We start from the raw sequence: 56875 nt of genomic DNA, 5'->3' as shown, positions 1-56875 counted from the left end.
GAACGTCGCGGCCATCGCGGGGCTGGCGGTGGCGTGCATCGGATTCTTGTGGGCCAACCGGTTGATTCCGGTGTCCATCGACCATCGCGCCGGCTGGGAGCTGCGCGCCTTTTTCGCGCTCTGGGCACTTGCGCTTGTGCATGCCTTCATCCGCCAACCGGAGCAGGCCTGGCGCGAACAACTCGGCGCGCTGGCGGCCTTGTGTCTGCTGCTGCCGGTGCTCAATTTCCTGACCACGGGCGATCACCTGCCGGCGCAACTGCTGCACGGCGATTGGGAAAGCGCGGGTGTCGAGCTTTGTGCAGTGGCCTTCGGTGTTGCCGCCCTCGGCACGCTGCGCCACCTGCGCAACGCGCAGCGCAAGAAGCTGCTGAAGGCGTCCGCATCGAGGCCATTGCCTGGCGTCGCAAGCACGGAGCGCGCGGCATGACGGTCTGGTACGCCTCCTTGCTCAGCCTTGCGCTGGCCCATGCCGGCATGGCCGCGCTGAGCTTTGCCATGGACCGGCACCATGAGCAGTTGACCCATCGGCGCCAGGAGATGCCGCCGCGACGCCGCGCGCTGCTTCGCCTGGCCGGCGTCGTCTTGCTGATGGCCGCCGTGGTGCCCTGCGTGATGGCGTGGGGCGGCACCGTCGGGTCGGTGGCGTGGCTCGGTTTTCTGTCGGCGGGCGCGTTGCCGGTGGCGCTGCTGTTGCCCTATCGTCCGCGCGGCATCGCATGCCTTGCCGCCTGTGCTGCCGTCCTCGGTGGCGCGGGGCTGGTCGTGGCGCTCGCGAGGTTGCCGTCCTGAACGGCGAGGTCGCCCTTCTTCCCATTCATAAACACACAACAACTTTTCGCTTCCCATGCTTTCTTCTTTCCGCATCCGTTCGCTTTCCCTCGCCGCCGCATTGCTCGCGAGCGCCAGCGCTGCGCAGGCCGACTATCTCTGGCTCTCGCGCGACGGTGCCGCCGCCACGGCCCGCGTGGGCGAACTCGACAAGACGCCGCAGCCCATGGCCAGCGTCACCGCGCCGCGAGCCTTCCTGGCCGACGGCAAAGAACTGCCGCTGACGGTCGAAGCCGACCGCATGCTCATCCCCGGCACCGCGGCCGGCACCGACCTGCGCGCTGTGGCCAGCCGGGCCACCGGCGAGAAAACACTGACCCAGTACCAGGCCCGCTGGGGCCGCAACGAGACCAAGGCCGTGAACGACCTCGAACTGGTGCCCACCGAGCCCAACGGCAACACCTTCAAGCTGGTGTGGAAGGGCAACACCGTCGCCGCGTCGCAGGTCAACGTCGACACCGCCGAAGGCTGGCGCCGCGTGCTCAAGCCCGCCAAGGACGGCACCGTGACGCTCACGACGCCGTTCCCCGGCCTCTATGTGCTGGAAGTGACGGCCCGCGTGAACGGCGCGGTCACCGTCGATGGCAGGAAGTACGAGGAAGTGCGCCACACCGCCACGCTGAGCTTCGACGTGCCGCGCTGAGCGCACGCACCTACCAGCGGTAGGTTGCGGTGGCGAGCACCTTGCGCGGCTCGCCGTAGTAGCAACTGCCCGACGAGCAGTTCGCGATGTAGGTCGTGTTGCCCAGGTTGCGCAGATTGAGCGCGAGGCTCCAGCGCTCGAAGTCGTAGCCCACCAGCGCATCGAACACCGTGTACGACGGCACCGGGACCGTGGTGCTCTGCTGGTAGCCGTGGTTGGAGCCCATGAAGCGCGCGCCCAGCCCCACCTTCACGCCGGTGGCGAAGCGGTAGTCGGCCCACACCGACACCTGGTTGCGCGACACGGCCTGCATCTGCTTGCCGATCTCGCTCGGTGTGCTGCTGGCCGTGACGACGGCCTTGGGCGTGTAGGTGTAGGCGGCCGTGATGTTCATGCGCGGCACCGGCTGGAACGAGGCCTCCAGTTCGAGCCCGCGCACCAGGATCTCGCCCGTCTGCCGGGGTACGAAGTCGGCGTCGTAGGTGATGTAGTTGCGCCGGCGCAGGTCGAAGATGGCCGCGCTGTACTTGTCCTTGCGGTCCACCGGCTGGTAGCGCACGCCGACCTCGTACTGGCGTCCGGTTTCAGGCTTCAGCGGCTGCTTGGTCTCGGGGTTGATCGTGACCGTGGGCGAGAACGACTCGGAATAGCTGAAGTAGGGCGCCCAGCCGCTCGGATGCAGGTAGACCAGCCCCGCGCGGCTGGTGAACTTGTGGTCCGACACGCTCGTCGTCGTGCCGTCGATGTGGCTGTACGACACCGCCCTGGCGCTGTCGTAGCGGCCGCCCAGCGTCGCGACCCAGTGGCCCCACTTGATCTGGTCCTGCGCGTAGAAGCCGGTCTGCGACAGCGTGGTGCGGGCGTCGAACCACGGATCGGACGTGGTGACGAAGCCTTGATGCACCGGCAGGTAGCCGTCGATGTCGGGCACGCTGCCGCTGTTGGAGGTGCGCTGCTCGTTGCGCGAGCGCTGGTAGTCCAGCCCGAACAGCAGCGTGTGCTGCCAGTCGCCCCAGTGCAGCCTGGCCTGCAACTGGTTGTCGATGGAGGCGATCCGTGCTTTCTCCTTGCTCGCGAAGGGGAAGCGGCCCAGCACGCGGTAGTTGGCCGGGTCGTCCGCGTTGTCGGGGTTGACGGTGACGAGGCTGGCGCGGTTGTAGACCTGCCCGTAGTCGACCTTGATCGAGCCCAGCCGCGCGTTCTGGCGGAAGGTCAGCGTGTCGTTCAGCCGGTGCTCGAGCAGGTAGCCGACCATCCACTGGTCCTGGTTGAAGCGGTCGAAATTCGGGTCACCGGTATAGGTCTTGGGCGAGAAGCGGCCGTTGGGGTTGGGCAGCAGCGTGCCGACTTCCGGAAAGCTGCCGTACGAACTCCCGTCGCGAATGCGCAGGTAGTGCGACAGCAGCGTGAGCGTGGTGTCGCCCGATGGCTTCCAGGTCAGCGACGGCGCAAGGAAGGTGCGGTCGTTCGGCAGGCCGCTGCCCGGCAGCCTGGCGTCGCGCACCATCCCCGTGAGGCGGTAGAGCACCTTGCCTTCGGCATCGAGCGGGCCGGAAAAATCACCCGCCACCTGCCGGCGCGCGTTGTCGCCGAACTGCACCTGCAGCTCGCGCAGCGGCTCTTGGGTGGGGCGCTTGCTGACCACGTTGATCATGCCGCCGGGGCCGTTCTGGCCGTACAGCACGGAGGCGGGGCCGCGCAGCACCTCGATGCGTTCGGTGCCGTAGTTCTCGGTCTGCCAGATGGCCCAGCCGTTGTTGTTGCGCAGTTGCAGGCCGTCGAGGTAATAGCCCGGCGTCTGCGCGTCGAAGCCGCGCAGGATGGTCCAGTCGAAGCGCGAGTCCGCGCCCCAGGGCGACACGTTGATGCCCGGCGTGTAGGCCAGCGCTTCCTTCAGGCGCGTGGCGCCCGAGGCCTCGATGAAATCGGAGGTGACCACCGAGACCGATTGCGGCGTCTCGATGATCGGCGTGTCGGTCTTGCTGCCCGCCGTGCTGCGCCGCGCGATGTAGCCCGGCACATGGCCGGTGGCGGCTTCTTCCGCGTCGGCCGTCACCGTCACCGGGGGCAGCGTGCTGGTGCCCCCGCCCGCCGTCGCGCGGATGACGGTGAGCGCCGAGGCACCGCTGCGCACGAAGGTCAGGCCGCTGCCGGCCAGCACCCGTTCCAGCGCCTGCTGCAGCGTGACCGCGCCGCGCACGGCCGGTGCCGTGCGGCCTTCGAGCAGCGAGCTTTCACCGCCGATGGATGTGCCGAACTGCCGCGACAGCGCGCCCAGGCTCTGCGCCAGCGGCTGCACAGGCAGCGACAACTGCACGGCGGCTGCTGCCGGGGCTGCGGCGGCCGCGTCCTGGGCACGGGCCGCGCCGGCCATCGAGATCAGCGCGGAGGCGACGGCAAAGGCCAGCGCCGCGGTGGTGAAGGAATCGGCGCGAAGGCGTCGCGCGGCAATCAGCTTGTTGGTCATGTTTGAGGGTCCTGGAGATGGGTTTCAAACAGAAGACAAGCTCAGGGCCGTTTACCCCACAAAGAAAATCGAAAAAAGTTGCGGGCGGGCGGGCGGGCGGGCAGGCAGACAGATCAGGGCCGGCGTGCGATGTCCGTCGTGCCATCGGCATTGCGCGCCGTGCGCACCGGCAGCATCACGGCCAGCCCGTTCAGGAAGGCCTGCGGGTCCTGCAGCCGGTAGCTGCCCGTCACGCGCATCTCGCGCAAGGCGCTGTCGTCGGCCAGTCGCAGGGGTTGGCGCAGGTAGTCGTTCCAGCGTGCCAGCGCCTCGGGCAGCCGCGTGTTGCGGAACACCAGCCAGCCCTGTTTCCAGTCGGCGACTTCGCCCACGTCGACACGACTGCGCGTGCCCAGCCCCAGCGCGTCGGCCTCGATGGCTTCCCCGGCCTGCAGGATGGTCGCCGGCGGTGTAGCTTCCACATCAAGCGGGCCGCCTGCCTGCGTGTGCGCCCAGACGGCAACGCGCCCTTCGGCCACCGCCAGCCGCATGCGTCCGTCGCGCACCGACACCGTGAACACGGTGCCCAGCACGCGCACGTGCCCCCATTCCGTGCTCACGGTGAAGGGGCGCTGTGCGTCGTGCGCCACGGCGAACCGTGCCTCGCCCTGCACCAGCCGCACCGTGCGGCGGTCGCGATAAAGCGTGATCTCCAGTGCCGTGTTGGCGGCCAGGTCCAGCGTGCTGCCATCCGGCAGCGCATGCGCCAGCGTCTGTGCCTGGCCCGTGCGCGGCGCCGCCTGGTAGACCGGGCGTTGCCAGTACCAGCGCCCGCCAACGCCTGCGAGCGCCGCGAAGCCCGCCACGCCCAGCAGCCCGACGACACGGCGGCGCGACTGGCGTTCCTGCGCGGCCGTCGGGGGCATCGCCATCTGGCCGCGCAACGCACCGGCGTCGGCCGCGTTCCAGATGCGGTGCGCGGTGGCCGTGGCTTCGGAGTTCTCGGCATTGACGCTGCGCCAACGGGCGAGTTCGACCTCGGCGGCTTGCGCGGCTTCAGGGCTGCCGCGGTGGATGCGGCCGATGAGTGTCAGCGCATGTTCCACCAGCGCGCGGGGGGCGCGGCGTTCTTCGTCACTGAGCAAAGGGGCGGTGCGGGGGGGCATGGTCGTTTCAGTGCTTCATCGGGGCTGCTGTTCGGGGCGGGTTCGGGGTCATTCGGGACGAGTGCGAATGACACCAGGAGCTCCCCTCCGCGAATGTCCCCCGCTTCGCTCCTCCTTTATTTCGCTGCGGGGAGCACCTGGTGTCATTCGCACATGGGCACGCTGCTGGTGTACCGTTGATCAACAACCACTCTGTCCAGCGCTCGCGCCGACACGGGGCTCTTTTTCGCGAAATAAAGGAGGAGCGAAGCGGGGGACATTCGCGAAAAAGAGCCCCGTGTCGGCGCGAGCGACGCCCTGAACAGCAGCGACGAACAAACCGCCCAGCAAGAAGAACAGAAAAGCAATGCGTCATCTCAGCCCCGCCCATAACCCGCACAGTCGAGAAGAGCACGCGTCATATGCCGCTCCACAGCCTTCTCGCTGATCTCCATGTGTGCCGCCGTCTGCGCATAGCTCAGACCATGGATGCGCACCAGGATGAAGGCGTTGCGGCGCTTGCGTGGCATGTCTTCCAGCAGCGCAACCAGACGTTCGAGCTGTTGCCGCGCGCTGACGTGGCGCTCCACCGAGGGTGCGCTGTCGGCGCTCACCAGTGCCAGCGTGTCCAGCATGCGCAACTCCGCCGCGCGGCGCACGGCCTGGCTTGCGAGGACGTTGCGGCCCGTCTGGTAGAGCAGCGCGCGCGGCTCGAAGACCGGGCCGCCGGCGTCCTGGTGAATCAGCACGCGCGTGTAGGCCTCTTGCACGACGTCGGCGGCGGTGTCGCCATCGCCGGCCTTGCGGGTGAAATACCGCAGCAGTTCTCTGTAGTAGCGCTCGGGCACGTACACCTCAGCCGGTGTGAAACAGGAAACTCCCGTCGTGGCTGAGATGTAGCGGTGGCTGGATCTGTGGCGGGGGAGCGGAGGCCGAAATTATAGGGACGGCCCCCGCCGGGGGGCTCAGGCAGCCTGTTCCTCGCCCGCCTTGCGCCCCATCAGCCTTGCGGCCCCGCGCTTGACCAGCAGGTAGAACAGCGGCACGAAGAAGATGCCCAAGGCCGTTGCCGCGAGCACGCCGCCGAACACGCCGGTGCCGATCGCGGTCTGGCTGCCCGAGCCCGCGCCCGTGGCAACAGCCAGCGGGATCACGCCCGCCAGGAAGGCCAGCGAGGTCATCAGGATCGGCCGCAGCCGCAGGCGCGCGCCTTCGGCCACTGCTTCGAGCAGCGGCACGCCGCGCCGCAGCGCCGCTTCGGCGAACTCGATGATCAGGATCGCGTTCTTGGCCGACAGGCCGATGGTCGCGAGCAGGCCGACCTGGAAGTAGATGTCGTTCGACAACCCGCGCAGCGCCGCCGCGATCACCGCGCCGAGCACGCCCAGCGGAATCACCAGCATCACCGAGAACGGCACCGACCAGCTCTCGTACAGCGCGGCCAGGCACAGGAACACCACGAGGATCGACAGCGCGAACAGCAGCGGCGCCTGCCCGCCCGACAGCCGCTCCTGGTAGGACAAACCGCTCCAGGCCTGGCCCGTGCCGCTCTGCTTCTTCGCGATGGTCTCGATGGCCGCCATTGCCGTGCCCGAGCTGACACCCTGCGATGCCGCGCCCTGGATCTGCACCGCGGGCACGCCGTTGTAGCGCTCCAGTTGCGAGGCGCCCTGCGACCAGCGCGTGCTCGCGAAGGCCGAGAACGGCGTCATCGCACCGGTGCTGCCGCGCACGAACCACTGGCTGATGTCGTCCGGTGCCGAGCGGTAGGGCGCATCGGACTGCACGTACACGCGCTTGACGCGGCCACGGTCGATGAAATCGTTGACGTAGCTGCCGCCCCAGGCAATGCCCAGCGTGGTGTTCACGTCGTCTAGCGACAGCCGCAGGGCCGAGGCCTTGAGCTGGTCGATGTCGACCTGCAGTTGCGGCGTGCCGGCCACGCTGTTGGCGCGCACCGACTGCAGGCGCTTGTCCTTGTCGGCCTCGCGCACCAGCCGTTCGCGCGCCTGCACCAGCCGCTCGGCGCCCATGCCCGAGGTGTCCTGCAGCCAGAACTCGAAGCCGTTGGATTGGCCCAGTCCTTCGATCGGCGGCGGCACCATGCCGTAGACCTCGGCGTCGCGTTGTTGTTTGGACAGCGCCGCGCCGGCACGTTCCGCGATGGCGTGCGCGCGCTTGTCCGCGCCGGGCCGTTCGGACCAGTCCTTCAGCGAGACGAAAGCCATGCCCATGTTCTGCCCTGAGCCGCTGTAGCTCCAGCCGGTGAGCGTGAAGATGGTGTCGGTGGTGTCCTTCTCGGTTTCCAGGAAGTACTTTTCGACGGCGCGGTTGACTTCGTCGGTGCGGCCCGCGGTGGCGCCGGCCGGCAGCGTGAGCACGACCATCACGCTGCCCTGGTCTTCTTCCGGCAGGAAGCCGCCGGGCAGGCTGACGTACAGCAGGCCCATGCCGGCCACGATGGCCACATACACGGCCGTGAAGCGCAGCGGCTTGCGCAGCATGCGGCCCAGCACGCTCACATAGCGGCCTTGCGCGGCGTCGAAGCGGCGATTGAACGCACCCAGAAAACCACGCGTGCGCGGCGGCACGCCGGCCTTGAGGAAGCGCGCGCACAGCGCCGGAATGAGCACGATGGCCACGACCACCGACAGCACCATCGACGCGATGATGGTCACCGAGAACTGCCGGTAGATCACGCCCACCGAGCCGCCGAAGAAGGTCATCGGCAGGAACACCGCCGACACCACTACCGCGATGCCGATCAGCGCACCGGTGATTTCCTTCATCGACTTGATGGTGGCGGCCTTGGCGTCGAGCCCCTCTTCGTGCATGACGCGTTCGACGTTCTCCACCACCACGATGGCGTCGTCCACCAGCAGGCCGATGGCCAGCACCATGCCGAACAGCGTGAGCACGTTGATCGAATAGCCGAAGGCCGCGAGCACGCCGAAGGTGCCCAGCAGCACCACCGGCACGGTGATGGCCGGGATCACCGTGGCGCGCCAGTTCTGCAAGAACAGGAACATCACGACCACCACCAGCGCGATGGCTTCCAGCAGCGTCTTGATGACCGACTTGATCGAGATCTTGACGAAGCGCGTGGAGTCTTCCGCGTAGGCCACGCGCAGGCCGGCGGGCAGCGAACGCTCCAGTTCTGAGATGCGCGCCTTCACCGCGTTGGCGGTGGTCAGCGCATTGGCGCCGGGCGCCAGCATCACGGCCGAGCCCGCGGCAGGGTGGCCGTTCAGGCGCGTGGTTTCCGCATACGACTCGCTGCCGATTTCCACGCGCGCCACGTCGCCCAGCCGTACCACGGCGCCGTCGGCCTGCGTCTTGAGCACGATGTCGCGGAACTGCGCCGGCGTCTGCAGCCGCGAGAGCGCGGTGACGGTGGCGTTCAGGTGCTGCGTGGGCGATGAAGGCCGCGCGCCGATCTCGCCCACCGACACCTGCGTGTTCTGCGCGGTGATGGCGGCCGTCACGTCGGACGGCATCAACTGGTAGCTGGCCAGCCGGTGCGGGTCGAGCCAGATGCGCATGGCATACGACGCGCCGAACGCCTGCACCGAGCCCACGCCGTCGACGCGGCTGATCGGGTCGCGCAGGTTGCTGGCCATCCAGTCGGAGATGTCGGTGTCGGTGCGTTGGCCGGTCTCGTCGTAGAGCGCCACGATCAGCAAGAAGTTGTTCTGCGACTTGGCGACCGTCACGCCTTGCTGCTGCACCGCCTGCGGCAGGCGGCTGGTGGCCTGGCTGACCTTGTTCTGCACCTGCACCTGCGCGGTGTCGGGGTTGATGCCCTGGCGGAAGGTGACGCTGATGTCGACATAGCCCGCCGAGCTGCTCGTCGACTTGAAATACATCAGGCCGTCGATGCCCTTGAGCTGCTGCTCCAGGACCTGCGTGACGCTGCTTTCCACCGCCTGCGCCGAAGCGCCGGGGTAGTTGGCGGAGATGGTCACGGTCGGCGGCGCGATGTCCGGGTACTGCGACACCGGCAAGGTGCGAATGGCCACGCCGCCGGCCAGCATGATGAGGATGGCGATGACCCAGGCGAAGACGGGCCGATGAATGAAGAAATTGGCGATCACGGGATTCTTCTTATTCGCCGGAGGAAACGGTCGCCGGTGCCGATGCGCTCGCGGACACCGGCACCGGCTTGACCTTCTCGCCGGGATGCGCGCGCTGCAGGCCGTCGACCACGAGGCGGTCGCCGTCGCGCAGACCCTTGGTCACGATCCAGTGTTCGCCTTCGGCGCTGCGCACTTCGAGCGCGCGCAGCTCGACCTTGTCGCCGGCACCGACCACCAGCGCGGTCGGCTCGCCCTTTTCGTTGCGGGCCACGCCGCGCTGCGGCGCCAGGATGGCCTGGCGCTCCACGCCGGACTCGACCTGCGCGCGCACGTACATGCCGGGCAGCAACAGCCCCTGCGGGTTGGGGAATTCCGCGCGCAGCGTGACCGAGCCGGTGGCCGCATCGACGCCCACTTCGGAGAACTTCAGCGTGCCCGCATGCGGATAGGGCAGGCCGTCTTCCATGCGCAGGCCGACCTGGGTGCTGGCCGGTGCCATGTCGCCCGAGATGAAGCGGCGCTTGAGCTTCGTCAATTCAAGGCTCGACTGCACCACGTCGACGTAGATCGGATCGAGCCGCTGGATCGTGGCCATCGCCATCGCCTGACCCGATGCCACGAGCGCCCCCTCGGTCACGCCCGAGCGGCCGATGCGTCCCGCGATGGGCGCGGTGATGCGCGTGAAGTCGAGGTTGATGCGCGCCGCCTTCACCGCTGCTTGCGCGGCTTTCACGCTGGCTTGTGCCTGGATGAGCGCGGCCTGCGCTTCTTCGTGTTCCTGCTTGCTCACGGCATTGGCCTTGACCAGTTCGCCAAAGCGTTCGGCCTTGCCGCGCAGGCTGGCAATGGTGGCCTGCGAGGTCGCCAGGGTGGCTTGCGCCTGCTCGTGGGCGGCCTCGAACGGGCCGGGCTCGATCTCGTACAGCACCTGGCCCGCGCGGACCATGCTGCCTTCTTCGAACAGGCGCTTGCGCACGATGCCGTTGACCTGCGGCCGTACTTCGGAGACGCGGTAGGCGGCGGTGCGGCCCGAGAGTTCGGTGTGCACCGCCACGTCGCCGGCGTGCAGCGCCACCACGCCGACTTCGGGCGGTGCGGTCTCGGTGGCGGGAGGCTGCTTGGCGCCGCATGCAGCGAGCGCGAGCAGGGAAAGGGGAAGCAAAAGCTTGAAGGTGGTCATGGCCATCTGGAGTCGCGGTGTCGCGCGCGCGGGGGATCGCCCGGATTGCGCGCCTGCACCTGAACGGTGCATTGTGCCTTTGGTGTTGCGTTGCAACATGAAGAAATCCCAAGACTGCCGCGTGGGAAAGCAGCAGTCGTCGCCAACGAAAAAAGGCCCATGCAGGTGCCAACCCGTCACCACGTCGATCCGTGGCGAAGGGCTGGCTGCATGGGCCGCGAAGAGCGGTCGGTCTGTGGCTCGCCGTGGCTGCCGCCCCGTGGGGCAGCAGTGGCGGCGGGCCTAACTGGCGCTTTGCTGGTGGCGCAAGCCCAAGGCAAACACGGAGTTGGGCGCATCCACGACGAAGGGCTTGCGCGTGACCGGCTGGCCGGCCGGCGCACGCCGGGTGTCTTGCCGCGCCGCGGGCTGCACGCCCTTGGCCTTCTGCTCGTCGACCAGGCTTTGCAGCGAAATCGACTTGAGGAACTCGACCGCGCGAAGATTCACGGTGGCCCAGAGCTCGTCGATCTCGCAGCGGCCGGCGTCGCCGGGGGCGCCGTTGTCGCGTCGCCGGGTGGATTCGACATCGTGTTCCTCGATCGAGAGGACGATGTCCGCCACGGAAATGTCGGCCGCCTTGCGGCTGAGCGAATAGCCGCCGCCCGGACCCCGGGTCGATTCGACCAGCTCGTTGCGGCGCAGCTTGCCGAACAGCAGTTCCAGGTACGACAGCGAGACCCGCTGACGCAGGCTGATCGATGCCAGCGTGACCGGACCCGAGCGGCCGTGCAATGCGATGTCGATCATCGCGGTGACCGCAAAGCGGCCTTTGGTGGTGAGGCGCATGTCAGTTCTCCTTTTCGGGGGATTACTCGTCGCGGCCGCCGGCGATGCCCAGCAGGGCCAGCAGCGACTGGAAGACGTTGTAGATGCTGAGGTAGACGCCCAGCGTGGCCGAGATGTAGTTGGTTTCCAGGCCGTCCTTCACGCGCTTGAGGTCGTGCAGGATGAAGGCCGAGAAGATGCCGATGGCGGCAACCGACAGCGTCATCATCAGCGCGCTCGACTTGATGAAGAAGTTGGCGATGCCCGCCACCAGCAGCAGGATCGCGCCGATGAAGAGCCACTTGCCCATGGACGACAGGTCGCGCTTGATGACCGACGACAGCGTGGCCATGCCCAGGAAGATCGCGCCGGTGCCGGCGAACGCCGTCATCACGAGGCTCGCGCCGTTGGACAGGCCGAGCACCGTGCCGACCAGGCGCGACAGCATCAGGCCCATGAAGAAGGTGAAGGCCAGCAGCACCGGCACGCCGGCGGCGGATTCCTTGGTCTTCTCGATGGCGTACATGAAGCCGAAGGCGCCGCCGAGAAAGACCATCAGGCCGATGCCGGGCGACATGGCGCGGGCCAGGCCGGTCGAGACGCCGATCCAGGCGCCGAGCACGGTGGGCACCATCGACAGCGCGAGCAGCCAGTAGGTGTTGCGCAGGACGCGGTTGCGCTCCTGCACCGAGGCGATCGGTGCGTCGAAGCCGGGGTGGTAAGTGGTTGGGCTGTTGTTCATTGTGATTTCCTGATTTCCTTGAAGGATGTGGACCGATGCCGGTCTGGACGGAATGGCACGTGCAGTTGGCGAACGGCCGGAATGGAAGGTGTCGTCGTTGCGATGCGGGTGTGCCGGAAGGCCGGCAGGCCGTATCGAAGGGGCGGGAGCCGCGCAGGCTCCCGGTCGCGCAAGGCCCGAAGGCCTAGGCGACGAAGGTGGCGAGCCGGGGAGGCCGCTTGGGCCGTTCGAGGAACGGCGAGATGGTGGTCGTCAGGCCGAGTTTTGGCGGCTCTTCCGACAGACGCTGCGGCAGGCGCACGTCGTTGCGGGCATCGACCAGCTCGGCGTGTTCCGAGCCTGCTTCGTCGATGTTGGTGGCATCGTCCGATGCCGAATCGGCATCGCCGACGGTGGTTGCGTCGGCGAGCGAAACGATGGTGACCAGGGGCTGTTCGACCTGGCTGACCTGAGAGGAGGTTTGGTTGTTGCCGTACGAATGGCCGACACCGATCAGGTTGTGGGCAAGCACGGCAAAGCCGTAGCAGGACAACATGAGGGCAAGGACAGTAGCGGCAAACCAGCGGGACATGAAGGGGTAATTTTACCTGCCGCCGGCCCGCCCCACCGCAAAGACGGCGCTTTCTCCGACCGGGCCGTGCGGATGTTCAGGTGTTCTTCATCGTCCATGAGATGAGACGGTCATGGCAAATCTGGCCGACTACCGGAGTTTTGGCTCCGCTTTTAGCCTTCTGGACATGCATCGGCGACCTCTGCTTGCCGGGTATTCACCTCAACTTCCAGGAGAACCTTTCATGCCCACCAACGACAACATCGCCAACTTCAACGGCGCCAAGCCCGTGATCGACGCCGACGACGCCGTCATGCTGCTGATCGACCACCAGAGCGGCCTGTTCCAGACCGTCAAGGACATGCCGATGACCGAGCTGCGCGCCAACGTCACCACGCTGGCCAAGGTCGCGACGCTGGCGAAGATGCCGGTCATCACCACAGCTTCCGTCCCGCAGGGACCGAACGGCCCGTTGATCCCCGAAGTCCACAAGTACGCGCCGCATGCGCAGTACGTGGCGCGCAGGGGCGAGATCAACGCCTGGGACAACCCCGAGTTCGTCGCGGCCGTGAAGGCCACCGGCCGGGGCACGCTGATCATTGCCGGCACCATCACCAGCGTGTGCATGGCCTTCCCCAGCATCGCGGCGGCGCACGAGGGCTATCGCGTGTTCGCGGTGATCGACGCCTCGGGCACCTACTCGAAGATGGCGCAAGAGATCACGCTGGCGCGCGTGGTGCAGGCCGGCGTGGTGCCGATCGACACCGCGGCCGTCTGTTCCGAAATCCAGAAGACCTGGAACCGCGAAGACGCGCTGCAGTGGGCCGAGGCCTACAGCGCGGTGTTCCCGCCGTACCAGTTGCTGATCGAGAGCTATGTGAAGGCGCAGGAGGTTGTGAAGAACAGCGAGCAGCTGGATTCGCTGCGGGCCTGAGCACGCCGCGCAGCCGGCGCCGCCGCCCGATACGGGCGCGGCGCTTTTCCTTTTTGCTCTTCTTCCTACTTCGCCGCGGACGGCAGCGTGATCTCGAAGGTCAGGCCGATCCTGGTCTTCCCCTTGCCGCGCTGCGAGCTGAAGTACAGCCGCTTGCCATCGGGCGACATTGCGGGGCCTGTGATCTCGCTGTCGTCGTGATCTTCCAGGCGCATCAGCGGCTGGGAGGTTCCCGAATCGATCCGCAGCACGCCGATCTCGAGATTGCCCGCGTCTTCCGCCACCAGGATGTCACCGAGCGCCGAGATCGTCAGGTTGTCCGGTTCGTTGATCGAATGCGTGCTCGCATCCTTGCTCTTGCCGTCCTTGTCCTTGCCGTCGTAGATCACCTCGAGCGTTTCGTGCTGTGTGTCGTAGGCCCAGATCCGTGCATTGAAGGAGGTGACGAAATACACGATGCCATTGAAGAACCAGATGCCTTCGGCCTTGGGGAAGTTGGCGCCGGGTGGGGTGAGCGCAGCTTTGCGCAGGTCGCTGCGCACCGTCGACTGCGGCTTTTCGGGGTTGACCACATCGATCCACTCCACCGGCTGGGGCTTGCTGTAGTCCTTCAGCTTGGCGTAGTCGGGCGCGGCCAGGTCGACATCGTTCACGACGCCCTTGACCTTGAGCACCTGGAGCCGGCCGGTCTTCATCGCGGCGCGGCTGGCGCCTTCGGGCCAGTCGATCGCATCGCACACGAAGCGGTAGACACGGCCACCGGATGCGTCCTCCGTCAGGAAGAGGGTCTTGTGGACCGGGTCCACGCACACGGCCTCGTGCGCGTAGAGGCCCAGGGCCGGCAGGCTCGGGGCGCTGCTGGCATCCACCCAGGGCTTGGCCGGATCGCACTCCCACACCATGCCGCCCGAATATTCCTCGCACGACAACCAGGTGTTCCACGGCGTGGGGCCGCCGGCGCAATTCGTCGTCGTGTTCTTCAGGATCGGGTACGAATCGACCACCGTGCCATTGGCATCGAAGCGCAGCGCGCCGACGCCGCCGCCCTTGCTGCCAATCTCTGAATTGCTGACGTAGATCCAGCCGCCGTTCTCGGTCGGGTAGGTCGCCCCGCCGTCCGGTGCGCCGTGCCAGGCATAGCTGCCTGCCGCGATGGCGCCCGTCGTCGCGACGATGCGCGAGGTGAAGCCCTTCGGCAGCATCACGCCGTTGGCATCGGCAGGCTGCAATGCCGAGAACTCCGCGAACGGACTCTTCTTGACGACCGGTGCCTCGGGCGGCGGGGGAGGTGCGGGCTCCGGCGCCGGGGCGGGCGGCAGGCCGGGTGTCGGCAGGAAACCACCGGAGCCGCCGCCACCGCAAGCGGCCAGGAAGGCGGGGAGCGTTACCGCACCCGCGGTGGCGAAGCTTTGCCGCAGGAAGGCGCGGCGCTGGGGAAGATCGAGGGGGATGGCGGGGAAGGTCGTGCGCGGGGTGGTCTTCATTGGTGAGTCAGGTGGAAGTCAGGTTTCTAGGCGGCGCCATTCTTTGACGTCCACATGACTGATTCGTGACCAATAACCCAACTAAGGCAACGGTGTTGCGTTAATACCTCGCCCCGATCCGATGAAAAAACGACCTGCCTAGGCGTGCGGTGCAGGGCCCACCGTGGCGGCCGGATCGTCGTCCGCCCGCAGCCATTCGCGCGCATGCCCGCGCAGCGCGTCGATCTGCAGCCAGATCAAACCCAGTTCGGTATGAAAGGTGCGCGCCTGCGGATCGGCGTCGCCGCTGGCCGCCGCCGCTTGCGCCAACGCGGCGCGCGCGGCCGACTCCGAGGCGGTGTCGCGCGGGCCATCGACCGAACCGCTTTCGAGCCCGGCCGCCAGCGCATCGAGCGCTGCAATCGCGCCTTCCGCCGCGGTGCGCAACACCGCCATCTGCGCCGAATCGGGCAGCGCCGCGCGGTGCGCGCCCAGCGCCGACAGGTAGCTCAGCAGCGTGTGCGAGCGGATCAGAAAGCGCAGCGCCACGCCCGCGCGCGGCCGCACATAGCCAGGCTCGCGGAACATGTCGGACACGGCGGTCGACAGGGCCGCATCGGCGTTGTGGTCGTTGCGCCGCGCCAGCCGGTAGTCGAGGTGATCGCGTGCGCCCGTGCGGTACTGCGCGACGATCTGCCGCAGGTAGCCCGCGTGGCCGCGCAAGGCCGTGGCCGCCAGTTCGTTGATGCGGCGTGCCTGCCAGTGCGGCAACACCAGCAGCACGGCAAGCCCGGCGATCGCGCTGCCGATGGCGGTGTCGACCAGCCGCGGCACGAGCAGCACGCCGCTGTCGCCGACCTGGTTGAAGCACATCAGCACCAGCAGCGTCATCGAGGCCGTCGCCAGCAGGTAGCGCGTGGTGCGTGTGGCGAAGAACAGCACGCCGGCCGCCACCGCGATCACCGATTGCACCAGCGGCTGCGGAAACAACTGCAGCAGCGCCCAGCCGGCCACCACGCCGAGCGCCGTGCCAGCGATGCGCTGGCCCATGCGCGAGATGGTGTCGCCGTAGGTCTGCTGGCACACGAACAGCGTGGTCAGCAGGATCCAGTAGCCCTGCGCCGGATGGATCAGGTGCATCACGCCATAGCCCACGACCAGCGCGATCGACAGCCGGAGCGCATGCCGAAACAGCGGCGAGCGCGGCGTGAGCTGACGCCGCACGCGCTCGACCGCATCGCGCCATGAGCGCGGCGAACGGTCGAACAAACCCATCTCGGTACGGCCGGCGCGTGCCGATGGCTGGCTCGCGCCCGTGAGCTGCCCGTCGAGCTGTGCGAGGTTGCGCGCGAGCGCCTCGACCGAGGCCAGCAGCACCAGCCGCTCGGGCGTGGACGCACGCGCGCGTTCATGCGCGATGGCGCTGCGCAGGTCGGCCAGCGCCTGGACGGTTTCGGTGCCCACCTCGAAGGGCTCGCGCCGCTCGATCGACACCGCGAGGCGCTGGCATGCGATGCCCTGCAGGTCCAGCACGCGCTGGCAGCGGTACAGCAGGTCGCTGTGGAAGAAGGCGTCGGCCAGCGCGTTGTAGTCGTCGTGCGAGGAACTGGCGCGCTCGTGCACGTCCTGCGCGATCAGGTACAGCCCTCGGTAGCGCGAGATGCGCCCCGTCGGCGCCCGCGCGCCGATGCGACGGAAGATGCTTTCCTTGGCCGCATTCAGCTCTGTCACCACCTGTGCGTTGAGCTGCGCGAGCGACAGCCGCTTGCGTTCGATGTCGATGCCGCGCAGCGGCTCGAACAGCGAGGCCTTGAAGCGCACGAAGTTGCCCAGCACCGTGAACAGCGTGACCAGCCGCGCCTGCACCGGCTGCGCCGGAAAGGCCGCGCACCAGAGCACCGAGAACACGCCATACCAAGCCGCGCCCGCCAGCAGCAACAGGGGCTCGCGGCCACGATGGGCCACGACGGCGCCGTGCGCGCTCATGTTCTCGATGCCCAGCGTGGCATACATGCCCAGGATCAGCGTCGCATAGGCAATCGCCTTGTAGCGCGCCTCCACCGCACCCAGCATCGTGAGGCTGAATGCCGCGAGCGCGAGCCCGGTGATGAACAGCAGCGGCAGGCCAAACAGCGCCTCGACCGCGAACGCCATCGCCGCGAAGCAGGCGAGCGTGACGAGCTGCGCGCGCAGGCGGCCGCGCCAGCTGTCGTCGGTTTCGGCAAGCGCGCTGGCGATGGCACCAAGGAACAGCGGGATCACCGCATCGGGGTGATCGGTGTAGCCGCACGCGGCCATCAGGCTGCCGAGCGTGAGCAGGATGCGCAGCGGCTGTGCGCGGGAGGCAAAAGACCGCAACTGCTGGCGCAGCGCGTCGGAAGACAGGGAAAGCATGGTGCGATCTTGCACGATGCATGCCACGGTTCGTGGCGCCCCCTCAGCCGCGATGACTCACGGTTCGCGCGCTTTCCGTGCGCGTTCGGAGATGGGGACGCTGTCAGGCAGCAACGCCAGGGCCTGCGCGCCACGGGCAGCGGTGCCCACATTGGCCACAAACGTCAGGCGCGTGTCGCGAAAGGCAAAGATCAGGTTGAACGTGCCGTAGGCTTCGCGGACATCGACCTCGCAAATGTCCGCGTAAGACCGCTGCTGTTGGCGGAGTACCCGGAAAGCCAGGTGCTGGTCTTCGATGCGGAAAACGGGATTCAGGCTGTTGCTCGCCAACGCGACCCACGGCAGCCCGCGCAAACCGGTGAAGGTTGCCGCCACGCGAACATCCCCGTTCTTGATCGCCGCAAGGCCAGCACCAGATAAAGCGGGCGCCTTGGGCTTGCGCAGCTTCTTCCAGATCCGATAGATGAACCAGAAAGAGAGCGCCTGCGCTACAAGCACCATGGCGGTCGAAAGGACGGCCATCGCATCTATCTCCAAAGTGCTTTCCTCTCTACATATTTTTGTATTGCAGGCCGCTTGCAGCGAACGCAACCTGCGCGTCGATCTCATCGACGAGGCGCCATTAAAACAGGGTTGCCTGAAGGATGAACAGCGCGTCCAACGGTGGCCCAAGCGCACCCCTTGACATTCCAACCGTGTGAGCGTGGAGACTTTTCCCTTTCTTTATCTGGAAGGAGATCTCCATGGAAGACCCTATGACGCATGCTGCCGCGGAGCGCTTGCTCCTCGCCGAAGTCGTTGCGCGAACCGGCGCGTCTGTGCAATTGCTGAACGACTGCGAGTCTCTGGGCCTGCTCGGCAACGCGGCGCATATCGACGGGAGCAGCCGCCCATACGACGCGCGCGCAGTATCGACACTGCGCTTCGTTCGCAGGGCGCACGCGCTGGGTTTCGAGACCCCGCAAGTCGTGGAACTGCACGCGCTGTGGAGCAACGGGCGCCGCGCGAGCTTCGACGTGAAGCGCGTCGCGCTCGAAAGGGCGAACGACCTTGCCCGGCAAATAGAGGAACTGGGGCGCATGAAGCACCTGCTGGAGCGCCTGACCGCCTGCTGCGAGGGTGACCATCGCCCGGAATGTCCCATCCTCGACGAGTTGGCCGACCTCAGGGGTTTCGCCGCCTGCGAAGCACCAACGAAGTAAATCGCCCAAAGGCCTTGACCTTTACACGATGTCAATCTTTAAGATTTGCCCAACAAACATTCAAAGGGTCGTTCCATGGCTTCCGTTGCCCTCCAACAAGGCGTCAATCCCTCCGGGTCGCCGGTCACTCGCCTGAGCCTGCCGGTCGAAGGCATGACCTGCGCATCGTGCGTCGGCCGTGTCGAGCGTGCGCTGAAGGCGGTCCCTGGCGTGCACACGGCCGCGGTCAATCTCGCCACTGAGCGCGCCGACATCAGCTTCAGCGGCGTGGCCGATCCGCAGGCGGCCGTTCGCGCCATCGAAGGCGCCGGCTACACCGTGCGCGAAGAAACCACCGAACTGGCGATCGAGGAGATGACCTGCGCGTCATGCGTGGGCCGGGTCGAGAAGGCACTCACGCAAATCCCGGGCGTGCTCGAAGCCAATGTCAACCTGGCCACCGAGCGCGCGCGGGTGCGCTTTCTGGCCGGCGTCGTTTCCACGGCCGACCTCGAAGCAGCGGTCGAGCGGGCAGGCTACAAGTCCCGCCGCCTGTCCGCCGAAACGCCGAATGCGGACGACCAGGACACCGAGCGCCGCGAGAGCGAGGCGCGATCGCTGCGGCGCTCCCTGATCATTGCGGCCACTCTCACCTTGCCGGTCTTCGTTCTCGAGATGGGCTCGCACCTGATTCCCGCCATGCATCATTGGGTGATGGGCGTCCTGGGCGAGCAGACGAACTGGTATGTGCAGTTCGTGCTGGCCACGCTTGTGCTGTTCGGGCCGGGCCTGCGCTTCTTCCGCAAGGGCGTGCCGGCGTTGCTGCGCGGTGCTCCCGACATGAACTCGCTGGTCTCGGTCGGCACGGCGGCCGCCTACGGCTATTCGGTGGTTGCGACCTTCCTCCCCGAAGTGCTGCCGCAGGGCACCGCCAACGTCTACTTCGAAGCCGCCGTGGTCATCGTGACCTTGATCCTGCTCGGGCGCGTGCTGGAAGCGCGCGCCAAGGGGCGGACCTCGCAGGCCATCAAGCGGCTCGTCGGGCTCCAGGCCAAGACCGCGCGCGTCGAGCGCAACGGCAACACCGTCGAGATTCCGCTCGACCAGGTGAGCACCGGTGACGTCGTTCTCGTTCGTCCGGGCGAGAAGATTCCGGTCGATGGCGAGGTGGTCGAAGGCTCTTCCTATGTCGACGAAAGCATGATCACCGGCGAGCCGGTGCCCGTGTCGAAGGGCGTGGGCGCCGAAGTCGTCGGCGGCACCATCAACAAGACGGGCGCCTTCAGTTTCCGCGTGACCAAGGTCGGCGCGAACACGGTGCTCGCGCAGATCATTCGCCTGGTCGAGGAAGCGCAGGGCTCCAAGCTGCCGATCCAGGCGCTGGTCGACAAGGTGACCATGTGGTTCGTGCCGGCGGTGATGGCCGCGGCCGTGCTGACCTTCCTGGTCTGGCTGGTCTTCGGTCCGGACCCGGCGCTGACCTTCGCGCTCGTCAATGCGGTCGCGGTTCTCATCATTGCCTGCCCATGCGCGATGGGGCTGGCCACGCCGACCTCGATCATGGTCGGCACGGGCCGCGCGGCCGAACTCGGTGTTCTCTTTCGCAAGGGCGAAGCCTTGCAGGCGCTGCGCGATGTGAGTGTGATCGCGCTCGACAAGACCGGCACGCTGACCAAGGGACGCCCCGAGCTGACCGACCTCGTTCCCGCCGAAGGCTTCGAGTACAACGAAGTGCTGGCGCTCGTGGCGGCGGTCGAGACCCGCTCCGAGCACCCGATCGCTGAAGCGATCGTTGCAGCCGCCCAGCAGCGGGACATCACGCTCGCCCCCGTCGAAGGCTTCGCCGCGACACCGGGCTTCGGCGTGTCGGCCCGGGTCGCGGGCCGGACCATTGCCGTCGGTGCAGACCGGTTCATGGTGCAGCTAGGCTTGGATGTGGCGAGCTTCCTGCCGACCGCCCAGCGTCTGGGCGCGCAAGGCAAGAGCCCGCTCTATGCGGCGATCGACGGCCGCCTTGCGGCGGTGATCGCGGTCGCCGATCCGATCAAGGAAACCACGCCCGCGGCCATCAAGGCGCTGCACGCGCTCGGCCTCAAGGTTGCGATGATCACCGGCGACAACGCGGCCACGGCCACGGCGATTGCCAAGCAGCTCGGCATCGATGAAGTGGCGGCCGAGGTCTTGCCCGACGGCAAGGTCGCGGCGCTGAAGAAGTTCCGGGCCAACGGCGCGCGGGTCGCCTTTGTGGGCGATGGCATCAACGACGCACCGGCACTCGCAGAAGCGGACGTCGGGTTGGCCATCGGCACGGGCACCGATGTGGCGATCGAAGCAGCCGACGTGGTGCTGATGTCGGGCGACCTGCGCGGCGTGCCGAACGCCATCGCGCTGAGCCAGGCGACCATCCGCAACATCAAGCAGAACCTGTTCTGGGCCTTCGCCTACAACGCCGTGCTGATCCCGGTCGCGGCCGGCGCGCTCTATCCGGTCAACGGCATGTTGCTTTCGCCGATCTTCGCCGCGGCCGCGATGGCGCTCTCCAGCGTCTTCGTGCTTGGCAACGCACTGCGGCTCAAGCGGTTTCGCGCACCGATGACGGTCGAAGCCCGCACCGGGACGGCATCGCCCACGCCACGTCTGGCGAACGACCATTGATCCCGGGCCGACACACCGGCCGGCTGATCACCCACTCAAGACAAAACGCACATAAATTGAACACAGCAACCAACCAGGAAATCAAGATGCATCGTTTCTACATTCCTAACATGACCTGCGGCGGCTGCGCCAAGTCCGTCACCAAGGCGCTGCTGAGCGTCGATCCGCAAGCCCGCATCGAAACCGATCCGCCCGCGCGTGAAGTCCGGGTCGACAGCGCCGTGGACGAAAGCGCATTCCTCGCGGTGCTGACCGAGGCGGGGTATCCGGACAAGCAGTGATCCGCAGCGATGACCGATTGATCAAGGCGCAAGGCTCTTGAACATCAAAAGACCACCATACCTGCCGAGCTGATGCGCCACGCAACGCCCTCTCGTGCGGGTTGGTATGCGCTGTGGATTCAGTTCAAGGCCGGTGGCGAAGTGCAAATCGTGCCGTTCGTCGTCACCGTGCCGGTAGCCTCGTGACTTCCTGCGATTCACGTTGACGGCCTTGGCTGGTGCTCGGGCCGTGCGCGATACCGCGATACCTTGGGCGGCAGGAGACGATACCTTGCGACTAGCCAGTCCAAGGTATCGCCAGGCTGGGGACAATCAGCCTGGACAGTCCGATCCGCGCAGTTCAAGCGCGAGTCTCAATGCCGTCCCAACCCAGCGATGAACGGAACCCCACATCTACTTGCGATTCTTCGGAGAGAGCTTGCCGAGGCGGACCTCACTCTTGGCGACGTGGCGAGCGTGATGGGTACGTCCGAGCGGCGCGTCCAAACCTTGATGGCAAGTGGAACCATGAAGTTAAGGGACGTTGACAAGCTCGTCGAACTGCTTCACCTTGACTTCGATGAAGTTCTGAGCGAGGTGGCCCGCACCCCGGTGCTTTGAGCTCCTGTGTGGAGCTCCGGCACTTCAGCGAACCCTCTTACTTTGCGCCGGCGGGCGGCACTGCGTAGATCGCAGTGCGCGCCCATTGCATCACCACCTCAAGGTCTTCGGGCACCGCGCGATCGTCTGATTGTTCGCGGCAGTCGGTGTAGAGCCCGAGGGCGTGGGCATTCATCCTCACCTCGCGGCCAGTGAAGAGCCTCACGCCGTGCTGGTACACGTTGAGTTCCGTTTTCCATGGACCCATGGGGCGCAATGACAGGGCAAAGTCCGACGACATCGTCATTGGCTTGCCGTTCATCGTGTACGAGGCGGTCTGCCAGTACGCGAGTTCCGTCGAACCTGTCTTCGTCGTCACTTCAGGCTTCAGCCCGTATTGACGCTCGCCCGCGTCGAGCGGGCGCTGCATCAGACGGCGATACGCCGGTCCGGTTGCGTTGGCGTCATCACTTCGACTTGCAACGGCGCGTTCTCTCTCCGACGTCTGGTCTTCGAGCGAGAAGCGGCCGCGTTCCGGGACGAGAACCTTGCCGACCACATGGGAGCCGCCATAAGCCTGCCTCGCTGCCGAAGCGCGCAGTCCCCGCTCCGCGTCTGCGACCGATACCGGCAACTGGGCGCTGAGATACGTTGAACCATCGGCCGGGTGAAAGCGAATGGCCGGGGCTTTCCGCATTGAAAGCCCTTTGCATGGAGACTTGCTCGCACCGGATGCAGTTGCTGCCGTTGCGCCCATGGCGGTTGCTGCAACCGTGCAACAAGCGGCCCATGCGATGCAGCAGCTATGGACGTGTCTGTTCATTGCCACCGTCGATCATGCCTCCCGCTCGACCCACTGGGAACGCCAGGCGGGCGCGTCGAAAGGATCGGCAAAGTACTGGGTCTCGCGCGCCACCTTGCCGTCTCGGAACTCCATGATGCTCACGGTGTGGGCGCGCTTGCCTTCGTAGTTGATGACGTACTCTGTCACCCAGAGATTGCCGTCGCCGACAGTCCGCCGGACCACGAAACCGGATGGCTTTCCCGGGTGATGGCTGCGCAGCGCTTGCAGGTTGTGCCGGCCGTGAATGACCTCGCCCGACTGCGGGTACGCGCACACGGCATCGTCGTGATAGATCTCATGCTCGGTGATCTGGTCACCTGCAGCGGAGGCAGTCCAATGTCGATCAATAGCTGTCCGGATGTTCTGCTCTTCCATCGTCGACCTCCATCTGAGTTTGCTTGCTTACTCACTCACGAAGCGAACGCTTGGCGAAAGACCGGCCCTGAGTGCATCCCGGCTTCACCCATCGCGCAATGCCGCCACACAGCGACATTGAAACGGCACCGCCTCGGTGAAGTCATCAGACCAGAACACATCGCAAAGCCCATCCCACAAGAGTTCGATGCGCCCGGCGTCGAGGCGGCCGAACGCCAGGGTCGTGTCGTACACATCGTGATGGCCGAACACGTACATCAATCCCAACTCGGGGTGAGGGTACGCCGCATCCGTCTTTCTGCTCCACGAGGTGCTCGCGCCTTCCAGGCCCTCGCCCGTATGCGCCGACAGCCGCAGGCCCTGGTGATACAGCCGGGGCGCCCACAGCTCGCCATCGAATGCCTTCGGCGCGGTGTCGATCTCCACGTTCCACAGTCCGTTGGAATACTGGACGACGGCCGATGTGACGTCGAAGCTTCGGTCCCTGAGACTGAGGTAACCGGTCATGGGGCAGGCCGCGCGGGGCGCCAGAACATGTGCAGCTCTTCGTGCAAGACATCGCCGATCCTCAGAGCCCCTGGCTCCCGGCCGAATGTCTCGAAGCCGAGCGATTCATACAACGCGATGGCGGCAGCGTTGCTGGCGTTGACGCACAGATTCACCTGAAGCAGATCAGGCACCAACTGTGCCAGCACGAGCGCTTGCGAAAGCAGGCTGCGGCCGACGCCCTTGCCCCGTGCCTCGGGAGCGACGTACATGCCGAAGATCATTCCCTTGTGTCGCAGCTTGCTCGCGCTCTCGCGTCTGAGCGTGACGATGCCGACAAGCGTGGCGCCGTCGAATGCGCCGAACACACCTTGGTCGGGATGTTCCGCAAGGCGGGCGACCGTCACCTCGGGTGAGAACGCCGCCTCTTCTTCATAGCTGGCGCCGAACGAGGTGGGCTCGTCACGCAGAGCTGCCAGGCGCAGCGCGCGAAACGGGGGCGCGTCTTGAAGTGTGAGGCGACGGATATGCATGCGTTGGCGGTCCAGATGAAGGTTTCCGCCGAATTCTGCCGCAGGGGCCAAAGGCCGTTCCTGGTCGCCACCGTCACCGCGTGCAGGGCTACACGCCGTGTCCCGCGCGCAGCATGAAACCATGGCCGGGAGCAATCCATTGGATGAGGCCTGCGTCGTCGTCGCTTGCCGCGGGTTGCGCCGCGGCACCGGTAAAGAGCGTGTGCTCTTCCACCAGCAGGAACTGGCGCGCCTGCGTGTCCCCGCTGCCGGACCGCACCTGCAGCCGTGCGTCGCCCACGGCGAGTTCTTCGCCCGGCGCCCGCTGCGCCGTCGAAGCCTCGGGCCATGCGGCAGCGAGCGCATCGGACGACCCGGCATGCGCCTGCGTCCAAAGAATCCAGCGCACCCGCCCCGGCGCCGCAGCACGCTGTGCTTCGACATGGGCCGCGTCCGTCAACACCGGATCGATCAACGCACAATCGCCACCTGCCGCACCCACGAAGTAGCTGTGGGCCAGCGCGCCAGCCGCCGCACCCGTCACCCGCACGATCCGCGTCGAAAATCGCATGACAAGCCCTGCCTCGTGCGCATACCGGCCATGGCCTTCACCGTCCGGATCGACGAGGCCGACTTCGTCATACGCCGGCTCTTCCATGTTCACCGGCCGCCGCCCCTCGGGCCCATTCGCCAGCCGCGGCATGACGCGGGGAATGTGCCGCAGGCCGCGCGCATGCGCGATGACCTCGTCCGCGCTCGTGAACTGTGCAAGCTGCTCCAGGATCCTGCGCGTCACGTTCATCAGCTTGAGGCCGCGTGCCGGGTCCACCGCCTCGGCGGGCTTCAGCCACATGTGCTCGACGGTCTCGCTGCCATCGGGCCGCACGCTCTGCCCCGCCGGCATCAGCGCAAGAAAGAAGCGGGTGTCGAAGCGGCGCGGCATGCCCGGCGGCGTGAGCCAGTGGGTGAAGTAGGTCAGCCGGTCGACGGCGAGTTGCCAGCCATGTTCCGCGCACAGTGCTAGCAGCGCATCGGTGCCCTGCACGGCCGCATCGCGCATGGCAGTGAGCCGGTCAGGCGGCAGGCCATCGAGCTTCACCAGCGCGCCTGACGAATCGGTGGCGAGCAGCACGCCGGCCTCTTCGAAGCATTCGCGGATCGCGGCAGCGTAGTAATCGAGGCCGCCTTCGGGCACCGCAAGGCGCGCGCTCGCGGCAACATCATCCAGCCCGCTGCATTGTGCGTGCAGGCTGCGGTCGTGCGCATCGATCACGCCGCCGGGAAACACGCTCGCGCCGCTGTTCTGGTCGTTGGCCTTCTCGGCCCGGCGCAGCATCAGCACTTCAAGGCCACGGCCTTCGTCGCGCAGCACGATGAGCGTGGCGGCAGCACGCACGGGGCGCGGCGCTGCGGGTTTCTGCGGGGTCTCCGGTGTTCTTGTGTTCATGGGAAGGCATTCTCGCGCCGCCAGGCTACCGGGCCGCTGCTGCGAAGGTGACAGCCGCACCGGGTGCCTGTCGCGCGAAGGACCGTCCAAACCTGCCCGCGCGGCTTAACTTCAACGCACTTTGTTGTTGAAGGACGCCTGATGCATTTCGAATTCACACCCAAGGTGATCGCGCTGCGCGACGAGCTGTTGAAGTTCATGGACGAATACGTCTATCCGAACGAAAAGCGCCGCGAAGAAGAGCTGGCCGCCAACGCGCGCGCCGGCCGCCCGTACGCCGAGCTGCCGATGATGGCCGGCCTGAAGGCCAAGGCGCGCGAGCGCGGGCTGTGGAACCTGTTCCTGCCCGAGTCGGAACACGGCCCGGGCCTGACCAACGTCGAGTACGCGCCACTGTGCGAGATCATGGGCCGGCGCTACTGGTGCGCCGAGATCTTCAACTGCTCCGCCCCCGACACCGGCAACATGGAAGTGCTGGCGCGTTACGGCACCAAGGCCCAGCAAGACCGCTGGCTCACGCCGCTGCTGGCGGGCGAGATCCGCTCGTCCTTCGCGATGACCGAGCCCGAGGTGGCGTCGAGCGACGCCACCAACATCCGCTGCAGCATCCGGCGCGAAGGCGACGAGTACGTCATCAACGGCCGCAAGTGGTACATCACCGGCGCCATGAACGAGCGCTGCGAAATCTTCGTGCTGATGGGCAAGACCGACCCCGACAACGCCGACCGCCACAGGCAGCAGTCGATGGTGCTGGTGCCCAAGAACACGCCAGGCGTGACCATCGTGCGCGACATGCAATTGCTCGGCATGTACGACCCGCCGTTCGGCCATCCCGAGATCGTGTTCGACAACGTGCGCGTGCCGGTCGAGAACATCCTGCTTGGCGAAGGCCGCGGCTTCGAGATCGCGCAGGGCCGCCTCGGCCCCGGCCGCATTCACCACTGCATGCGCGCCATCGGCATGGCCGAGTCAGCGCTGGAGATGATGTGCCAGCGGTTGGTGTCGCGCACCGCCTTCCACAAGCTCTTGTCGGAGCAGGGCGTGTGGCGCGAGCGCATTGCCGAGTCGCGCATGCTGATCGAGCAGTCGCGCTGGATGGTGCTGAACGCCGCCTACCGCATGGACACGGTCGGCAACAAGGTCGCCGCCAAAGAGATCGCGATGATCAAGGTGCTGACGCCCAACAACTGCGTGAAGGTGATCGACTGGGCGATGCAGGCCTTCGGCGCGATGGGCCTGAGCCAGGACACGCTGCTCACGCACTTCTACGCCTACGAGCGCCACCTGCGCGTGGCCGACGGCCCCGACGAAGTGCACCGCAACGCAATCGCCAGGCAGGAGCTGGCGGCGTACCAGTAAACGCCGCGACGGCTTCAGTCGACGCGCTTGGCGCGTTCGAGCATCGCGTGCAGCAGCACGTTGCAGCCCGCCGTCAGGTGGTCGGGCTGCGCGTCCTCGATCTCGTTGTGGCTGATGCCGTCCTTGCAGGGCACGAAGATCATGCCGGCCGGTGCGAGCCGCGCCGCATAGATCGCGTCGTGCCCCGCGCCCGAGACCACGTCCATGGTCGAGTAGCCGAGCTTGTCGGTCGCACGGCGCACTGCCTCCACGCAGTCGGGGTGGAAGGGGCAGGGCGGGATGTACGACACGCGCTCGATCGTCACGCCGAGCCCGGTCTCGCGGCCGGTGCGCTCGACGAAGGCGAGGATCTCGGCGTGCATGCGGTCGAGCAGCTCGTCGTTCACGTTGCGCAGGTCGACCGAGAATTTCACCTGCCCCGGAATCACGTTGCGGCTGTTCGGGTGCACCTGCACCATGCCGACCGTACCGCGACCGTACGGCTGGTAGCGCAGCGCGATGGCCACCACCTCCTGCATGATCCGCGTCGCCACCTGCAGCGCGTCGCGGCGCAGGTGCATCGGCGTCGGGCCCGCATGCGCTTCCATGCCGGTCACCACGCAGTCGTACCAGGAGAGGCCGAGAACGGCAGGCACCACGCCGATCACCTTGCCCGCGTCTTCCAGCACCGGGCCCTGTTCGATGTGGGCCTCGAAGTAGGCGCCGATGGGATGGTCGCCCGGCGTCTGCGCACCGACATAGCCGATGCGCTCCAGCTCTTCGCGCACCGTCTTGCCTTCCGTGTCTTTCGCGGCGTAGGCGTGTTCGAGGCTGAAGGCGCCGCAGAACACGCCCGAGCCCATCATCACCGGCACGAAGCGCGAGCCTTCTTCGTTCGTCCAGAACGCGACCTCGATCGGCGCCTCGGTGCGAATGCCCTGGTCGTTCAGCGTGCGCACCACTTCCAGCGCCGACAGCACGCCGTAGTTGCCGTCGAACTTGCCGCCGGTCGGCTGGGTGTCGATGTGGCTGCCCGACACGATGGGCGGCAGCGCGGGGTTGGTGCCTTCGCGGCGCATGAAGACGTTGCCGATCTTGTCGATCGTGATGCTCAGGCCGGCCTCCTTGCCCCATGACACCACGAGGTCGCGCCCCTGCTTGTCGAGGTCGGTCAGGGCCAGCCGCTTGACGCCGCCCTTGGGGGTGGCGCCGATGCGCGCCAGCTCCATCAGCGAGTTCCACAGGCGCTCGCCGTTGATCGTCAGCACCTGCTTGTCCACTACTGCATTCATGTATGACTCCTTGAGAATTCAGCGCGCCACGGCCGTGGGCGCATGCTGCTGTTTGAAGCGCTCCAGCGCGGTGAACATCGGCGCGAAGGGTGGGCGCTTGAGGTAGCGGCCGGTGCCCGGTTCGGCGCGCAGGTCACCGTTGCGATAGACCCAGCGGCCGGCGCTCACCGTGTGCTTCGGCACACCCATGACTTCGCGGCCCTCGAAGATGTTGAAGTCGCTCTTGGAGTGCTGGGTCTTCACCGACAGCGTCTTGGTGGCCCTCGGGTCCCACACCACGATGTCAGCATCGGCACCGGCTTGAATGACGCCCTTGCGCGGGTACAGGTTGAACAACTGCGCCGCGTTGGTCGAGGTGATGCGCACGAACTCCGAGGGCGTCAGCCGGCCCGCGTTGACGCCGGCATCCCACAGCACGGCCATGCGTTCTTCCACACCACCGCAGCCGTTGGGGATCTTCGTGAAGTCGTTGCGGCCAGCCGCCTTCTGCTCGGCGCAGAAGGTGCAGTGGTCGGTGGCCGTGGTGTGAAGGTTGCCGCCCTGCAGGCCGCGCCACAGCATGGCCTGGTTCTCGCGCGAGCGGAAGGGCGGGCTCATCACGTGGGCGGCGGCGCGTGCGAAGTCGGGGTCGCGGTAGACGCTTTCGTCGACCACGAGGTGGCCAGCCAGCACTTCGCCGTACACGCGCTGGCCGCGCGCGCGGGCGCGGGTGATGGCTTCGAGTGCCTCGCCGCACGACACGTGCACCACATAGATCGGCACGCCCAGCACATCGGCGATGGCGATGGCGCGGTTGGCCGCCTCGGCCTCGACCATCGGCGGGCGCGACAGCGGATGGCCCTCGGGCCCGCGAATGCCCTGCGCCAGCAGTTGCTGCTGCAGCATCGCGACCAGCTCGCCGTTCTCCGCATGCACCGTGGGCATGGCGCCGAGTTCGAGCGAGCGCTGGAAGCTCTTCACCAGGATCTCGTCGTCGGCCATGATCGCGTTCTTGTAGGCCATGAAGTGCTTGAAGCTGTTCACGCCATGCTCGCGCACCAGCGTGCCCATGTCGGCATGCACGCTGTCGTTCCACCAGGTCACGGCCACGTGAAAGCTGTAGTCGCCGGCGGATTTTTCGGCCCAGCCGCGCCACACGTGAAAGGCGTCCATCAGCGATTGCTTCGGATCGGGAATCACGAAGTCGATGATGCTGGTGGTGCCGCCGGCCAGCCCGGCCGCCGTGCCGCTGAAGAAGTCGTCGGCCGCGACCGTGCCCATGAAGGGCAGCTGCATGTGGGTGTGCGGATCGATGCCGCCGGGCATGACGTAGGCGCCGCCGGCGTCGATCACCTCGGCGCCGCCGGGCACCTGCAGGTCGGTGCCGACATGGAGGATCTTGTCCCCCTGGCAGAGCACGTCGGCACGGTGCTCGGCATCGGCGTTGACCACCGTGCCACCGCGAATGAGTACGGTCATGGCGTGAGTTCCTTTTGTGTACGTTTCAGGTGGGGTTCTTCAGGGGCGCGGACAGGCCCTGCAATTGCGGCGCCCGTGCCTTCATCAGGCCCAGGTACACGATGGCCGACAGCACCACGCCGACGAACCACGCATAGGTGTAGATCGTCTTGAAGAAGTCGGGCATCGACGGCACGGCCGACGGAAAGGCCGCATTCAGAAAGCCCGGAATGTTGGGCAGCACGCCGACGATGAAGGCAATGACCGCCGCCATGTTCCAGCCGTTGCTGTAGCTGTACTGGCCGTTGCCGCGGTAGAGCGCATCGACATCCAGCTCCTTGCGGCGGATGAGGTAGTAGTCGGCAATCAGGATGCCGGCCACCGGACCGAGCAGCGCCGAGTAGCCGATGAGCCAGGTGAAGATGTAGCCCTGCGTGGTTTCGAGCACCTTCCACGGCATCATCACGATGGCGATGCCGGCGGTGATGTAGCCGCCCTTGCGGTACGAAATCTTCTCGGGGTTGAGGGCAGAGAAGTCATAGGCCGGGCCGACCAGGTTGGCCGCGAGGTTCACGCTCACCGTGTCGATCAGCAGGATGATGAGCGCGATCAGCACCGCGGCACCGGTCATGCGGCTGGCCAAGTCCACCGGGTCCCACAGCGCCTTGCCGTAGATCACCACGGTGGCCGAAGTGACCATCACCGCCATCATCGCGAGCAGGCCCATCGGTGCGGGCAGGCCGATCACCTGGCCCACCACCTGGTCGCGCTGCGAGCGCGAAAAACGCGTGAAGTCGGGGATGTTCAATGCCAGCGTGGCCCAGAAGCCCACCATGGCCGTGAGCGAGGGCCAGAACACCGCCCAGAACATGCCGGCCTTCTTGCCGCCCGGCTCGAACTGCGAAGGCTGGTCGAAGATCGGGCCGAGGCCGCCCGCGCGTTGCACGGCCCAGTAGAGCAGGGCGATGCACACGATGATCTTGAGCGGCGCGGTGTAGGTCTCGAGCCGGCGGATCGACTCGATGCCATGCACCACGAAGTACAGCTGGATGGCCCAGAAGATCATGAAGCACACGAGCTGCGCGCCGTTGATGCCGAGGATCGGCAGCTTGTCGCCACCCAGCGGCTGGCCCATGAGCACGCCGACCAGCGTGTAGATCATCTCGCCGCCGAACCAGGTCTGGATGCCGTACCAGCCGCAGGCCACGACCGCGCGCAGCAGCGCCGGCAGCCGCGCACCGCGCGTGCCGAACGAGGCGCGTGCCATCACTGCGTACGGAATGCCGTACTTCGCGCCCGCATGCCCGATGAGCAGCATCGGCACCAGCACGATGGCGTTGCCCAGGAACACGGTCAGCACCGCCTGGCTCCACGACATGCCGCCTTCGATCAGGCTGGCCGACAGCGTGTAGGCGGGGATGCACATCACCATGCCCACCCAGAGCGCGGCGAAGTGGTACCAGCGCCACGTTCGCTGCGCCAGTGTGGTGGGCGCCAGGTCCTCGTTCCAGAGGTTTGCGGCGGGTGCGCCGCTCTGCGATGGGGTCGTCATGTGGGATGTCTCCTGCGTGTGGGCTGTTTTCTTGACTGTGTTGTCGTTCCCCTCCTGCCGCTGCCCGGTCTGCGCCGGGCTTTGTCACTCATTCATTCACTCATTCACTCATTCATTCGTTCATCCGATCGGCTCAGGCGTGGGTTTCGGTGCGCATCGGGTTGTTCGGGTGCGTGGTCCAGTTGGCGTACTTGCCGACCACCGGGTGGCCGGTGCGTGCGTCCATCTCGCCGGCCTTCAGCGTGCGCATCGACAACGCACCCGGCACCGGGCAGATCGACACGCACAGGTTGCAGCCGACGCACTCTTCTTCCTTCACTTCGAAGAAGCGCATGCCGTCCTTCGTCGCGCTGATGGCCTGGTGCGAGGTGTCTTCGCACACCACGTGGCAGCGGCCGCACTGGATGCACAGGTCCTGGTGGATCACCGCCTTGTCGACGTGGTTCAGGTTCAGCTGCTGCCAGTCGGTGATGCTGCCGACCGCGCGGCCGCGCATCTGCTCGATGTTGGCGTAGCCCTTCTGGTCCATGAAGTTCGAGAGGCCATCGCACAGGTCCTGCACGATCTTGAAACCGTAGACCATGGCGGCGGTGCACACCTGCACCGAGCCGCTGCCCAGCGCGATGAACTCGGCCGCATCGCGCCAGGTCGAGACGCCGCCGATGCCCGAGATCGGCAGGCCCGCCGTCTGCGGGTCGCGCGCGATCTCGGCCACCATGTGCAGCGCGATCGGCTTGGCGCCGGGGCCGCAGTAGCCGCCGTGCGAGCCCTTGCCGTCGGTGTGCGGGAACATCGCCATCGCGTCCAGGTCCACGCCCATGATCGAGTTGATGGTGTTGATGAGGCTCACCGCATCGGCGCCGCCCTTCTTTGCAGCGCGCGCGGCGGGGCGGATGTCGGCCACATTGGGCGTGAGCTTCACGATCACCGGCAGCTTCGAGTAGTGCTTGCACCACTCGGCCACCATCTGGATGTACTCGGGCACCTGGCCCACGGCCGCGCCCATGCCGCGCTCGCTCATGCCGTGCGGGCAGCCGAAGTTCAGCTCGATGCCGTCGCAGCCGGTGTCCTCGACCATCGGCAGGATGTTCTTCCATGCCTCTTCGGTGCAGGGCACCATGATCGAGGCCACCACCGCGCGGTCGGGCCAGTTGCGCTTGACGCGCGCCATCTCGTCGAGGTTGGTGCGCAGCGGTCGGTCGGAGATCAGCTCGATGTTGTTGAAACCGGTCACGCGGCGGTCGGCCGCATACGACACGGCATAGCGTGGGCCGTGCACGTTGACCACGTTCGGGTCTTCGCCCACGGTCTTCCACACCACGCCGCCCCAGCCTGCCTCGAAGGCGCGGACCACGTTGATCTCTTTGTCGGTGGGCGGTGCCGAAGCCAGCCAGAAGGGGTTGGGGCTGCGGATGCCCACGAAGTCGATGCTCAGGTCTGCCATGTGAATTGCTCCTGTCGCGGCAAGGCGCGCACGGATGGGATGGGATGAAAGGAAGATCGGTGCGGTCGCTTCACGCGGCGCGCAGGTGGCGGTCGATGGACAGCGCGGCCTGCTTGCCGTCTTCCACCGCCTCGACCGTGAGGTCGCGCCCGCCGAAGCGCGCGTCGCCGCCGGCCCAGACCTTCGGGCGCGAGCTGCGGCATTCCGCATCGGTGCTGATGCGGCCGCCCTGCAGTTGCACGCCGCTGTCTTCCAGCGCGGTTGCGACAAAGCTCTGGCCGATGGCGCACAGCACCATGTCGGCCTGCAGCGCGAGGCTCTCGCCGGTCTCGACCAGCTTGCCGTCGACCAGCGCGGTGCGCGCGAAGTCGATGCCGCGCAGCACGCCGCCCTTGGCGCGCAGGGCCTTCGGCGCGGCCCAGTGGATGATGCGCACGCCGTTGTCCTTGGCCCAGCTCTGCTCGTCGGGCGATGCGCCCATGCCCTCGGTGCCGCGCCGGTAGACGATGCTCACGTCTTCCGCGCCGAGCTTGCGCGACTGCACGGCCGCGTCCACGGCGGTCATGCCGCCGCCGATCACCACCACATGGCGGCCGATGGCCACGTCGGCCGGCGATGCGGCCTGGCGCAATTCGGCGATGAAGTCCACCGCGTCGCGCACGCCGGTCTGCTCGCCCAGGCCCAGCGTGTTCACGCCGGCAAGACCCAGGCCGAGGAACACCGCGTCGTATTCGGCGTCGAGCGCATCCAGGTGCAGGTCGCGGCCCAGCGCCTGGTTGTTGCGCACCTCGATGCCGCCGACCGACAGCAGCCACTCGATCTCGCGTTGCGCGAAGTCGTTCACCGTCTTGTAGCTGGCCAGGCCGTATTCATTCAGGCCGCCGAGCTTGGGGCGCGCATCGAACAGCGTCACCTGATGGCCCAGCACCGCGAGGCGGTGCGCGCAGGCCAGGCCGGCAGGACCCGCGCCGACGACGGCTACGCGCTTGCCCGTGTCGGCTCCGCGCACGAACAGCGGTGCGCCGGGTGCGTCGAAGAAGGCATCGGTCGCGTGGCGTTGCAGCAGGCCGATTTCGACCGGCTTGCTCTCGTTGCTGTTGCGCACGCAGGCCTGCTCGCACAGCACCTCGGTCGGGCACACGCGGGCGCACATGCCGCCCAGCGGGTTCTCTTCGAGGATGGTGCGCGCGGCGCCGCGCAGGTTGCCGTCGGCAATGCGGCGGATGAAGGTCGGGATGTCGATGCCGGTGGGGCAGGCCGTCTGGCAGGGCGCGTCGAAGCAGTAGTAGCAACGCTCGGCCTCGATGTTGGCCTGCACCACATTCAGCGGCGGATGGGCGTCGCAGAAGTTCTTCGCGTACTGCTCGGGGTTGAGGCGGCCCGCGCGCACATCCGATGCCAGATGTGCGGTGGGAGCGACGGGATTCATCGTGCTGCTCATGGGCGTTCAAGCTCCAGGGTCGTGGTGGGGATCTGTTTCGACACGAGGGATCGAGCCCTCATGAAGTTTGACCAAGTGGTCGAATGTCGCGATGATTCAGCAAACAAGGGGTGCCGCCCATACACAGTTGGCGCGGCGAGCGAGAAAGTGTTTGCCGCAGCGGACCGTGCTGTTTGGTGCACTGTCCAGCACAGTTCCCAAGGGCAAACCCTGTCTCGCACCACGACACGGGTTTCGAAGGAGACACAGCGATGCAGAGTTCACGCAACGCCCAGGCGCTGCTTTCACCGGCCTCGGCCGGTGCCGGATGGATGCAGGGCCTGATGGGCGAAATGGACGACGCCGGCCCCGGCCTCGGGCTGGCGCAACGGCTGGTGGTGGGCGTCGAGTTGCGCGTCATCGACGGGCGCCTGGCACCCGGCACCAAGATGCCTTCGGTGCGCGCGCTGGCCGGCAAGCTGGGCATCAGCACCTTCACGGTCACCGAGTCGTACAGCGCGTTGCGCGCGCGCTCCGTGCTGGCCTCGCGGCCGGGCAGTGGGTACTACGTGCTGCATCGGCCGTCGCGCTCGACGCTTGACGACGCCGGTTCAATGCCGTGCGTGGCGGAGCAAACAACCGGCGAAGACAGGCCTCCACCCGCCGAGTACCGGGGCGACGATCTCGTTCGCGAAGCGATGCGCCGCGTGGCCCGCGCCGCGCCCGACTGGGACAGCGGCACGCGCCCCAGCTTCGGCCTGCCACGGCTGCGCGAACTGATCGCCACGCGCCATCGCGCGGAGTTGCCCGCGATGGGCCCGCAGCAGGTGATGACCGCCGCAGGCAGCCTCGGCGCGGTGATGTGCCTGCTGCAGGCATGGACCGGGCCGGGCGATGCGGTGCTGGTCGAGTCGCCCGCGCCGCGCCAGTTGCGCCGCCTGATCCACACGCTGGGCCGACGCATGCTCGAAGTGCCACGGCGCGGCGGCTGCCTGGACATCGGCACGCTCGACAACCTCGCCGCGCTGTTGCCTGCGGCGAGCGGGCGGCGCCTGCTTTTCCTCTCGACAGCAGTCTCCAATCCGTTGGGCGTCTGCATGAGCCCGCAGGGCGTCCATCAGGCGCTGCAGGCGGCTGAGCGCCACGACCTGCGCGTGATCGAACTCGACACCTGGCGCGGGCTCTCGCCGCTGCAGGCCCCAAGCCTCGCTGCGATGGACGGCCTGCAGCGCGTGGCGCAGGTCGGTGGCGTGTCGACCACGTTGTCCGCCAAGCTGCGGCTCGCGCACGTGCTGCTGCCGCAGCGCTGGGTCGACGACCCCGCATTGCGCTGCCTGCACACCACGCTCGGGCCGAGCGAGTTCGAGGAGCGCGTGGCCTGCGAGGTTCTGGCCGATGCCAGCTATCCGCGCTTCCTGCAGAAGCTCAACACGGCGCTGAAGATCGCCGGCGAGCGCACCTTGTCGCTGCTCACCGGCGCGGGCCTGCAGGCGCTGTACGTGCCCGATGGCGGGCCCTTTCTCTGCGCCGGCTGGCCGCCCGGCAGCGAGCCTCGACCGACCAGCGACGCGGTGCTGCAGGAGGCGCGCAAGCAGGGTCTGCCGCTTGCAGCCGCTGCGGATTTCACAGGCACGCCACAGCCCTTCGCGTGGTATCGCTTCAACGTCGCGCATTGCGGCGACGAGCGGCTCGTGCGCTTCCTCGCGCGGATGAAGAACCCATGAGCACCGCCGCACGTCCACCGGCCGTGAAGCGGCAAGCCCGCCGCCAGAACATCGAAAGCGCCATCCTCGCCGTGGCGCAGGAGCGCTTCGCGCTGCACGGCTACGGCGGCGTGTCGGTCGACGACATCGCGGCCGATGCGGGCATCTCCAAGCAGAGCCTGCTGTACTACTTCCCCTCGAAGAAGGCCTTGTACAGCCGCGTCTTCAACGACGTGCTCGATTCGTGGCTCTCCAATCTCAACAGCCTTGCGGATGCCGACCTCGATCCGCATGCCGCGCTGGAGCGCTACGTCACGCAGAAGCTGCAGTTCTCCTACGACTACCCTTCGGGCTCGCGCCTGTTCGCGCAGGAGATCATTTCGCAGGCGCCGCAATGCGCCGACGACATCGAGGCCAAGCTCGTGCCCGCCTTCCGCGCAGAGGCGGCCGTGCTGAACCGCTGGATGGCCAATGGCGACGTGGCACCGCTGCCCGTGCCGCATCTGCTGTTCACGCTCTGGGCCATGACGCAGACCTATGCCGACTTTGCATGGCAGATGCGCATGTTGCTGGGCAAGCAGGCGCTGGAACCGGCCGATTTCGACCTCGCGCGCGAGACCATCATCCGCATGCTCGAGGGGGCGCTGGGCCTCACGCGGCCCGCCACTTCAGCGGTCGTCACGAGCCAGAAAGACCAGCGTCGGATAAATCGCACGTAGTGTGAATTTTTGTTGACGCTCGCATTGCTGCATCGCAATAATCCGCGCATCTTGTTTTTTGGAGCGCCGCGCGTGGACAGTGCCAGTTGTAGTAGCAGTGATGCAAAGCGTGCCTTGATGGCCGCTGTTGCCTGCCCGGCCTCCTGAACGCCCGCTCTCCGGGTTGAGGTCGCCGAGCCGACCGCAGCCCTTGCCGATGCCCTGACTCCCTTCGCGGGTCAGGCTTCGCGCCCATCTCCTCACGCCTGATTCATTGATCCTCCGCCCGGGGTGGCCCGATCGCGTTCGCGATCTTTCGGCCTCCCTCCGGGCGGTCTGTGCGCGTGCGTCCATGCAGCGGAGCTTCGTTGCATCAACCCGCCCGAAAGGGCCAAGGAGAAGACCGTGGACCCAGACCCTAGTTGGCGCTTGCGCGCGCCTGCCCATCCTTCGCCCCCTTCATTGAACCCGCATCCGGCATTGCCCCGGAGGCCTCGACTCGCCTGAACACAGGCGTGAGGACTCCTGCGCGCCGATGCCGCAGGAGTCCCCGCCATGTTCGCTTTCGCTCACCGCCGTGAGACCTTGCGCCGCGCGCTGCATGCCGCGCTCGCGCAGCGCCGTCCCCAGGCCTTGCAGGCGCTGCTGTACAGCCACGGCGCAGCCGCTTTCGCCGCCACCCTCTCGCCCTGCTCGGGCCGCGTCATTGCCGACGCGCTCTCGACCTTGCCTGCACCGCAGCGCAACGAAGTCTTTCGCCACCTGACACGCGCGGCCCGCCGCCGCTGCGCGCAGGTCGGCGGCCGTGCGTTCGACGTTCGCCCTTCGATGGGCTTCTTCGCGCGCCTGCTTTCTTTCTGCCTGCCGCTGCGAGGGGCGCGGCTGTGACTGCGGTCCATCCCACAACAACAGATACGGATCTCTCGATCCCCAGGAGAAGAACCATGAGAAAAAGAACATTCATCGCCACCCTTGTCGCGGTGGCCGCCAGCATCGTGCTGGCCGGCTGCGACGTGGGCAAGATGTTCACGTCGTCCGCCGTTGCGCAACCCGTGCCCGCTTCGCGCGCCGTCGTGCACGACGGCGCACTCGTCGCCTTGCCCGAGAACTCCCCGCTGCGCGCATCGATCCAGGTGGCCGCGGCGGAATCGCGCTCGGTGGAGCGGCCGATCAGCGCGCCCGGCAGCATCGAGGCCGCGCCCGAAAAACTCGTCAAGGTCACCTCGCCGGTGGCGGGCCGCATCGTCAAGCTGCAGCGCTCGCTGGGCGATCCGGTCAAGGCGGGGGACGCGCTCTTCACGCTCGACTCGGCCGACCTGAGCAACGCCTTCGGCGATGCCACCAAGGCCGACGCCGCGCTGCGCCAGTCGCGCCGCGACTTCGAGCGCCAGAAGCTGCTGTTCGATGCCGAGATCACCGCCCGCAAGGACTACGAAGCGGCCGAACTCGCCTACGGCGCTGCCACCAGCGATGCGCAGGTCGCGAAGAACCGCCTGGCACAGCTCGGCGCGTCGGCAGGCGCGGGCTCGCACCGCGAATACGTGCTGCGCTCGCCCATCAGCGGCCGCGTGATCGAGATGACCGGCGCGCAGGGCGGCTACTGGAACGACATCAACGCGCCGATCATGACGGTGGCCGATCTGTCGACCGTGTTCCTCACCGCCAACGTGTCGGAAAAAGACATCCCCGCACTGCGCGTCGGCCAGAAGGCGCGCATCGATCTGAACGCCTACCCCGACCAGGCCTTCGACGGCACCGTCAAGTACATCGGCGAGGTGCTCGATACCGACACGCGCACGGTGAAGGTCCGCGTGGCCGTCGACAACCGCCAGGGCCGCTTTCGCCCCGGCATGTTCGCCAAGGTGGTGTTCTCGGGCGAGGCGCATCCGGCCGTGGTCGTGCCCGCGTCCGCGCTGGTGCAGAGCGGCCTCTACACCAAGGTCTTCGTGGAGAAGGGCGCCTTCACCTACGAGGCGCGCAACGTGACGGTGGGGCCGGTCGTCGGCGACCGCGTCGAGATTCTTTCGGGGCTCAAGGCCGGCGAGCGCATCGCCGTGAAGGAAGGGGTGCTCCTCAATGATTGAGCGCCTCGTCACCCTGTGCTTTCGCCGGCGCGGCATCGCGTGGATCGTGTTCGCCTTCGTCGCGCTCTACGGCTGGACCTGCTGGAAGCAGTTGCCCATCGAGGCCTATCCCGACATCGCCGACGTCACCTCGCAGGTCGTCACCCAGGTGCCGGGCCTTGCGGCCGAAGAGGTCGAGCAGCAGATCACCGTGCCACTGGAGCGCGAACTGCTCAGCACGCCCGGCCTGCATGTGCTGCGCTCCAAGAGCACCTTCGGCCTGTCGCTGATCGTCGTGGTGTTCAAGGACGGCGTGGACGGCTACTGGTCGCGCCAGCGCCTGCAGGAGCGCATCGCCCGCGTGACGCTGCCCTACGGCGCCACGCCGGGGCTCGATGCCTACACCTCGCCCATCGGCGAGATCTACCGCTACACGCTGGAGTCGAAGACGCGCGACCTGCGCGAGCTGTCGGAGCTGCAGTTCTGGACCGTCATCCCGCGCCTGAAGAAAGTCAGTGGCGTGATCGACGTGGCCAACTTCGGCGGGCTGACCACGCAGTTCATGCTCGCGCTCGACCCCGCGAAGCTGGTGCAGTACGGCGTCACGCTGCAGCAGATCAAGGACGCCATCAACGCCAACAACGGCAGCGCCGGCGGCAGCCTCATGAACCGTGGCGAGCAGGCCTACGTGGTGCGCGGCTCGGGGCTCATCGGCTCGCTGCAGGACATGGGCAACGTGGTGGTCACGGCCAAGTCGGGCACGCCGGTGCTGGTGAAGGACCTGGGAACGCTGAGCTACGGCAACGTCGAGCGGCGCGGCATTCTCGGCAAGAACGACAACCCCGACACCATCTCCGGCATCACCCTGCTGCTGAAGGATGCGCAGGCCTCGCAGGTCATCCAGGGCGTGCACGCCGCAGTGCAGGACCTGAACGACAACCTGCTGCCCAAGGACGTGAAGGTCGTGCCCTACCTCGACCGCGCCTCGCTCATCGACGCCACCACGCACACGGTCGGCAAGACGCTGATCGAGGGCATCGTGCTGGTCACGCTGGTGCTGCTGCTGTCGCTCGGCAGCCCGCGCGCGGCGGCCATCGTGGCGCTGACCATTCCGCTGTCGATGCTGATCGCCTTCATCTTCATGCGGCACCTGAACGTGCCGGCCAACCTGCTGTCGCTGGGCGCGATCGACTTCGGCATCCTGGTCGATGGCGCGGTGGTGCTGGTCGAAGGCATCCTGCGGCGGCGCGAGCAGGCGCAAGACAAGCCGCTGACCCCCGCCGACGCCATCGCCGCCACGGTGCAGGTGGCGCGGCCGATCTTCTTCGGCATGCTGGTCATCATCGCGGCCTACCTGCCGCTGTTCGCCTTCCAGCGCATCGAATACAAGCTGTTCTCGCCGATGGCCTTCGCCGTGGGCTCGGCGCTGGTCGGTGCGCTGCTGGTGGCGCTCACGCTCATTCCGGGACTGGCGTACCTCGCGTTCCGCAAGCCGCGCCGCATCTTCCACAACCGGCCGATGGAATGGCTGACGGTGCGCTACGAGGCCTTCCTCTCGCGCACCCTGGGCAAGGGCCGCTGGGTCGTGGTGACCTGCGCGGTGGCGCTGCTGGGCGTGCTCGGCCTGGGCAGCACCATCGGCCGCGACTTTCTTCCCTACCTGGACGAAGGCTCGCTCTGGCTGCAGGTGACGATGCCGCCTGGCATCACACTCGAAAAAGCAACGGGTCTGGCGAACGAGTTGCGCCGCGCCACGCGCGAGTTTCCGGAGGTCTCGTACATCGTGACGCAGACCGGCCGCAACGACGACGGCACCGACCCGTGGACCGTCTCGCACATCGAGGCCAGCGTCGGTCTGCATCCGTACAACACATGGAAGTCGGGCCTGAGCAAGCAGGAGCTGATCGCCAAGCTGGCCGAGCGCTACAAGCAGCTGCCCGGCTTTTCGGTCGGCTTCATGCAGCCCATGATCGACGGCGTGCAGGACAAGCTCTCGGGCGCGCACAGCGACCTGGTGGTGAAGATCTACGGCGACAGCCTGGACGAGATGCGCCGCATCGCGGGCGACGTGGTCGGCGTGCTCGAAAAAGTACCCGGCGCCGTCGACGTGGCCATCGACCAGGAACCGCCGCTGCCCAACCTGAAGATCGACATCGACCGCGCGGCCGCCGCGCGCTACGGCATCAACGTGGCCGACGTGAGCGACCTGATCTCCACCGGCATGGGCGGCACGGCCATCGGGCAGGTCTATGTGGGCGAGAAGAACTACGGCATGACGGTGCGCTTTCCCGAAGCCACCCGCAATGACCCGGACGCCATCGCCGGCCTGATGCTCACCGCACCCGGCGGCGCGAAGGTGCCGCTCGGGCAGGTGGCGAAGATCCGCACCGTGTCGGGCGAGACCACCATCACGCGCGAAGCGTCGCGCCGCCACCTCACGGTGAAGCTCAACGCGCGCAACCGCGACCTGTCGAGCTTCCTGGCCGAGGCGCAGTCGGCCATCGAGCGCGATGTGCACTACGACCACCTGCGCTATCAGATCGCCTGGGGCGGCCAGTTCGAGAACCTCGAACGCGCGCAGGCCCGGCTCATGGTGATCCTGCCGATGACGCTGGCCATCATGTTCCTGCTGCTGTTCGCCGAGTTCGGCAACCTGCGCCAGCCGGCGATGGTGCTGCTGGTGGTGCCGCTCGCCATGCTCGGCGGCCTGGCGGCGCTGCATCTGCGCGGCATGACGCTGAACGTGTCGAGCGCGGTCGGCTTCATCGCGCTGTTCGGCGTGGCCGTGCTCAACGGCGTTCTGATGATCTCGCAGATCAACCGGCTGCGGCGCGAAGACGGCCTGCCGCTGCGCGAGGCCGTGATCGAAGGCGCGCGCAGCCGCATCCGCCCCGTGCTCGTGACCGCCACCGTGGCCGCCTTCGGCCTCACGCCCGCGATGCTGGCGATGGGGCTGGGCAGCGACGTGCAGCGGCCGCTGGCCACCGTCGTCGTGGGCGGCCTGGTCACCGCCACCTTGTTGACGCTGGTGCTTCTGCCGGCGCTCTACCACCTTGTCGAAACACGGGCCGAGGCCGTCGCCAGGCGGCGCGCCGAAGCCGAAACGGCCGCGCCGGACGCGGACCTCCTGGAGCACGCATGAAGAACAAGAACATCCACTGGCACGGCGTCGGCATGGCGCTACTGTCGCTGTGCACGGGCATCGCCTGCGCGCAAGGCACAACTTTGGTTTCGGCCGTGGCCACCGGTGCCACGGCGGTCGATTTCGCGAGCTACCTCGCCGCCGTCGAAAAGCACAGCCTCGACCTCGCATCGCAGCGCGAGTCGATCGCCGCCGCCGAAGCCGGCGTGTCGATCGCGGGCGTCATGCCCGACCCGAAGCTCACGCTCGGCTACGGGCCGAAGGAGTTCAGCCGAACCGTCGCGCTGAAGCCCCCGGTCAGCCGCACGGTCGCGCTCGAATGGGAGATCGAGACCGGCGGCAAGCGCGACAAGCGCATCAAGGCCGCGAAGAGCAACGTGAAGCTGACCGAAGCCAACGTGGAAGGCTTCAAGCACCAGCTCTACAGCGATTCGGCCACCGCCTTCGCGGAAGCCTGCCGCACGCGCGAGGCGCTGGTGCGGCAGGAGTCGTCGCTCAAGTCGCTGTCCGACGTCGTGCGTGCCAACGAGGTGCGCCGCAAGGTGGGCGATGCGGGCGGGCTGGAGTTGCTGCAGTCGCGCACCGAGCGCGACCAGTTCCAGGCCGGCGTGGTCAAGGGCCGTGCCGATGCGCAGGCCGCGTTGCTGAACCTGTCGGTGCCGCTGGGCCAGCGCTTCGGTGAACTGTTCGCGCAGCCGCGTCTGGACTGCGACTTCGCCGCGTTTACACCGGGCGACGACGTCGATGCGCTGATCCGACAGGCGCTCGATGCGCGCGACGAGGTGCTGATCGCCCGCGCGACCCTCGACAACATGCGGGCCAACGCCGAACTCGTGCAGGCCAACCGCTACGTCGGCCCCACCGTGAAGCTGACGGCCGGCCGCACGCCCATCGGCCGCAGCACCTTCGATGGCGACGGCAAGGAGACACCCGGCTCGCCGGTCTCGCGCACGCTGGCAGTGGAAGTGTCGATGCCGCTCCCGTTCTCGCGACTGCAGAAGGGCGAGGTGATCCAGGCCGAATCGGCCGTCACTCAGGCCATGCTGGGCCTGCGCGCCGCCGAGCTGAAGACCGACGCCGATGTGCGCACCAGCTACACGCAGTTTCTTGCCGCGCGCGAGAACCTGCGGCGGTATCGCGAGTCCGTGCTCGCGGACTCGGACAAGGTGCTCGCGGGCATCCGCCTGTCGTACCGCAACGGACAGGCTTCGCTGCTGGAGTTCCTTGCGGCGCAGCGCTCGGCCGACGACGCGTACCTGGCGTACCTGCAGGCGCGGGCCGACCTGGCCGCTGCCACCGTGCAGCTTCAACTGAGCATCGGGCTGCACCCCGCGCTCTGAGTCCCCGAGAGACAAAGAGAAAGAAAGGAAATCCGTCATGGCCGAATTCGATTCCGGACACGGAGCCCGCTGGCTCCATCACCGCCTGACGCTGATCGTCCATGCCGAGGCGTTGGAAGCCGCGCGCGAGGCCTTGCGCTGCAGCTTCTTCGACGCGCGCCTGTACTGGCGCCGTCCGCAGGAGCAGCCGCTGGGCGTGCCAACGGCGAAATGGGCGCTCAGCGGCGAGTTCCAGGGGCAGTTGGGCAGCGCGACCCGGTTGGTGCAGTGCCTGGCGCTGCATCTGCAGGTGTTGCCGGTGGTGTTGCTGCGCCTCGAAACCCTGGGCTCCGCGTCAACGCACAATCCGCCTGCCACATTCTGGGGGGATGATGGGGCAGTCGACGCAAGCAGTCCCCGGCCTGTGAGTCCTTTGCCTGACAGGAAAGTCCATGCCTTTGCTGGAGCGCTGAAATGAAATCCTGCGTTTTTGTTTGTCGCGGTTTGCGATTGAGGCGCTGCGGTTCAGGGCGTCATTCATGCTGCCATTCAGGGCGCGCTCACGCCGACGGTGTGCTCTGCTCCGCGAATGTCCCCCGAGGCGCTGCGCGCCTCTCCTCCTTGATTTCGCTGCGCAGAGCACACCGCCAGCGTGAGCGTTATGAGGAGCAGTCGTTGATCGGCGATACACCAGCAGCGTGTCCAGGTGCGAATGGCACCGGGTGCTCCCCGCAGCGAAATAAAGGAGGAGGGGCGCGCAGCGCCCCGGGGGACATTCGCGGAGGGGAGTACCCGGTGTCATTCGCACACGCCCTGAACAGCAGCGCCAAGAACAACAGCGCCAAGAACAACGACGCAAAGAACGCCCCGACAAATTCAACGCATCGCGATTCACGCGATCACAAAGTGGAGCAACGAGGATGAATTTTCTCCAGACCTGGTTCGTCGCCTTCCTCAACAGCCGCCGCACCTCCCGACTCTTCGGCCGGGGCGAAATGCTGGAAACCGTGGCCGGCGGCCGCAGCGCCTCGCAGCCCATTTCCGACCGCCTGGCACGCGACCTGTTCCGCGCCGCCGACGACGACGTGCCCTCGCTGCTGGTGCGGCTCGACTCCCACGAAGACGGCCTGAGCGATGCCGAAGCACAGCGCCGGCTCGAAACCGTCGGCACCAACGAGGTGGCGCACGAAAAGCCGCTGCCCTGGTGGATGCACCTGTGGCACTGCTACAAGAACCCGTTCAACCTGCTGCTCACGCTGCTCGCCATCGTGTCCTACGTCACCGAGGACACCAAGGCCACCGTCGTCATCGGCACCATGGTGCTGCTGTCCACGCTGATCCGCTTCGTGCAGGAAGGCCGCTCCAACCGTGCGGCTGAAAACCTCAAGGCACTGGTCAGCAACACGGCCACCGTGATCCGGCGCGACCTTCGCACCGAAGCCGCCGAAGTCGCCGAGCGCTACTTCGAGGCCCGGCCGCTGGCGCGCCATGCGCCCAGCCGCGTCGAGCTGCCCATCAAGGACCTCGTGCCCGGCGACCACATCGTGCTGTCGGCCGGCGACATGATCCCGGCCGACTGCCGCATCCTCGCCGCCAAGGACCTGTTCGTCAGCCAGTCGGCCATGACCGGCGAATCGCTGCCGGTGGAAAAATTCGTCGAGCGGCAAAGCGGCGCGCACAGCCCGCTGGAGCAGGCCAACATCGTGTTCATGGGCACCAACGTGGTGTCGGGCTCGGCCATTGCGCTGGTGATCGCCACCGGCAACCGGACCTACTTCGGCACGCTGGCCACGCGCGTCACCGCCACCGACCGCACGCCCACCGCGTTCCAGGCCGGCGTCAACAGCGTGAGCTGGCTGCTGATCCGCTTCGCGCTGGTGATGGTGCCCATCGTGCTGCTGGTCAACGGCTTCACCAAGGGCGACTGGACCGAGGCCTTTCTGTTCGCGCTGTCGGTGGCCGTGGGCCTCACGCCCGAGATGCTGCCGATGATCGTGACCTCGACGCTGGCCAAGGGCGCCGTGCTGCTGTCGCGCAAGAAGGTGATCGTCAAGCGGCTGGACGCCATCCAGAACTTCGGCGCCATGGACGTGCTGTGCACCGACAAGACCGGCACGCTCACGCAAGACAAGATTTTTCTGGAGCGCCACACCGACGTGTTCGGCAACGAGTCCACCGAGGTGCTCAAGTTCGCCTACCTCAACAGCTACTACCAGACAGGCCTGAAGAACCTGCTGGACCGCGCGGTGCTGGAGCATGTGGAACTGCAGTCCGAACTCAAGCTGGGGCAGGACTACGGCAAGGTCGACGAGATTCCCTTCGACTTCCAGCGCCGGCGCATGTCGGTGGTGGTGTCGGAGCGCGAAGACCACCACGAGCTGATCTGCAAGGGCGCGGTCGAGGAAATGCTCAGCGTGTGCACGCGCGTGCATGAGAACGGCCGCGACGTGCCGCTGGACGAAGAGATGCTGGAGCGCGTGCGCCAGATCACCCGCGACCTGAACCACGAAGGCCTGCGCGTGGTGGCCGTGGCCATGAAGGAAACGCCGTCGCGCGCGGCCGCGTACTCGGTGGCCGACGAGGCCGACCTCACGCTGGTCGGCTACGTGGCTTTTCTCGATCCGCCGAAGGAATCGACCGCGCCCGCGCTCAAGGCCCTGGCCGAGCACGGCGTGACGGTGAAGGTGCTGACCGGCGACAACGAACTCGTGACCGGCAAGGTCTGCCAGCAGGTCGGCCTCAAGGTCGAAGGCATCCTGCTGGGCCAGCACATCGACCGCATGAGCGACAAGGCGCTGGCGCACGCGGTGGAAGTCAACAACGTGTTCGCCAAGCTGTCGCCGCTGAACAAGGAGCGGCTGGTGCGCGCCATGCGCGACAACGGCCACGTGGTCGGCTTCATGGGCGACGGCATCAACGACGCGCCGGCGCTGCGCGCGGCCGACATCGGCATCTCGGTCGACAGCGCGGTGGACATCGCCAAGGAGGCGGCCGACATCATCCTGCTCGAAAAGAGCCTGATGGTGCTGGAGGCCGGCGTGATCGAAGGGCGCAAGACCTTCAGCAACATGCTGAAGTACATCCGCATGACGGCCAGCTCCAACTTCGGCAACGTGTTCTCGGTGCTGGTGGCCAGCGCGTTCCTGCCCTTTTTGCCGATGCTGCCGCTGCAACTGCTGGTGCAGAACCTGCTGTACGACATCTCGCAGATCGCCATTCCCTTCGACAACGTCGACGAGGAGCTGGTGAAGAAGCCGCTGACCTGGAACCCCGGCGACATCGGCCGCTTCATGGTGTTCTTCGGTCCGATCAGCTCGGTGTTCGACATCACGACCTTCGTGCTCATGTGGCATGTGTTCGGCGCGAACAGCGAAGGGCAGCAGGCCCTGTTCCAGTCGGGCTGGTTCGTGGTGGGGCTGCTGACGCAGACGCTGATCGTGCACATGATCCGCACGCCCAAGCTGCCCTTCATCGGAAGCCGCGCGGCGTGGCCGCTGACTGCGATGACGCTGCTCATCATGGCGGCCGGCATCTTCCTGCCGATGGGGCCGCTGGCCGGCTACTTCAAGCTGCAGGCGCTGCCGCTGGGTTACTTCCCGTGGCTGGTGGCCATCCTGCTGGGCTATGCGGTGCTGACGACGCTGATGAAGCGCTACTACATCCGGCGCTTCGGCTGGCAGTAGGGGAGGGAGATGCGCGCGGTGCTCAGGCTACGCGCATCCCGATCGGCATCGGCAGCTAGACCGCGCCGCCGTGCGACAGCGATTCGCAAGCCTCGCCGCCGACCCAGCAACCTTCGTGCGTCATCGCTTCCAGGGGCAGGCCGACATGGATGGCCGATGGCGACCCCATCGCTTCGCCCTGTCGAACGGTCACGGACAGCTCCGCGTCGCCGACCAGCCCGAGGTGGCGCAGGCCCCAGGCCAGCGCCGCGGCGGCGATGCCCGTGGCCGCGTCTTCCGGATAGCCGGAAGACTTCGGAAACTGCCGCGCACTGACCGTGTCGGCCTCATCCCGCGACATCGCATAGGGATACAGGCCGGTGGAGCCGAGGCGCTCGCACAGCGACTCGACGCGCGCGAAGTCCACGCGCAAGGCGTGCAGTTGCGCGGTGTCGGCCAGGCGCACCAGCGTCTTGATGCGGCTGGTGGCTGCGTTGAGCACCGGCCCCACGATCCGATCGACGCCGATGCCCAGGCATTGCGCGATCTCTTCGACGAGTGACGCTTGCGTCACTTCCCGCACCGTTGCGCGCGGCTGGCTGATCTGCACCGTGCCATCGACGCGCCGGCCGGTGACGGTGCCGCTGAGCGTTTCGATCGCGACGGGCGTGCCGTCCCATTCGCCGCGCCGGTGCAGCAGCCACAGCGCGCCGACGGTGGCGTGCCCGCACATCTCCATCTCGTGGTTCGGCACGAAGTAGCGCATGCGCAGGCGGTGCGTGGGTGCGGTCGGCTTCAGCACGAAGACGGACTCGTGGCCGCTCAGGCGCGTGTTCTCCTGCATCTGTGCGGTGGAGAGCGCATCGGCATCGAGCCAGACCGGCGCGGGGTTGCCGCCGATGGCTTTGTCGGGGCCCACGAAGACGCGGATGTCGCGGGCCATCGGAAGCGCGGTCGGAAGGGCAGTCGTTGCCATCGTCATTCGGCCCTCGCGTTGACCGAGCGGGCGATGTTGCCCCACAGCTTGATGTCGCTGCGGATCTGTTCCTCGAACACCTCGGGCCGCACGCTCCACGGCGTCACGCCCTTGGCGAGCATGTCGGCGCGCAAGGCCGGGTCTTTCATGACAGTGTCGAGCGCGGCGCGCAGGCGCTGCACCACAGGCTGCGGCGTTGCGGCCGGGGCCATCAGGCCGTACCAGAGCTGCGGCTTGAAGTCCTTGATGCCCGCTGCCTCGAAGGTGGGCAGGTCGGTGAAACCCGCCGAGGGTTCGCTGATGGCCAGCGCCCGCATCCGGCCGCCACGCACCTGCGCCATCAGCGCTGGCGGGTTGTCGAACAGCGCCTGGATCTGGCCGCCCATCAGGTCGGCCTGCGCGGGTGCGGCGCCACGGTAGGGCACGTGCGTCATCTCGATGCCGGTGCGCTGCTTGAAGAGTTCGCCCGCCAGATGGCTCAGGCTGCCGTTGCCGATGCTGCCGTAGTTGAGCGCCTTCGGATTGGCCTTGGCGTAGCTGACGAAGTCCTTCACCGTGCGCGCCGCCAGCGTGGGCGTCACCACCAGCACGAAGGGCGTGGTGCCGATGGTGCCGATCGGCACGAGGTCCTTGACCGGGTCGTACGGCAGCTTGGGGTACACCGCGTCGGCCGAGGCGATGGTGGTCGTGGTGGTGGCGACCAGCGTGTAGCCGTCCGGATTCGCCTTGGCGCCGAAGCCGGTGCCCACGGTGCCGCCCGCGCCGGAGCGGTTGTCGATGATGACCGACACGCCCAGCGCGGACTGCAGGCGGATCTGCACCGAGCGGAAGATCACGTCGGTGCCACCGCCCGCCGGGAACGGTACGATGATGGTGATCGGCTTCGCCGGGTAGGCCGTGTCGGCGGCGGCCGGTCCGTACAGAAGGCCGGCGGCTGCGGAGCCCAGCAGTGCCAGGAGCGCGCGGCGCAGAGGTCGAGGTGTCATGCTTTTTGCTTGCGAGAGTGGTGTTTCCCGATTCTGTTGAGCGTGCGCAAACGCGCACGACCGATTGCGACATCCGCTGATTCATATGCGACAAGGAGTGGCCATGCATGCGAACACCCGCCCGGCGGCACCCCGCCAATCGCTGTTTGTCGAACGGCTGTCGCACCACGCCACCATGGTGGCGAACACCAGCGACCGCTACGCCACCGAGCCGCACGTGCACGACTGCGACATGCTGTTCGTGCCCATCGCAGGCCGCTTCAGCGTGGGCGATGCGCAAGGCCGGGCACAGCGCCTGGGGCCCGGCCACTTCGTGTGGTTCGCGGCGGGCAGCGCGCACTCGACCACCACGCTGACCGGCGGCCAGACGCATGTCGCGGTCTATGTCGATCCCGCGCTGTGGGCCACGGCGTTGCAGGCGCAGGGCGTGCAGCGGCCGGCGCAGGGCATGCGCTCGGGCAGCACGGCGCTGCGCGCGCTGTCGCAGCGGATGTTCGAGTCGGCGAAGGCCGGCGCGGGCGAAAACTACGCGCTGTGCGGCGCGCTCGTCATGGAAGCCGCGCGGCTCAGCGGCAACCCGCTGTCGGACGGCGATCCCTCGTCGGCCCTGCTCGTGGCCGAACTGCTGGCCGAGGCCATCGACGGCGATCTCGCGCAGCCGCTGTCGCTCGATGCCTTCGCGCAGCAGCACCGGCTGTCGCGCCGGCAGGTGGAGCGCATCTTCCGCATGAAGTACGGCGTGTCGCCGCTGGCGTACCTGCAGCGCCGGCGCATGGAGCGCGCCGTGTACCTGCTGGAGAACACGCGCGACTCGGTGTTGTCCATCGCTTTGCAGGTGGGGTGGGAATCGAGTTCTTATCTTTCGCGGATGCTGGAGAAGACCTGGGCGAAGACTGCGACGCAGATTCGCGCCGAGGCGCTGAAGATCTAGCGCGGTACGTCGTACCGCGCCGTTCTGAAATTCTTTCAATGAACGGAACTCCCTGCGTCGAGCAACTCGTGCAGGCGATTCAGTGCACCGCGTGAGCTTTCGCTCGACCCGTATCTGAAGCGATGCATTGCAACGGTCGTGCGGTCGATCCCCCGTTCATGGGTTGTTTCAAATTGTTGGCCTCAGTACGCTCCGGCCAACTTACAACGCCTCGCCCATGCTTCCGATCTCCTCGATTTTCCTTGCCCGCTCACAATCTGCCGTCCTTCGCCGCCTGGCTCGCGGGGCCTTCTTGACGGGCCTGCTGGCCACTCTGGTTTCCTGCGGCGGTGGGTCGGGCGGAGGGGGCAGCCTTCCGATCTTTCCAGTCTCGCCAGCTTCGCAAGCGCCATCCCCAGCGACCTATGCGATCGGTGGCAACGTCTCCGGCCTCGCCGCCTCCGGGCTGGTCCTGCAGAACAATGCGGGTGACGATTTGCCGCAGGCTGCGGACGGCAGCTTTCGCTTCGCCACAAGCCTGGCAGGTGGTGCGGCCTATGTCGTGACAGTGAAGGTCCAGCCCTCCAAGCCGACGCAGACCTGCACGGTCAACAACGCAGGCGGAACCGTCGCCAGCGCCGATGTGAGCAACGTGAAGGTCATCTGCGCGACCAACAGCTACTCAGTCGGCGGCAAGGTCACAGGCTTGGCCGGCTCGGGACTGGTGCTGCAGAACAACAGTGCAGACGATCTTCCTGTGGCCGCCAACGGCTCGTTCAGTTTTCCGCAGCCGGTGGCCAGCGGTGCGGCCTACGCGGTCACCGTCAAGACGCAACCCACAGCCCCCGCGCAGACGTGCTCCGTGAACCCTGCCAGCGGCACCGTCGGGACGAACGCCGTGAGCGACCTTGCGGTGGCGTGTTCGGCGCCGCAGGCCCAGGTCTCGACCTTGGCGGGCTCCGGAGCAAGAGGCTCGGTCAACAACACCGGCACCGATGCGTCGTTCAACTTACCCAAAGGCGCGGCCGTGGACGCCAGCGGTAATGTCTATGTAGCGGAATTCGCCAGCCACCTGATCCGCAAGATCACCCCGGCGGGCGTTGTCTCGACGCTGGCGGGCTCAGGAGCGGCTGGCTCGGACAACGGCACCGGGACCGCCGCGTCGTTCAACTTTCCCGGAGGCGTGGCCGTGGACGCCAGCGCTAATGTCTATGTGGCTGACACTAGCAATCACCTGATCCGCAAGATCACCCCGGCGGGCGCCGTCTCGACGCTGGCCGGCTCCGGAGATCGGGGCTCGGTCGACGACACAGGCACCGCCGCGTCGTTCGCCTTCCCTCAAGGCGTGACCGTGGACGCCAGCGGAAATGTCTATGTGGCCGACAGCAGCAACCACCTGATTCGAATGATCACCCCAGCGGGCGTTGTATCGACGCTGGCGGGCTCCGGAGCAGGGGGCTTGGCCAACGGCACCGGTACCGCAGCGTCGTTCAATTTGCCCTCGGGCGTGGCCGTAGACGCCAGCGGGAATGTCTATGCGACCGACTGGGGCAACGGGATGATCCGCAAGATCACTCCGGCGCGCGTTGTCTCGACGCTGGCGGGCTCAGGAGCAGTGGGCTCGAACAACGGCACCGGTACCGCCGCGTCGTTCTTCGTGCCCCAAGGCGTGGCCGTGGACGCCAGCGGCAATCTCTATGTGGTCGACCAGTACAACCAGCTGATCCGCAAGATCACCTCGACGGGCGTTGTATCGACGCTGGCCGGCTTGGTAGGAGTCGAGGGCTCGGCCAACGGCGCTGCCACCGCGGCGTCGTTCAAGTACCCCACAGGCGTGGCCGTGGACGCCAGCGGCAATGTCTATGTGGCCGACACCAACAACAACCTGATCCGCAAGATCACGCCTGCGCCTGGGTCATGACGCGGCGGGTCTTCGTTGCACAGTCGCACTGGCCACGAATACCTCGCCCGCGAGTCACACATGAAGAGTGTTTGCGCGTTGTCTGCGAAGCTGCTCAGCCCGGCAGCGGCGCCTCCCACGCAAACCCCACGCCATACACCGAGCGTATCCAGTCGTGCTCTGGCGTCACCGCGCCGAGCTTGCGGCGCAGGTTCTTCACGTGGCTGTCGATGGCGCGTTCGGTCACGTCCACCGTGTCGTCGTACGCCAATTCGAGCAGGCGGGCGCGCGAGAAGATGCGGCCCGGGTGCCGCGACAGCACCTGCAGCAGCCCGAACTCGCGCCGCGTGAGGTTCAGCGGCTCGCCTTCGAGCGACGCGCGCCAGTGCACGTCGTCGAGCACCAGCCCGGGTGCATCGCCCTGCGTGTTGCCTTGCCCCGGTGCCACGCCCGGCGCGGTGCGCCGCAGCACGGCGCGCACGCGCGCGACCAGCTCGCGTGGCGAGAAGGGCTTGCACACATAGTCGTCGGCGCCCAGCTCCAGGCCAAGCAGGCGGTCGACCTCCTCGATGCGCGCGGTGAGCATGATGATCGGGTGCGCCGTGTGCTCGCGCGCGCGGCGCAGCACCTCGATGCCGTCCAGGCGCGGCAGCATGATGTCGAGCAGCGTGAGGTCGGGCGGCTCGGCGACGATGCTGTCGAGCGCGCTCTGCCCGTCTGTGAAGTGCGCGGTTTCGTAGCCCGCATGGCGCAGGTAGTCCTGCACCACCGAGGCGATGTCGATTTCGTCCTCGACGATGACGATGCGTGTCATGGCAATGCGGCCAGTGGCAGTGTGAGGGTCAGGCGCAGCCCGCCCAGCGGCGAGGCCGACGCGTCGATGGTGCCGCCGTGTGCCTCGATGGTCGCGCGGCAGATCGAGAGGCCGAGGCCGGAGCCGCCGAACTCGCGGCTGCGCGAGGTCTCGCCCCTGAACAGGCGGTCGAACAGGCGCGGCAGTTCGTTCTCGGGCAGGCCCGGCGCGCTGTCGTCAAACACCAGCGTGAGACGGTTGCCGCTCCATGCGCCCTCGACGGTGACGTCGATGCGCAGCTTGCCGCCCGCGTCGGTGTACGACAGCGTGTTTTCAAGCAGGTTCATGAACACCTGGTGCAGCCGGTGCGCATCGCCTTCGACCACCGGCTGCGCCGCGACCGCGATGAGGTCGATGGCGCGCCGGTCCACCGCGATGTCGCGCTTGGCGAAGCGGTCGCGTGTGTGGTCCAGCGCCTCTTTCAGCAGCGACAGCGGGAACACCGTGGTGGCGAGCAGGTCGCTCTGCGGCTCGCGCATGCTGCTGCGCAGGTCGTCGACCAGTTGGCCCAGCCGGATCACCTGCCGATGCAGCCGCAGCGCGGTGCGCTCGTCGAAGCTGCGCACGCCGTCCTGCAGCGCCTCGATCTCGGCGCGCATCGCCGCCAGCGGCGTGCGCAGCTCGTGCGCCGCATCGGCCAGCCAGGCGCGGCGCGAGGCCTCGACGGTGTCCAGGCGCTGCGCCATGTCGTTGAAGGTCTTGCCGAGCAGGGCGAGTTCGTCGGAGCCATGCACCGCGACGCGCGTGGAAAGCCGGCCGCGCGCCACCTCCTGCGCGGCCTGCGTGAGTTCGTCGATGGGCTTGAACCAGCGGCGCGCCAGCAGCCATGAGAGCACCAGCGCAAAGGCCAGGCCGCACATGCCGGTCAGCACGATCACGCCCGACTGACGCGCGATGAAGGCGCGGTCGGCTTCGCTTTCGAGGTCTTGCACCGGCGTCAGCGCCAGGTAGCCGATGACCGATCGGCCACGGCGGATCGGCAGGCGCGCCGCGTTTTCCAGGTCGACGCTGGCGCCGACCACGCGCACGCCCTTGGCGTCGAGCACGGCCAGCCGCTGGAAGATCGAGTCGGCCATCTCGCGCGGATCGGGAAAGAACCACGGCGGCGGCATGCTCGGCAGCCGGTGGGGCAGCAGTTCGAGTTGCGGCGATGGCGGGGGCAGGGGCGGCGGCCCGCTGTTGTCGGGCGCTCCCTGCGATGGCGATTGCGACTGGGGCTGTGATTGCGCCTGGGCCTGTGCCTCGGCCTCGCGCATTGCGCGGTATCTGTACCAGGGCGGCAGCCGCCGCTCGTCGGCGCCTGCGGAGCCATCGGCCGTGGCCGCCAGCCGGCCCATCTGCAGGCGGTGCCAGGTGTCGTCGTTGTCGCGCAGGCTCTTCCAGTCGCCGTTGGCCACGTAGTGCTTGAGCACCAGTTGCGCCAGCCAGTCCATGCGCCGGATCTCGATCTCGGCCACGTAGGAGCCCAGGCCGCGCTGCAGCGCAAGGATCGACAGGCCGGCGAAGCTGAGCAACAGAACGATCAGCATGGCGGCCAGCGCCAGGAAGATCTTGCGGGAAAGGGTCAGGCGCGGCATGGGCTCGGTGCAGGCATGGCCGCATTCTGCGACATGCGTTTCGGGCGGGCGGGCGTCATAGGCAAGGGGCCGATCTTCGGGGCGAAATGAGGAGGAATCTGGGAGAAGTGTTCTCCCATATTTCTCCCGATTCAAAACGCACGATGCAGGCCATGAACCCGGACATGGATCTGCTCCTGCTGCTGTCGCTCGTGCTGCGCTTCTGGCTGGTGGCCCACGCGTGGGTGCTGCTCGTGCGCTGGGCCGAGGCGCGCGTCACGCGGGCGGCCGTGCCGGGCCCGAGGTCGATCGAGAAGGAAGCGCCATGACGCACTACAAAAAATCGCGGCCGGCCGGCGTGGCAGGCTGAAGAAGTTTGCGGGTCACGATGCATTTTCAGGACGGGCTGCGCGGCGGCATCTCTTCGCTGGCGCAGCGCGTCGCGGGTTACCTGGCCTTCTTCGGCCTGGCGCTCAGCGCCTTCATCGCCGGGCGCGACGAATGCCCGGAGCGGGTTCATGCTCAGGTGCGCCGGGCGCAGGCGAACCTGTCGACCCTTGCGCCGATCATGGGGAGCGGCCCGGGTGCGCAGGGTGTGCCGGCGGACAGCGGGCGCACGAAGGCCGGTGACCTGTTCAGCCCGCCCGCGCCCGCCGCGCCAAGGGCGGGATCGCTCGCCTGCCTGTACCAGCCCGGCACGCCGGCTCAGGCCGGCCGTTCGGCAAAGCTGAAGCCCACGCCGTAGATCGAGCGAATCCAGTCGTGCGAAGGCATGACGTGGGCCAGTTTCTTTCGCAGGTTCTTGATGTGCCCATCCACCGCGCGCTCGTTCACGTCGAGCGCTTCGGGGAACGCGGCTTCGAGCAGCTTGGAGCGCGTGAACACCCGGCCGGGGTCGCGCGACAGCGCGCGCAGCAGCAACAGCTCGCGGCGCGTGAGGTCCAGCGAATGCCCTTCCAGGCAGGCGCTGGCGCGCGGGTCGGCGAAGTTCACGGCGGCCGAAGGCTTGGCGGCGTACGCGCGCAGCGCATGGCGGCGCAGCACGGTGTTGACGCGCGCCACCACTTCCCGGGGCGAGAAGGGCTTGCACACGTAGTCGTCGGCGCCCATGTCGAAGCCTCGCAGCCGGTCGGCCTCGCGCGTGCGCGCCGTCAGCATGATGATCGGATGGTCGCTGTGCGAGCGCACCTTCTGCAGCACGCGCAGGCCGTCGATGTGCGGCAGCGCCACGTCGAGCAGCGTGAGCGCGGGCGGCGAACTCAGGATGCGGTCGAGCGCGGCCGCGCCGTCCCCGATCTGCTCGACCTCGTGGCCCGCGTTGCGCAGCGGGGTCGTCAACACCTGGGCGCTGCTGTCGTGCCCGTCTTCCACCAGCAGGATGCGGCTCATGCTCGGGTCTCCTTCGGTCTTTATTCAGAAAGAAGTTCCGATCTGGAACTGAAGGCGCTGCGTGCGGTCGGCTGCGATGTTGTTGGCCGTGTCGGCCTTCTGGTACATCAGCGGCACCGCATAGGCCAGCCGCAGCGGGCCCAGCGGCGATATCCAGCTGATGCCGATGCCGGCCGACGCGCGCAGGCGGTTCTGCGCCTTCCATTGCGCATCGGTCATGCCCGTGGTGCGGTCGGCAAAGACGTTGCCCGCGTCGAAGAAGGTGTACAGCCGTAGCGTGCGGTCGTTGCCCGCGCCGGGAAAGGGCGTGCTGAACTCCATGTTGAAGATCGCCTTGCGCGTGCCGCCGAGTGCACCGGCGGTGACCGCATCGGTCGGCCCGAGCGAGTTCTGCTCGAAGCCGCGAATGGAGCCCAGCCCGCCCGCATAGAAGTTCTTGAAGATCGGGAACGCGGTGCCGCCCAGCGCCTTGGCATAGCCGAGTTGGCCGTTGACGGCCAGCGTGTACTGCTTGGACAGCGGAAAGTACTGCTGGTACTGGTAGTCGGTCTTCAGGTAGCGCAGCTCGCTGCCCACGCCCAGTTCGAGGTTGGCGCTTTGCAGACGGCCGCGCGTGGGCACCAGCGCGCTGTCGCGGTCGTCGCGCGACCAGCCGACGGTGGCGGGAATGCCCACCTTGCTGCTGCCCGCGCACACCACGCTCGGCGCGGTGCCGGTGCACTCGAAGTAGTTGAGGTAGGCCTGCGGCGTGGCGGTGTAGACATAGGAGCCATTGACCAGCGTGTAAGAGCCATTGCTGCCGGGCGTGAAGGAATAGCGCTCCACGCCGATGCCCAGGTAGACCGTGTCCAGCTCGCCCACGGGGAGGCCGAAGCGCACCGAGCCGCCATCGCTTGCCAGCTTGTAGTTGCCGTCGGCCTCGTAGTAGGGGCGGGTGGTGGTGTGGAAGACGTTCAGCGTGCGCGAGATGCCGTCCTTGGTGAAGTACGGGTCGGTGGCCGTGAGCGAGATCGTGCGGTTGTACGAGCTGGTGTTGACCTGCACGCCCAGGTAGTTGCCGCTGCCGAACACGTTCTCCTGCGTGATGCCGAAGGTCAGCGAGATCTTGTCGGTCGATGAATAGCCGGCGCCCAGTTGCAGCGAGCCGGTGGGTTTTTCGGTCACGTTGATCGCCAGGTCGACCTGGTCGGGCGAGCCGGCGACCTCGGTGGTCTCGACGTTCACGTCGGTGAAGAAGCCCAGGCGGTCGACGCGGTCGCGCGAGAGCTTGATCTTGTTGCCGTCGTACCAGGCACCTTCGTACTGGCGAAACTCGCGGCGGATGACCTCGTCGCGCGTTTTTGAATTGCCGCCGATGTTGAGCCGCCGCACATACACGCGCCGCGCCGGCTCCGCCTTCAGCACCATCACGACGCGGTTGTTGGCGCGGTCGATCTCGGGCTCGGCTTTCACGCGTGCGAAGGCATAGCCGAAGGTGCCGAAGTAGTCGGTGAAGGCCTTGGTGGTGGCGGTCACTTCTTCGCCGTTGTAGGGCGCGCCGGGGCGGATGGTGACGAGGGACTTGAACTCGTCCTCGCGGCCCAGGTAGTCGCCCGAGAGCTTGACGCCGGCGATTGCAAACTTGCGGCCTTCGGTGATGTTGATGGTGAGCGTGATCGCCTGCT

At 67.2% G+C, this 56875-nt stretch carries 48 protein-coding genes (2 of these 48 only partly in view); 21 read left to right on the top strand and 27 right to left on the bottom strand.

The window, feature by feature from the left end; genetic code table 11:
* The 3 genes in view from ACSFB7_RS28340 to ACSFB7_RS28330 are tightly spaced (at most 55 nt apart) and all read left to right on the top strand, a layout consistent with a single transcriptional unit that may run on beyond the window.
* Positions 1-430, top strand: partial view of a PepSY-associated TM helix domain-containing protein gene (locus tag ACSFB7_RS28340; RefSeq protein WP_435475651.1) — the final stretch only. Its footprint begins 1259 nt before the window's first position; 430 of the gene's 1689 nt are visible here — the last part of the coding sequence; its start codon lies off the left edge, out of view; it ends in the stop codon at positions 428-430.
* On the top strand, positions 427-792 hold the full coding sequence (locus ACSFB7_RS28335; RefSeq protein ID WP_435475650.1) for a DUF3325 domain-containing protein: 366 nt from the start codon (positions 427-429) through the stop codon (positions 790-792). The genes ACSFB7_RS28340 and ACSFB7_RS28335 overlap by 4 nt, the downstream gene beginning before the upstream one ends.
* 55 nt (positions 793-847) lie before the next feature.
* Positions 848-1474, top strand: coding sequence for a hypothetical protein (locus tag ACSFB7_RS28330; RefSeq protein ID WP_435475649.1), 627 nt, complete (start codon positions 848-850; stop codon positions 1472-1474).
* 10 nt (positions 1475-1484) lie between these two features.
* Here ACSFB7_RS28330 and ACSFB7_RS28325 read toward each other — a convergent pair whose 3' ends face one another.
* From ACSFB7_RS28325 to ACSFB7_RS28290, 8 genes are all read right to left on the bottom strand, one after another.
* Positions 1485-3941 carry a TonB-dependent siderophore receptor gene (locus ACSFB7_RS28325; protein WP_435475648.1) on the bottom strand — a complete coding sequence of 819 codons (2457 nt, stop codon included), beginning with the start codon at positions 3939-3941 and terminating at the stop codon, positions 1485-1487.
* Positions 3942-4054: 113 nt separating this feature from the next.
* Entirely contained in the window at positions 4055-5086 is a 1032-nt protein-coding gene (locus ACSFB7_RS28320; RefSeq protein ID WP_435475647.1) for a FecR family protein, read from the bottom strand.
* Positions 5087-5442: 356 nt separating this feature from the next.
* Positions 5443-5919, bottom strand: coding sequence for an RNA polymerase sigma factor (locus ACSFB7_RS28315; protein ID WP_435475646.1), 477 nt, complete (start codon positions 5917-5919; stop codon positions 5443-5445).
* 111 nt (positions 5920-6030) lie between these two features.
* The gene (locus ACSFB7_RS28310) at positions 6031-9159 is read right to left on the bottom strand and encodes an efflux RND transporter permease subunit (protein ID WP_435475645.1); all 3129 of its coding nucleotides are present in this window, start codon (positions 9157-9159) and stop codon (positions 6031-6033) included.
* Between the two features lie 10 nt (positions 9160-9169).
* Entirely contained in the window at positions 9170-10321 is a 1152-nt protein-coding gene (locus ACSFB7_RS28305) for an efflux RND transporter periplasmic adaptor subunit (protein ID WP_435475644.1), read from the bottom strand.
* Positions 10322-10603: 282 nt separating this feature from the next.
* On the bottom strand, positions 10604-11149 hold the full coding sequence (locus ACSFB7_RS28300; RefSeq protein WP_435475643.1) for an Rrf2 family transcriptional regulator: 546 nt from the start codon (positions 11147-11149) through the stop codon (positions 10604-10606).
* 22 nt (positions 11150-11171) lie between these two features.
* A complete protein-coding gene (locus tag ACSFB7_RS28295; RefSeq protein ID WP_435475642.1) occupies positions 11172-11870 on the bottom strand; it encodes a Bax inhibitor-1/YccA family protein in 699 nt (232 codons plus the stop codon).
* 184 nt (positions 11871-12054) lie between these two features.
* A complete protein-coding gene (locus tag ACSFB7_RS28290) occupies positions 12055-12441 on the bottom strand; it encodes a hypothetical protein (RefSeq protein WP_435475641.1) in 387 nt (128 codons plus the stop codon).
* 223 nt (positions 12442-12664) lie between these two features.
* Here ACSFB7_RS28290 and ACSFB7_RS28285 point away from each other — a divergent pair, with 223 nt between their 5' ends.
* A complete protein-coding gene (locus ACSFB7_RS28285) occupies positions 12665-13354 on the top strand; it encodes an isochorismatase family protein (protein ID WP_435475640.1) in 690 nt (229 codons plus the stop codon).
* A 65-nt stretch (positions 13355-13419) separates the two neighbouring features.
* Here ACSFB7_RS28285 and ACSFB7_RS28280 read toward each other — a convergent pair whose 3' ends face one another.
* From ACSFB7_RS28280 to ACSFB7_RS28270, 3 genes are all read right to left on the bottom strand, one after another.
* Positions 13420-14838: an alkaline phosphatase PhoX gene (locus tag ACSFB7_RS28280; RefSeq protein ID WP_435475639.1), complete on the bottom strand. Its 1419-nt coding sequence runs from the start codon at positions 14836-14838 to the stop codon at positions 13420-13422.
* A 138-nt stretch (positions 14839-14976) separates the two neighbouring features.
* A complete protein-coding gene (yccS, locus tag ACSFB7_RS28275; RefSeq protein WP_435475638.1) occupies positions 14977-17211 on the bottom strand; it encodes a YccS family putative transporter in 2235 nt (744 codons plus the stop codon).
* Positions 17212-17268: 57 nt separating this feature from the next.
* Positions 17269-17733 carry a hypothetical protein gene (locus tag ACSFB7_RS28270; protein WP_435475637.1) on the bottom strand — a complete coding sequence of 155 codons (465 nt, stop codon included), beginning with the start codon at positions 17731-17733 and terminating at the stop codon, positions 17269-17271.
* A 221-nt stretch (positions 17734-17954) separates the two neighbouring features.
* On the opposite strand from ACSFB7_RS28270, the gene ACSFB7_RS28265 reads away from it, so the two are divergent.
* The 4 genes from ACSFB7_RS28265 (at position 17955) to ACSFB7_RS28250 (ending at position 21928) form a co-directional block, all read left to right on the top strand.
* Positions 17955-18413, top strand: a complete 459-nt coding sequence (locus ACSFB7_RS28265) for a MerR family DNA-binding protein (RefSeq protein WP_435475636.1) — start codon at positions 17955-17957, stop codon at positions 18411-18413.
* 75 nt (positions 18414-18488) lie between these two features.
* Positions 18489-21047 (top strand): heavy metal translocating P-type ATPase, encoded by a 2559-nt coding sequence (locus ACSFB7_RS28260; protein WP_435475635.1) that lies wholly within the window; start codon positions 18489-18491, stop codon positions 21045-21047.
* Positions 21048-21133: 86 nt separating this feature from the next.
* Entirely contained in the window at positions 21134-21328 is a 195-nt protein-coding gene (locus ACSFB7_RS28255; RefSeq protein WP_435475634.1) for a heavy-metal-associated domain-containing protein, read from the top strand.
* A gap of 375 nt (positions 21329-21703) precedes the next feature.
* Entirely contained in the window at positions 21704-21928 is a 225-nt protein-coding gene (locus ACSFB7_RS28250; protein WP_435475633.1) for a hypothetical protein, read from the top strand.
* A 37-nt stretch (positions 21929-21965) separates the two neighbouring features.
* Here ACSFB7_RS28250 and ACSFB7_RS28245 read toward each other — a convergent pair whose 3' ends face one another.
* From ACSFB7_RS28245 to ACSFB7_RS28225, 5 genes are all read right to left on the bottom strand, one after another.
* Positions 21966-22604, bottom strand: a complete 639-nt coding sequence (locus ACSFB7_RS28245; RefSeq protein ID WP_435475632.1) for a hypothetical protein — start codon at positions 22602-22604, stop codon at positions 21966-21968.
* A gap of 138 nt (positions 22605-22742) precedes the next feature.
* Complete coding sequence (locus tag ACSFB7_RS28240) at positions 22743-23126, bottom strand: nuclear transport factor 2 family protein (protein ID WP_435475631.1); 384 nt, start codon at positions 23124-23126, stop codon at positions 22743-22745.
* An 84-nt stretch (positions 23127-23210) separates the two neighbouring features.
* Positions 23211-23633: a hypothetical protein gene (locus tag ACSFB7_RS28235; protein WP_435475630.1), complete on the bottom strand. Its 423-nt coding sequence runs from the start codon at positions 23631-23633 to the stop codon at positions 23211-23213.
* Entirely contained in the window at positions 23630-24196 is a 567-nt protein-coding gene (locus ACSFB7_RS28230) for a GNAT family N-acetyltransferase (RefSeq protein ID WP_435475629.1), read from the bottom strand. The genes ACSFB7_RS28235 and ACSFB7_RS28230 overlap by 4 nt, the downstream gene beginning before the upstream one ends.
* A 37-nt stretch (positions 24197-24233) precedes the next feature.
* The gene (locus tag ACSFB7_RS28225; RefSeq protein ID WP_435475628.1) at positions 24234-25571 is read right to left on the bottom strand and encodes an NUDIX domain-containing protein; all 1338 of its coding nucleotides are present in this window, start codon (positions 25569-25571) and stop codon (positions 24234-24236) included.
* A gap of 141 nt (positions 25572-25712) precedes the next feature.
* Between ACSFB7_RS28225 and ACSFB7_RS28220 the strand changes: the two genes are divergently transcribed.
* Positions 25713-26930: an acyl-CoA dehydrogenase family protein gene (locus tag ACSFB7_RS28220; RefSeq protein ID WP_435475627.1), complete on the top strand. Its 1218-nt coding sequence runs from the start codon at positions 25713-25715 to the stop codon at positions 26928-26930.
* A gap of 14 nt (positions 26931-26944) precedes the next feature.
* Here ACSFB7_RS28220 and ACSFB7_RS28215 read toward each other — a convergent pair whose 3' ends face one another.
* The 5 genes from ACSFB7_RS28215 to ACSFB7_RS28195 all read right to left on the bottom strand — a co-directional run bounded on the left by ACSFB7_RS28215 (position 26945) and on the right by ACSFB7_RS28195 (position 34063).
* A complete protein-coding gene (locus ACSFB7_RS28215) occupies positions 26945-28201 on the bottom strand; it encodes a Zn-dependent hydrolase (RefSeq protein WP_435475626.1) in 1257 nt (418 codons plus the stop codon).
* Positions 28202-28219: 18 nt separating this feature from the next.
* The gene (gene hydA, locus ACSFB7_RS28210) at positions 28220-29659 is read right to left on the bottom strand and encodes a dihydropyrimidinase (RefSeq protein WP_435475625.1); all 1440 of its coding nucleotides are present in this window, start codon (positions 29657-29659) and stop codon (positions 28220-28222) included.
* A 25-nt stretch (positions 29660-29684) separates the two neighbouring features.
* Positions 29685-31190, bottom strand: coding sequence for an NCS1 family nucleobase:cation symporter-1 (locus ACSFB7_RS28205; protein WP_435475624.1), 1506 nt, complete (start codon positions 31188-31190; stop codon positions 29685-29687).
* Between the two features lie 133 nt (positions 31191-31323).
* Positions 31324-32634: an NAD-dependent dihydropyrimidine dehydrogenase subunit PreA gene (preA, locus tag ACSFB7_RS28200; RefSeq protein ID WP_435475623.1), complete on the bottom strand. Its 1311-nt coding sequence runs from the start codon at positions 32632-32634 to the stop codon at positions 31324-31326.
* 70 nt (positions 32635-32704) lie between these two features.
* Entirely contained in the window at positions 32705-34063 is a 1359-nt protein-coding gene (locus ACSFB7_RS28195; RefSeq protein WP_435475622.1) for an NAD(P)-dependent oxidoreductase, read from the bottom strand.
* Between the two features lie 263 nt (positions 34064-34326).
* Here ACSFB7_RS28195 and ACSFB7_RS28190 point away from each other — a divergent pair, with 263 nt between their 5' ends.
* From ACSFB7_RS28190 to mgtA, 8 genes are all read left to right on the top strand, one after another.
* The gene (locus tag ACSFB7_RS28190; protein WP_435475621.1) at positions 34327-35778 is read left to right on the top strand and encodes an aminotransferase-like domain-containing protein; all 1452 of its coding nucleotides are present in this window, start codon (positions 34327-34329) and stop codon (positions 35776-35778) included.
* Positions 35775-36476, top strand: a complete 702-nt coding sequence (locus ACSFB7_RS28185; protein ID WP_435475620.1) for a TetR family transcriptional regulator C-terminal domain-containing protein — start codon at positions 35775-35777, stop codon at positions 36474-36476. The genes ACSFB7_RS28190 and ACSFB7_RS28185 overlap by 4 nt, the downstream gene beginning before the upstream one ends.
* Before the next feature lie 534 nt (positions 36477-37010).
* Positions 37011-37343: a hypothetical protein gene (locus ACSFB7_RS28180; RefSeq protein WP_435475619.1), complete on the top strand. Its 333-nt coding sequence runs from the start codon at positions 37011-37013 to the stop codon at positions 37341-37343.
* 56 nt (positions 37344-37399) lie between these two features.
* Positions 37400-38539, top strand: a complete 1140-nt coding sequence (locus tag ACSFB7_RS28175; protein WP_435475618.1) for an efflux RND transporter periplasmic adaptor subunit — start codon at positions 37400-37402, stop codon at positions 38537-38539.
* Positions 38532-41660 carry an efflux RND transporter permease subunit gene (locus ACSFB7_RS28170; RefSeq protein ID WP_435475617.1) on the top strand — a complete coding sequence of 1043 codons (3129 nt, stop codon included), beginning with the start codon at positions 38532-38534 and terminating at the stop codon, positions 41658-41660. Before ACSFB7_RS28175 ends, ACSFB7_RS28170 begins: the two co-directional genes overlap by 8 nt.
* Positions 41657-43000 (top strand): TolC family protein, encoded by a 1344-nt coding sequence (locus tag ACSFB7_RS28165; protein ID WP_435475616.1) that lies wholly within the window; start codon positions 41657-41659, stop codon positions 42998-43000. Before ACSFB7_RS28170 ends, ACSFB7_RS28165 begins: the two co-directional genes overlap by 4 nt.
* A 37-nt stretch (positions 43001-43037) precedes the next feature.
* Positions 43038-43457, top strand: a complete 420-nt coding sequence (locus ACSFB7_RS28160; RefSeq protein ID WP_435475615.1) for a hypothetical protein — start codon at positions 43038-43040, stop codon at positions 43455-43457.
* Positions 43458-43899: 442 nt separating this feature from the next.
* Positions 43900-46662, top strand: a complete 2763-nt coding sequence (gene mgtA, locus ACSFB7_RS28155; protein ID WP_435475614.1) for a magnesium-translocating P-type ATPase — start codon at positions 43900-43902, stop codon at positions 46660-46662.
* Positions 46663-46717: 55 nt separating this feature from the next.
* Here the strand turns inward: mgtA and ACSFB7_RS28150 are convergent, their stop codons facing one another.
* Entirely contained in the window at positions 46718-47617 is a 900-nt protein-coding gene (locus ACSFB7_RS28150) for a PhzF family phenazine biosynthesis protein (protein WP_435475613.1), read from the bottom strand.
* 2 nt (positions 47618-47619) lie between these two features.
* Positions 47620-48603: a Bug family tripartite tricarboxylate transporter substrate binding protein gene (locus tag ACSFB7_RS28145; RefSeq protein ID WP_435475612.1), complete on the bottom strand. Its 984-nt coding sequence runs from the start codon at positions 48601-48603 to the stop codon at positions 47620-47622.
* Between the two features lie 103 nt (positions 48604-48706).
* On the opposite strand from ACSFB7_RS28145, the gene ACSFB7_RS28140 reads away from it, so the two are divergent.
* Entirely contained in the window at positions 48707-49534 is an 828-nt protein-coding gene (locus tag ACSFB7_RS28140) for an AraC family transcriptional regulator (RefSeq protein ID WP_435475611.1), read from the top strand.
* Positions 49535-50009: 475 nt separating this feature from the next.
* Entirely contained in the window at positions 50010-51434 is a 1425-nt protein-coding gene (locus tag ACSFB7_RS28135) for an NHL repeat-containing protein (RefSeq protein WP_435475610.1), read from the top strand.
* Between the two features lie 94 nt (positions 51435-51528).
* Here the strand turns inward: ACSFB7_RS28135 and ACSFB7_RS28130 are convergent, their stop codons facing one another.
* Complete coding sequence (locus tag ACSFB7_RS28130; protein ID WP_435475609.1) at positions 51529-52227, bottom strand: response regulator; 699 nt, start codon at positions 52225-52227, stop codon at positions 51529-51531.
* A complete protein-coding gene (locus tag ACSFB7_RS28125) occupies positions 52224-53843 on the bottom strand; it encodes an ATP-binding protein (protein ID WP_435475608.1) in 1620 nt (539 codons plus the stop codon). The genes ACSFB7_RS28130 and ACSFB7_RS28125 overlap by 4 nt, the downstream gene beginning before the upstream one ends.
* A 164-nt stretch (positions 53844-54007) precedes the next feature.
* Here ACSFB7_RS28125 and ACSFB7_RS28120 point away from each other — a divergent pair, with 164 nt between their 5' ends.
* On the top strand, positions 54008-54151 hold the full coding sequence (locus ACSFB7_RS28120) for a hypothetical protein (RefSeq protein WP_435475607.1): 144 nt from the start codon (positions 54008-54010) through the stop codon (positions 54149-54151).
* A 59-nt stretch (positions 54152-54210) separates the two neighbouring features.
* Positions 54211-54567, top strand: coding sequence for a hypothetical protein (locus tag ACSFB7_RS28115; protein WP_435475606.1), 357 nt, complete (start codon positions 54211-54213; stop codon positions 54565-54567).
* Here the strand turns inward: ACSFB7_RS28115 and ACSFB7_RS28110 are convergent.
* Both ACSFB7_RS28110 and bamA read right to left on the bottom strand, forming a co-directional pair.
* A complete protein-coding gene (locus ACSFB7_RS28110) occupies positions 54528-55211 on the bottom strand; it encodes a response regulator (protein ID WP_435475605.1) in 684 nt (227 codons plus the stop codon). The two genes, ACSFB7_RS28115 and ACSFB7_RS28110, sit on opposite strands and share 40 nt — an antisense overlap.
* Before the next feature lie 24 nt (positions 55212-55235).
* Positions 55236-56875, bottom strand: partial view of an outer membrane protein assembly factor BamA gene (gene bamA / locus ACSFB7_RS28105; RefSeq protein WP_435475604.1) — the 3' portion only. It continues 763 nt past the right edge of the window; 1640 of the gene's 2403 nt are visible here — the last part of the coding sequence; its start codon lies beyond the right edge, outside the window; its stop codon occupies positions 55236-55238.

It is taken from the genome of Variovorax raffinosi (assembly GCF_051216615.1).
Classification (GTDB): Bacteria; Pseudomonadota; Gammaproteobacteria; order Burkholderiales; family Burkholderiaceae_C; genus Variovorax.
This window is presented reverse-complemented; position numbering and strand designations above follow the sequence as displayed.

Excerpts from the sequence above, each read along its gene's own strand:
- ACSFB7_RS28335 (WP_435475650.1), top strand. The coding sequence starts at position 427 with ATGACGGTCTGGTACGCCTCCTTGCTCAGCCTTGCGCTGGCCCATGCC.
- ACSFB7_RS28330 (WP_435475649.1), top strand. The coding sequence starts at position 848 with ATGCTTTCTTCTTTCCGCATCCGTTCGCTTTCCCTCGCCGCCGCATTG.
- ACSFB7_RS28325 (WP_435475648.1), bottom strand. The coding sequence starts at position 3,941 with ATGACCAACAAGCTGATTGCCGCGCGACGCCTTCGCGCCGATTCCTTC.
- ACSFB7_RS28320 (WP_435475647.1), bottom strand. The coding sequence starts at position 5,086 with ATGCCCCCCCGCACCGCCCCTTTGCTCAGTGACGAAGAACGCCGCGCC.
- ACSFB7_RS28305 (WP_435475644.1), bottom strand. The coding sequence starts at position 10,321 with ATGACCACCTTCAAGCTTTTGCTTCCCCTTTCCCTGCTCGCGCTCGCT.
- ACSFB7_RS28300 (WP_435475643.1), bottom strand. The coding sequence starts at position 11,149 with ATGCGCCTCACCACCAAAGGCCGCTTTGCGGTCACCGCGATGATCGAC.
- ACSFB7_RS28295 (WP_435475642.1), bottom strand. The coding sequence starts at position 11,870 with ATGAACAACAGCCCAACCACTTACCACCCCGGCTTCGACGCACCGATC.
- ACSFB7_RS28290 (WP_435475641.1), bottom strand. The coding sequence starts at position 12,441 with ATGTCCCGCTGGTTTGCCGCTACTGTCCTTGCCCTCATGTTGTCCTGC.
- ACSFB7_RS28285 (WP_435475640.1), top strand. The coding sequence starts at position 12,665 with ATGCCCACCAACGACAACATCGCCAACTTCAACGGCGCCAAGCCCGTG.
- ACSFB7_RS28280 (WP_435475639.1), bottom strand. The coding sequence starts at position 14,838 with ATGAAGACCACCCCGCGCACGACCTTCCCCGCCATCCCCCTCGATCTT.
- yccS (WP_435475638.1), bottom strand. The coding sequence starts at position 17,211 with ATGCTTTCCCTGTCTTCCGACGCGCTGCGCCAGCAGTTGCGGTCTTTT.
- ACSFB7_RS28270 (WP_435475637.1), bottom strand. The coding sequence starts at position 17,733 with ATGGCCGTCCTTTCGACCGCCATGGTGCTTGTAGCGCAGGCGCTCTCT.
- ACSFB7_RS28265 (WP_435475636.1), top strand. The coding sequence starts at position 17,955 with ATGGAAGACCCTATGACGCATGCTGCCGCGGAGCGCTTGCTCCTCGCC.
- ACSFB7_RS28260 (WP_435475635.1), top strand. The coding sequence starts at position 18,489 with ATGGCTTCCGTTGCCCTCCAACAAGGCGTCAATCCCTCCGGGTCGCCG.
- ACSFB7_RS28255 (WP_435475634.1), top strand. The coding sequence starts at position 21,134 with ATGCATCGTTTCTACATTCCTAACATGACCTGCGGCGGCTGCGCCAAG.
- ACSFB7_RS28250 (WP_435475633.1), top strand. The coding sequence starts at position 21,704 with ATGAACGGAACCCCACATCTACTTGCGATTCTTCGGAGAGAGCTTGCC.
- ACSFB7_RS28245 (WP_435475632.1), bottom strand. The coding sequence starts at position 22,604 with ATGCGGAAAGCCCCGGCCATTCGCTTTCACCCGGCCGATGGTTCAACG.
- ACSFB7_RS28240 (WP_435475631.1), bottom strand. The coding sequence starts at position 23,126 with ATGGAAGAGCAGAACATCCGGACAGCTATTGATCGACATTGGACTGCC.
- ACSFB7_RS28235 (WP_435475630.1), bottom strand. The coding sequence starts at position 23,633 with ATGACCGGTTACCTCAGTCTCAGGGACCGAAGCTTCGACGTCACATCG.
- ACSFB7_RS28225 (WP_435475628.1), bottom strand. The coding sequence starts at position 25,571 with ATGAACACAAGAACACCGGAGACCCCGCAGAAACCCGCAGCGCCGCGC.
- ACSFB7_RS28220 (WP_435475627.1), top strand. The coding sequence starts at position 25,713 with ATGCATTTCGAATTCACACCCAAGGTGATCGCGCTGCGCGACGAGCTG.
- ACSFB7_RS28215 (WP_435475626.1), bottom strand. The coding sequence starts at position 28,201 with ATGAATGCAGTAGTGGACAAGCAGGTGCTGACGATCAACGGCGAGCGC.
- hydA (WP_435475625.1), bottom strand. The coding sequence starts at position 29,659 with ATGACCGTACTCATTCGCGGTGGCACGGTGGTCAACGCCGATGCCGAG.
- ACSFB7_RS28205 (WP_435475624.1), bottom strand. The coding sequence starts at position 31,190 with ATGACGACCCCATCGCAGAGCGGCGCACCCGCCGCAAACCTCTGGAAC.
- preA (WP_435475623.1), bottom strand. The coding sequence starts at position 32,634 with ATGGCAGACCTGAGCATCGACTTCGTGGGCATCCGCAGCCCCAACCCC.
- ACSFB7_RS28195 (WP_435475622.1), bottom strand. The coding sequence starts at position 34,063 with ATGAATCCCGTCGCTCCCACCGCACATCTGGCATCGGATGTGCGCGCG.
- ACSFB7_RS28190 (WP_435475621.1), top strand. The coding sequence starts at position 34,327 with ATGCAGAGTTCACGCAACGCCCAGGCGCTGCTTTCACCGGCCTCGGCC.
- ACSFB7_RS28185 (WP_435475620.1), top strand. The coding sequence starts at position 35,775 with ATGAGCACCGCCGCACGTCCACCGGCCGTGAAGCGGCAAGCCCGCCGC.
- ACSFB7_RS28180 (WP_435475619.1), top strand. The coding sequence starts at position 37,011 with ATGTTCGCTTTCGCTCACCGCCGTGAGACCTTGCGCCGCGCGCTGCAT.
- ACSFB7_RS28175 (WP_435475618.1), top strand. The coding sequence starts at position 37,400 with ATGAGAAAAAGAACATTCATCGCCACCCTTGTCGCGGTGGCCGCCAGC.
- ACSFB7_RS28170 (WP_435475617.1), top strand. The coding sequence starts at position 38,532 with ATGATTGAGCGCCTCGTCACCCTGTGCTTTCGCCGGCGCGGCATCGCG.
- ACSFB7_RS28165 (WP_435475616.1), top strand. The coding sequence starts at position 41,657 with ATGAAGAACAAGAACATCCACTGGCACGGCGTCGGCATGGCGCTACTG.
- ACSFB7_RS28160 (WP_435475615.1), top strand. The coding sequence starts at position 43,038 with ATGGCCGAATTCGATTCCGGACACGGAGCCCGCTGGCTCCATCACCGC.
- mgtA (WP_435475614.1), top strand. The coding sequence starts at position 43,900 with ATGAATTTTCTCCAGACCTGGTTCGTCGCCTTCCTCAACAGCCGCCGC.
- ACSFB7_RS28150 (WP_435475613.1), bottom strand. The coding sequence starts at position 47,617 with ATGGCAACGACTGCCCTTCCGACCGCGCTTCCGATGGCCCGCGACATC.
- ACSFB7_RS28145 (WP_435475612.1), bottom strand. The coding sequence starts at position 48,603 with ATGACACCTCGACCTCTGCGCCGCGCGCTCCTGGCACTGCTGGGCTCC.
- ACSFB7_RS28140 (WP_435475611.1), top strand. The coding sequence starts at position 48,707 with ATGCATGCGAACACCCGCCCGGCGGCACCCCGCCAATCGCTGTTTGTC.
- ACSFB7_RS28130 (WP_435475609.1), bottom strand. The coding sequence starts at position 52,227 with ATGACACGCATCGTCATCGTCGAGGACGAAATCGACATCGCCTCGGTG.
- ACSFB7_RS28125 (WP_435475608.1), bottom strand. The coding sequence starts at position 53,843 with ATGCCGCGCCTGACCCTTTCCCGCAAGATCTTCCTGGCGCTGGCCGCC.
- ACSFB7_RS28120 (WP_435475607.1), top strand. The coding sequence starts at position 54,008 with ATGGATCTGCTCCTGCTGCTGTCGCTCGTGCTGCGCTTCTGGCTGGTG.
- ACSFB7_RS28115 (WP_435475606.1), top strand. The coding sequence starts at position 54,211 with ATGCATTTTCAGGACGGGCTGCGCGGCGGCATCTCTTCGCTGGCGCAG.
- ACSFB7_RS28110 (WP_435475605.1), bottom strand. The coding sequence starts at position 55,211 with ATGAGCCGCATCCTGCTGGTGGAAGACGGGCACGACAGCAGCGCCCAG.